Here is a 57,671-nt window from a genome sequence, read left to right on the forward strand (position 1 = left end):
TTGTTCCGTTACGAGCAGCATTTGCTCATCCAGCTATGCCTGTGGAAAATAAAATAAAAATTATTACTCAGATGTTACCCCGGTTTAGCAATGCCTTGGTAGTTAAAGATGCTACAGAATTAACAGAAGTTGCTTTAAAAGCTAGTCCCAATGATGCCAAGTTATTGATTTTATACGGCGACGTGCTTTATCAACAAGGTGATTTAACTAGGGCGAAAGGGCAATACCAAGCAGCAATAAAAATTTCGGAGCAACTTTATATAGCCTGGGAAAAGTTGTTAGCCATGCAAACCTTAACTGGGCAGTACAACGATGCTATTAAGACCGGAGAAGATGCGCTTGCCATTTATCCAAATCAAGCAATTTTATATTACTACCGGGCGTTCGCGCTTCATCGAAACGGGCAAAATGCAGAAGCCGGTATTGAAATCAAATCTGCGCTATTGCTGGATGGTGAAGATACTAAGCTAAAAGCTATGATTTTTGCTTTGCAGGCAGAAGTGTTAATAGATCAACAAAAACTGAAAGAGGCCGACCAGGCCTTTGATAAATCAATCGCCTTAGAACCAAATAACTATTTAACCTTAAGCAATTATGCTTACTATTTAGCGTTAAGAAATCATAATTTAAGTAAGGCCGAAATGTTGGCTTCAAAGGCGGCGGCCGCTCAACCTAAAAATGCATCAATTGCCGATACCTATGCATTTGTGCTTTTTAAGTTAGAAAAATATGAATTGGCCAAGGCATTGATTCAGCGGGCACTTCAAAACAATGAAGGGTCGAATCCTGTTTATTTGGAGCATTACGGGGATATTCTTTTTGTAAAAGGAGAGAAGGAAGCCGGCCTACTACAATGGCAAAAAGCTAAACAGGCAGGTAATGATTCGCAGAAATTAACTAAGAAAATCAATGAGAAAAAATATATTAAATAGCTTGGTACTAATCGGAATAGTTTTGTTGGCATTTGGCTGCAAACCCAAGAAAATAATAGTGGCACCACCAGTTGCGGCGCCAGATAAAGTGGAAGTTTTGTCAGATAGTAAGCAAGAGAATCTGAACATGCTACAAAGCAAGGATTTATTGTTTAATACTTTATCCTTAAAAGGCAAAGCAAACCTGACGATAAATGGCAACGAAAATAACGTAACCATGCTAATCAAGATACAAAAGGATGAAAAGATCTGGGTTAGTGTTACCGCACCTATTGTAGGAGAAGTGGCCAGGGCTTTGATTACGCCTGATAGCTTACTGTTAAGGAATAATCTAAAAAGGGAATATGCCAGGAAGCCATTTAGTTATATTTATGGATTTACGAATAAGCAAGTTAATTTTAAAATGTTGCAGGCTGTGTTTTCTGGGAATACTATTGCCGATTTTATGACCGTTACCTCAGACTTGAAACAAGAAAATGGGGTTTGGGTATTAAGCGGTTCAAAGAATAATTTAGCTTATCAAAGTTTGTTTAATACCTTGTTAAAGGTAAACGAAACCAGCTTAAATGACGTTAAAACTGCTCAGGCATTTAAGGTCGCCTATGGCGATTATACTCCCTTGAACGAAGCATTATTCCCATCGAGCTTGAAAATTAATTCTATGGCCGGCAAGAAAAAGATTGATATTGACGTTAATTTCACAAAAATTGATGTCAATATTCCACTTGAATTTCCCTTTACAGTTCCTAAAAGTTATGAGCTAATCAAGTAATTTTTATATTTTTGATCCAATGAAGTTAAAAGAACTATTTCTTTCCCTGATGTTTATGGTGCTATGTAGCACTGCTTTTGCCCAATCGATGGAGCAGTTGAAAAGAAACAAAGAAGCGCTTGATAGACAAATAGCCTTGGCTCAAAAGAACCTGAATAAAACTGTTAGTGGTAAGAAGCTAACGCTTGGACAAATAAGTGCGATTAAGGCCCAGGTTCGTTTAATGCAACAGAAAATCTCGACTATTAATTCTGAAATGAAAAATCTGGATAACCAGATTACGGAAAATACCGGTAAAGTCCATAACCTGCAAACCCGCTTATCGGAATTAAAAAAGGAGTATGCAGGGATGATTCGTTTTGCACAACGTAATAGGAATTCCTACGATAAAATGATGTTTATTTTTGCGTCAAAGGATTTTAATCAGGCTTATAAGCGTATCAAATATTTACAGCAATTTGGACAGTATCGTAAAAAGCAGGCAGCCTATATACAGGGCACGGAGAAAGATCTAAGTGATAGAATTGTGATTTTAGATAAGGATTTAAAGAACAAGAGTAGTTTGTTGAAAGAACGTGTTGGTGAAAAGAGTAAGCTTGATAAGAAAAAGAATGAGCAGGCTGTCGTTTTAAACCGGCTTAGCAAGCAAGAAAGACAAATTTCTCAAGACATACAAAGGAAAAGAAAAGAGCAAGATGCAATTAATAAGAAGATTAGAACCGAGATACAGCGAATAATCGCGTTAGAACGTAAAAAGGAAGAGGAAAGGGCAAAAGAAGAACAACGGCTTGCTGCCGCTAAGGCAAAGGCGGAAAACAGGCCCGTTCCGGTTGCTCCGGTTGCCAAACCTAAAACAAATTCTGAGCTTTTGAGAGCTACACCTGAAGCTGCTAAGCTCTCTAATGCTTTTGAAAGTAATAGGGGAAGCCTGCCTGCGCCTGTAGCCAATGGGTATATCACAGCTCATTTCGGTTCATATATGGTTGACCAAGCTTCTGCAAAAAACGATGGTGTTACCTATCAAACCAGTGAGAATGCTGCCGTTAGGGCCGTTTTTAATGGCGAAGTTCGAAGTGTTTCAACAGTACTTGGTAAATATTTTATTCTAATCAGGCATGGAGAATATTTTACACTTTATCAGAACTTGAAGACCGCAAGCGTTAGTGAAGGGCAGAACGTAACCACGAAACAAACCATTGGTACGGCAGCGCTGAATGAGGGAGTGGCAGAAGTAAGCTTTCAGGTGATAAAGGGTGCCATAGCTCAAAATCCAGAAAGTTGGCTAGCAAAATAAACTGGTAGGCGTATTGAAAAATGACTTTTATATGCTGACTAATTATATTGCATATAAAAGTAATTTATCTAAGTTTGTATAAAATTGATTAAAGAATGTACCAGGGCACAATATTAGAGATATTAAACATGGGGGGCGGAGAGATTGCACTCATTATGGTAGCAATACTTTTGTTATTTGGAGGTAAAAAATTACCTGAATTGGCAAGAGGCTTGGGAAAAGGGATACGTGAATTTAAAGATGCATCAGAAGATGTAAAAAGAGAAATCCATCGCAACATAAATTCCGTAACTACAGAAGAGGAAGAGAAGCAAGAGGAATTAAATCATAGTACTTATCATCATCCAACAGAAGACCAGGAGATGTTAGCGCAAGCTGATACAGAGTTTGCCCGCTCTGGAATAGATGAGCAGGAAGCGGAACCTCCGGTTGTAATTAATGAAGAACCACTAGAAGCAGAAGAACAAGCTCCTGTGAAAGGGAAAGAATCACATATTGAATAAAGACTTTAAATAAAATATCATGACACAACCAACAATTTTAGTCGGACTAGGAACACCAGAAATAATTTTAATCGTTTTAGCATTATTATTATTGTTTGGAGGTAAGAAAATTCCTGAATTAATGCGCGGTTTAGGTAAAGGAGTAAAGGAGTTTAAGGATGGTAAAGATGGGTTAGACTCTGATACAAAATCGACGACTACTACGACCAACGACAAACCACTTTAATTGAAGTTTTAATCTCTTTACTATTAAGTTTTGAAGAAATATACCTCTTTAACAGAGATACAGGGAAAACTTGCGTTAAAGGAGCTCAAAATTCAAGATCTACTTTCGTATTATTTGGAGCAGATAGAAAAGAATAAACACCTCAATGCTTTTAATGAGGTGTTTTTTGATTCTGCTGCCAAGCAAGCAATCTTAGTTCAAGAAAAGGTTAATTTAGGCACTGCAGGGAAACTTGCGGGAATGGTAATCGGTATAAAAGACAATATTTGTTATCTGGACCATCAAGTTACAGCTTCTTCTAAGATGTTGGAAGATTTCGTTGCTCCCTACTCCTCAACCGTTGTTAAACGTTTATTACGGGAAGATGCGATTATTATTGGCCGTTTAAATTGCGATGAATTTGCCATGGGTGGCTCTAATGAGACTTCCTATTTTGGCCCTGTAAAAAACGCTGTCGACCCGCATAGGGTTTCTGGAGGTTCATCTGGAGGCTCTGCAGTTGCGGTACAGGCCGATTTATGCTTAGCCGCTTTAGGCACAGATACAGGCGGGTCGGTTAGGCAACCCGCAGCTTTTTGCGGTTGTATTGGTTTTAAACCAACTTATGGACGCATTTCGAGGTATGGTGTAATTGCTTATGCCTCCTCTTTTGATCAAGTTGGTACTTTAACTTCTTCGGTGAGTGATGCATCCATTTTAATGGAGGTGTTAGCTGGTGCTGATGAAGAGGATAGTACCGTTGCAACATTGGAAGTGCCTAACTACAGTCAGTTCCTTACCCAAGGTGGAAAAAAGAAAATTGCGGTATTAGAAGAAACTATCAGCAATGAAGCTTTAGATCCAGAAATTAAACAAGCTATTTTAGTTGCGATTGAGAAGTTAAAAAGTCAGGGGCATACCATTGAGTATGTATCGTTCGACTTATTGGATTACCTGGTGCCTGCTTACTACGTATTAACAACTGCCGAGGCATCATCTAATCTGTCGCGTTATGACGGGGTACATTTTGGCTATCGAAACCAAGAGGCAAAAAATCTGACTAGCTTATACAAGCTCTCAAGAGCAGAAGGCTTTGGAGAAGAGGTTAAGCGTAGGATATTATTAGGCACCTTTGTGTTGAGTGCTGGTTACTATGATGCCTACTACCAGAAAGCACAGCAAGTAAGAAGGCTGATTAGAGAAAAAATTGAGGATTTATTTCAGCAGTACGATATGTTGATTAGTCCCGTAGCACCTACACCACCCTTTAAAATGGGTGAAAACATGCAGGATCCGCTGGTAATGTATATGGCTGATATTTATACGGTTTTAGCTTCCTTAGCGGGCATTCCGGCTGTGGCATTGCCATTAGGCAATAATAAGGAGAGATTGCCGTTAAGTATACAATTAATGACCAAACACTTTAATGAACTAGAGCTATTGGCTTTATCTGCCAGCTTTTTAAACGAAGTTTAATCGTCATTGCTTCGTACTCGCAATGACGTGAATTTTTGCCTATGAAGAAATTAATACTTTTTGTTTGCTGCTTTTCCTTATGGTTTGTGACTTCATCGCATGCGCAGGTTAAAATTAAGATTCCTAATTTAGATTCTATCAACGGTTATCAAGACACTGCCTCATTGCCTGCTATTGAGCCTGTCGGGTTTTATAATTACAATTTTACCTATAAATTAAGATTAGATTCTATCCAGAAAACGGTTCCGTTACCTTACAATGAATATGTTCAAAATTTTATAACCATCTATAGTAAACGGAAGGATATGATGGGCAAAATGCTAGGGCTGTCCAGCTATTATTTTCCAATTTTCGAAAAGGCATTAATTGCTTATAATATTCCCGTTGAGATAAAATATTTACCTATTATTGAATCTTCCATGAATCCCCACGCTGTTTCACGTGTAGGGGCAACTGGCTTATGGCAATTTATGTTCGGTACTGCTAAAGGTTACGGTTTAAATATTGATAACTTTGTTGATGAGCGTAAGGATCCTATACAAGCGAGCTACGCGGCGGCAGCCTATTTTAGAGATGCCTATGATGAGTTGGGCGATTGGTTGTTGGCTATTGCAGCTTACAATTGCGGAATGGGAAATGTAAACCGGGCAATTGCAAAAGCTGATTCCAGAGATTTTTGGGAAATCAGGCGTTACCTGCCTAAAGAAACCAGAGATTATGTTCCTGCATTTATTGCGTCATTATATGTAATGAAATATGCTAAGTCACATGATATTGTGGCTCAAGCTTCTAAGATGCATCAAAAAACAGATACTATACATGTAAATCATTTTGTATCGTTAACTGATTTATCAAAGGCTCTAGAACTAGAGGACGAAGTATTGTTAAGTCTCAATCCTTCCTATAAAAAGAAGATCGTAAACGGAACAGAGGATTTGCCTAAACGGATTGTTTTGCCAAGTGTAAACCCGAATAAGTATGAACAGCTTTATGATGTGCTTAATAGCGAATTTGAAACCTCTCGAAAAGTAATTCTTGCTTCAACTGATGACGTTAGGGAGTTAAGAAAGAAGACCTCAGTAAAAGTAAGCTATCATAAAGTTCGTTCTGGGCAAAACTTGGGAAGCATAGCCGACATATACCATGTTGAAGTGCAAGATTTAAAGGTTTGGAATAAACTAAAAAGCACTGTCATTGTTCCCGGACAAAAGCTTAAAATCTACAGTCCAGGTTCGGCACCAAAAAGCACCTATCTTACTTATAAGGTTAAGGCAGGAGACACCTTGTCTGGAATAGCTGAAAAATTTGAGGGTGCAACCGTAGCGAACATTAAAGAAGTAAATGGGTTAAGTAAGAATATCCTGCAACCCGGTATGGTTTTAAAAATCAATAAGGGCTAGGTTTTAGCACGCAATTCATATATACCCTAAAAAATATTCGTAACTTTGTCTGTTACCAAACAGGATTTTATGAGTAAAAAAAATAGAAAACAGGACGCTTTAGATTACCATTCACAAGGCCGGCCAGGTAAAATTGAGGTTGTACCTACTAAACCATATTCTTCGCAAAGAGACTTAACGTTAGCTTATTCACCAGGAGTTGCAGAGCCATGCTTAAAAATTGCCGAAAATAAAGATGATGTTTATAAGTACACTGCTAAAGGCAATTTAGTTGCCGTAATTAGCAATGGAACAGCAGTTTTGGGTTTAGGTGATATTGGTCCGGAAGCTGGAAAGCCCGTAATGGAAGGCAAGGGTTTGCTATTTAAAATATTTGCAGATATTGATGTTTTCGATCTTGAACTAGATACTAAAAATGTGGATGATTTTGTGAAAATCGTAAAAGCATTGGAGCCGACTTTCGGCGGGGTAAACCTAGAAGATATCAAAGCTCCTGAGTGCTTTGAAATTGAGCGCCGGTTAAAAGAGGAAATGAATATTCCGGTAATGCACGACGATCAGCATGGAACAGCAATTATTTCCGCTGCTGCATTACTGAATGCATGTGATTTACAAAAGAAGAAAATAGATAAAGTAAAAATTGTAGTGAACGGCGCTGGTGCCGCTGCAATTTCTTGTTCTCGTCTCTATGTTTCGCTGGGAGCGAAAAGGGAGAATATAGTGATGTGCGATCGAAGCGGAGTAATTCGCAGCGATAGAACGAATTTAGATGCGATAAAGCAAGAGTTTGTAACTTCCAGAAACTTGCATACATTAGAAGAAGCAATGAAAGATTCTGATGTCTTTATTGGTCTTTCATCGGCAGATTGCGTAACGGTTGATATGCTTAAATCGATGGCCAAGAACCCAATTGTGTTTGCGATGGCTAATCCCAATCCCGAAATTGCATACGATTTAGCCATTAAATCCCGTAAGGATTTAATTATGGCAACCGGACGTTCTGATTATCCAAACCAAGTGAATAATGTGCTTGGTTTTCCTTACATTTTTAGGGGTGCCCTGGACGTTAGAGCGACAAGCATTAATGAGGCGATGAAAATTGCAGCCGTGAGGGCAATTGCTGAACTAGCAAGAAAAACCGTTCCCGAAGCGGTAAATATGGCTTATAATGAGCGTAACATTAAGTTCGGTAAAGAATACATCATTCCTAAGCCGATGGATTTCCGCTTAATGACTAATGTATCTATGGCGGTAGCTAAAGCTGCGATAGAATCAGGAGTAGCCCGTAAAACCATTACCGACTGGGATGCTTATGCAGAGGAGCTTAAACGCAGGCTTGGAATGGACGACTCTATTATGAGAGCCATTACAAACAAGGCTAAATCAGCGCCGAAACGTGTGGTGTTTGCCGAGGCAGATAATTATAAGATATTAAAAGCTGCTCAAATTGTTAAGGATGATAACATTGCTATCCCTATTTTATTGGGGAACAAGGAAATCATTCAGCAGATTATCGCAGAAAACGCATTGGATTTAGAAGGGGTTCAGATTATAGAGCCCGCTTTAGAGCCCGAGCGCATGAAACTATATGCCGAATCATTGTATAAGAAAAGACAGCGAAGAGGGGTTACATTATTTGAGGCAAATAAATTGTTGAGAGATCGGAATTATTTCGGTGCTTCGATGGTAGAATTTGGTGAAGCTGACGCCATGATTTCTGGACTGACAAAAAATTATGTGTCGACCATTAAGCCGGCCTTGCAGATTATTGGTACGGAAAAAGGTGTAAATCGCGTGGCGGGGATGTATATGATGATGACTGAAAAAGGACCTGTGTTTTTTGGCGATACTACTGTTAATGTAGATCCAACAGCACAAGAACTGGTGGATTTAACGCTATTATTAGAGAAGTCTGTTAGGAAGTTCAATATTCAGCCTAGGATAGCTTTATTATCTTATTCTAACTTTGGCTCAAATGAGGGCATCATTCCTGAAAAAGTTAGAGAAGCTGTTACGATTTTGCATGAAAAACATCCAAATGTGATTGTTGATGGCGATATGCAGGGCAATTTTGCGATGAACAATGCTTTATTAAAAGAGAATTTCCCTTTTAGTAGCCTAGCTGATGCACCAGCAAATACCCTTGTGTTTCCTAATCTGGAATCTGGTAACATAGCCTATAAACTTTTACAAGAATTGGGTGGAGCAGAAGCAGTAGGTCCGATCTTATTGGGTCTTAAGAAACCTGTTCATATTGTTCAATTAGGAAGTTCGGTTCGAGAAATCGTAAATATGGTTACTATTGCAGTATTGGATGTGCAAGGGAAAGAAGAAGAGGCAAATCCAACTAAAAGAAAAAGCATTTTAACTAGAATAGCAAAGAAATAAACGGTATGTATGCATATATTGATGGAAAACTAACATTTAAATGTCCTACCTATATTGTTATAGAAGCTGGCGGCGTTGGGTATCAAATTAATATATCGCTCAATACTTACTCGGCTTTAGCAAATACAGAACGTTGCAAAGTATATACTTGGCTACATGTAAAAGAAGACGCTCATACTTTATACGGCTTCGCCGATGAGGGCGAGCGACGACTTTTCCTGCATCTGATATCGGTTTCTGGTATCGGGCCTACAACCTGCAGAATGATGTTGTCATCTATAACACCTGTTGAGATACAAAATGCAATTATTAATGCAGATGTCGCTTTAATACAACGAATTAAGGGGATTGGGGCAAAGTCTGCACAACGAATTATACTTGAATTACAGGATAAGCTAAAAAAAGAAGGACCGGATTCATTGATATCAATGCCGCTGCACAATACCGTGAGGAACGAAGCGTTATCTGCTTTAATTATGCTCGGATTTGGAAAGCAGGTTGCTGAAAAAGCAATCGATAATGCTATTAAAAATGGCGGTGAGGATCTAACGGTCGAGCAAATGATTAAGGTTGCTTTAAAAAATTTATAAACGAACCGCCTTTGAGAAATAAATTTACGCTAATTGTTATTTTACTTTTAACTTTTGCTGGGAAATTTACTTTTTCACAAGTGAATCCGGTAAAGGAAGGTAGCGATACGCTTAAAAATTCATTCAACTTAAAGGAAAAAAAACAGCTAGGACTTAGAAACTATGCTAATCCATTTTTGCAGCTTCCCAGCAATGTCAAGCGCGAGGTAACTTACGATGCAAAGAATAAGCGTTATATTATTACCGAAAAAATCGGCGACAGGCTGTTTTCTACTCCCCAATATTTAACTATTTCGGAATATCTTCGTTTGGTAAATAGCGAGATCAAGCGTGAAAACTGGCGTATATTATCTAATAGCGAGATTGCGGAAGTAAGAAGAACGGGTATTATTCCGCCGGTAAAAATAAATAGCCGTGTATTTGAAAAGATATTTGGTGGGACAACCATTGATATCCAGCCGCGTGGTGAAGCAGATCTTACCTTTTTAGGGAGAATAAACAAGAACGAAAATCCGCTGTTTAACGAGCGTCAGCGGGTACAAAGTAATTTTGATTTCAATCAGCGCATACAGATGGATGTGGTAGGCAACATCGGTACGAAGATGAAAATCAAGATGAACTATAACACGGAAGCTCAATTTGATTTTGAAAACCAGATAAAACTTGATTATACTGGTGGGGCTGATGATATCATCAAGAAGATTGAAGCGGGAAACGTAAGCTTACCACTCAATGGAACTCTGATCAATGGCACACAGTCTTTATTTGGTATTAAAACGCAGTTGCAATTTGGAAAATTAGATATTGCGACCGTTTTTAGTCAACAAAAATCCCAGTCTAGAGAACTGCAGATTAATAATGGAGCACAGCAGAATGAATTCTCCGTTAGCGGTTCTGACTACGAGGTTAGCAAGCACTACTTTTTAGCAAAATACTTTAGAGATAACTATAATAAAGCATTAAGTAATCCTCCCACAATTCTTTCTGGAGTGCTAATTACCAAGATAGAGGTGTGGATTACCAATAAAACAAGCAGTACGCAAGATTCGAGAGATGTACTCGGGTTGATAGATCTGGGCGAGAATACCCCATACAATGCAGCTCAAATTACTGGAGGAGGTTCAACATTACCATCGGCTTTTAGTAACCCCGGTTTTCCGCAACATTCCAATAACCTTTTGAGCAGGCTCCCGGCAAATGCTAGGTTAACCAACTCAAACGACGTTATTAATTTTTTTCAGGCGAATGGTGGAACAGATAATTTTGCCAAGCTTACCTATGCCAGGAAATTAAATGAAAGAGAATACAATTATCAACCGCAATTGGGTTATATATCCTTGAACAATCCACTCAATTCAGATGAAGTACTAGCCGTTTCATTCCGCTATACCTACAACGGTGTGGAATATCAAGTAGGGGAATTTTCTACAGACGTGCCTTTTGATCAGGCAACGCCTAAGGTATTGTTCGCAAAATTGCTAAAGAATGAAACTACTAAAACGAATTTGCCTACCTGGGATCTGATGATGAAAAACATTTATTCTATTAATGGATTTCAAATAAGTAATCAGAACTTCAAGTTGGATATTTATAGGATTGATGATAAAACAGGGGTAGAAATGCCCTTGATTAGGGAAGGGGTAAATACCATTGGCAAACAATTTATCGCTTTGACCAATCTTGATCAGCTTAACCAGCAAAAAGAACGTAAACCAGACGGGGTTTTCGATTTTGAAGCAGAGAATAAACCTTTCGTACAAAATAACAATTATAACAATCAAAATCAGTCAACCTTCCCGAACACCAATGGTGCAGGGTTAAGTAACTTAGTAAATAATACCAATAATGGCTATGTTACGATTGATGCCTTAAATGGTAAACTTATTTTTCCGTTGGTAGAGCCGTTTGGGAAGGATTTACAGGCTAAGTTTAACTTACCGTCTGAGCAGGTGCTGGCCGATAAATATGGTTATCCGCAGCTTTATGATTCGGTAAAACTGGTAGCACAACAATTATTTAGCAACAAGGATTTATACAGGATCAAAGGTACTTATCAATCTGAAATTTCCTCCTCATTTCCCTTAAATGCGATTAATGTGACTGAAGGTTCTGTGAAAGTTTTTGCAGGCACCATTCCGCTGCAGGAGGGCGCCGACTTCACGGTAGACTATCAAGGTGGAACGGTAAACATTATCAATACCGCTTTGTTAACTTCAGGGCAACCTATTCGGATTACTACAGAAAATACGGAGCTTTTTGGTTTACAGCAGCGCTCGTTATTTGGCACCCGATTAGATTATCGGGTAAATAACAAGCTTAATTTGGGAGGTACCTTTATGAACCTTACTGAAAAACCTTTAACTCAAAAAGTAAATTATTTAGAAGAACCCATTTCTAATTCGATATTGGGATTAGATATGAATTATAGCTCACCTTCCAGGTATTTGACCAAGTTAGTTGATAAAATTCCTTTCATTTCTACCAAAGCACCATCTACGATAACTTTTACGGGCGAATATGCTAAGTTAATACCGGGGCATCCAAAAGCGATTAATGCAGCCGGTGAGCGTGGAGGGTCAAGTTATTTAGATGATTTTGAAGCTTCACGGTCAGTAATTGATCTAAAAGGGGCTATTCCATGGCAATTGTCGGGCACTCCTCAATTATTTTCTGAATCGCAATTGATAGATAATTTGGCCTATGGTTACAATAGGGCGAAAATTGCTTTTTATAATATAGACCCGACCTTTTACAGTAGGTCAGGAGGCTCTACCTTACCTTCCAGCCTAAGAAATAATAAAGTGGAATTATCTAATCACTATGTAAGGGAGATTATTGAGCAAGAAGTATTTCCTTACAAGGAGACGAGTACAGGTCAGTCTGTTTTACTGCCTACTCTAGATATTGCTTATTATCCAAACATCAGAGGACCTTACAATTATTCGCCAAATGGTTTTAATGCAAATGGGGCATTACTTAACCCTAGAAATCGATGGGGCGGTTTGATGAGGAAGATAGATGTGAATGATTTTGAATCCCAGAATATCGAATACATTGAATTATGGGTAATGGATCCATTTATGTATAAGACCGCTTCGGCTGGTGGAGATTTATACTTCAACATTGGGAATATTACAGAGGATGTTTTAAAGGATGGCAGGAAGTCGCTGGAAAATGCGCTGCCAGCAAACGAGGATCCTACAAAATATGACGAGACAAACTGGGGTAGGGTGTCGAAATTGCAACCGGTTATCCAGGCTTTCGACAATGAACCGTCCGCACGTAAAGCGCAAGACGTTGGATTGGATGGTCTGTCGAATGGGAATGAGAAAATTAAGTTCAATGCTTTAATCAATCAGATTAAAGTTCAGCTCAATCCAGATGCTGCACTAGCTTTCGAAAACGATCCATCATCTGACGATTATACTTATTTTAGGGGTAATGCCTTAGATCAGATAAATGCTGGTATTTTGAAGCGTTATATGAATTATAATGGTCCAGAAGGAAATTCTAAAACTTCTCAGCAATCACAGGATGAATTAGGTTTAGAAAATTCTGCTTCCACTTCGTTGCCTGATGGGGAGGACATTAACCGGGATAATAACATGACTCAGTCTGACGAGTATTTTCAATATAAAATCTCTATGCGTCCCGGTGATTTAGTTGTTGGACAAAATTTTGTGACCGATAAGGTCGTTTCGCAGGTGAAGTTAGCTAACGGCCAGACAAAAAGTTCAACATGGTATCAAATTCGTATTCCATTAGCAGAATATCAGCAAAAAGTTGGCGGCATCCAAGATTTTAAATCCATCCGTTTCTTTAGGATGTTCTTAACCAATTTTGCAGATACAACTGTATTGAGGTTTGCTAAAATACAGTTAGTTAGAGGGGAATGGCGTAGGTATAATGCAAAGAATGAAAGCAATCAGGTCATTGTAGACCCTTCACTTTTGCCTGCCAGTCCTGATAACTCAACCATTGAAGTGGCTACCGTAAATATTGAAGAGAACGGCAAAAGAACTCCGATTCCATACGTGGTGCCTCCGGGAATTTTAAGGGAGCTCGATTTTACTAATTTTAGAGGAGATACACGTCAAAATGAACAATCCTTAGCTGTTATCGTTAAAAATTTAAGGGACGGTTATGGTCGTGCCGCTTTTAAAACAGCGATTAATGATTTTAGATCTTATAAGCGTCTCGAAATGTATGTGCATTTGGAAGCAATTGGGGGCGATGATTTAAGGGATGGAGAGCTAGCTGCATTTTTAAGAATTGGTACCGACAACCAGGATAACTATTACGAGTATAATATGCCTTTACGCGTTACGTTGCCGGGTACTACGGATCCTCTGGCTATTTGGCCCGACGAGAATAGGATGGATATTCAGCTTGAACTGTTCCAAAAGGCAAAGGTCGCCAGGAATAATGCGCGTACCAGCACTGGATTACCTTGGCCCATTAATGTTCCGTTTAACTATAGCGATGGAAGAAATACGATCATTGTAAAAGGGCAGCCAGACATGAGCAAGATTAGGGTGTATATGCTCGGGTTGAAAAATCCGTTGCGTAACCCAGCCTCGCCGGCGGGTGATGATGGTTTGGAAAAAAGAGCCCAAGCATGGTTTAACGAATTGAGGTTAACGGAGTTTGATGAACGTGGAGGTTGGGCCGCTACTGCAAGAATGAATGCAAAGCTGGCAGATTTTGCCGACGTCAATATATCTGGAAGTAAATCGACTATTGGGTTTGGCTCCTTAGAAAAGAAGGTGAGTGAACGTAACAGGGCAGATAATACATTTTTTGATGTGTCTTCAAGTTTTGAATTGGGCAAGTTTCTACCGCAGAAATCGGGGATTAGAATCCCAATGTATGTAAGTTATTCGACGCAAGTACTTACCCCTCAATTTGACCCTCGCACACCAGATGTTGAGCTGAAGCAAGCGTTGGATGGTTCAAATAAGGCACAAAGAGACTCGATACTTAATTTCGCACAAGATTATACCACACGGAGTAGTATAAATTTTACCAATGTACGTAAGGAAAGAGCGGTTACCGATACCAAATACAGGCTTTGGGATGTAGAGAATTTCAATGTTTCTTATGCACAGACTAAATTTGCTCATCGTGATTTTATCAATGAGCGTAGTCTGCAAGAAACCTATAGGGCATCATTGGGATATAATTATACAGGTACCCCAAGAAATTATCAACCATTTGATAAGCTAATCAGATCTAATGCTCTTAAGCTATTGAAAGATTTTAACTTCAGTTTGTTACCAAGTTCGATCAATTTTAGGCTGGATATGGATCGTTTTTATTCAGAAAATACTTTAAGGGATAATGATCCGAATAATTTCTTACCGATAAACACCACTTTTAACAAGAACTTCCTGATCTCGAGAATTTATGGGATTGCGTGGAATTTAACCAATTCCTTAAGCCTGGATTTTGATGCGACGAATTATTCGATTATTGATGAACCAGAGGGAAGGATTGAGGGATTAAAGCGTGATACCTTATGGCAAAATTTAAAACGTTTGGGCCGTAACACCGATTATAGTCACAATGTAAACCTAACTTATAAGCTGCCTATCGATAAAATACCTGGGCTCGACTGGGTTTCGGTATCTACCATTTACGGGTCTACTTTCAATTGGCAAACTGAGCCCCTGTCTACCTTGCGCGATCCCAATATTAACCTGGGGAATACTATTCAAAACTCACGCATTGTGCAAGTAAATCCTGTATTGAATTTAATAGGTTTATATAATAAGTTTGGGTTTATTAGGAAGAGCCTTAATTCAACTGATTCGGTTAGGCGTTTTTCTGATGTTCTGGTAGGGCTGTTAACTAGTGTGAAGAACGTTAGGATTTCCTTTTTGCAAAATAAGGGAACATTTTTGCCAGGTTATTTGCCTAAAACCAAGTTTTTTGGCATTGATGATGTGACCGGTGCGCCAGGTTTAGGTTTTGTATTTGGCGACCAGAGCGACATACGGGCAAGAGCATTGGCTAACGGATGGCTAACAACCGACGAACTTCAAACCCAATTGTATATTAATACACTTAGGGAAGATCTTCAGTTTACCAGTACCATAGAACCCATAACAGATCTTAGGATAACTTTAAGTGCGGCAAGAAGTAGGAATTTGAACTACTCTACCAATTTCAAGTATGACAATAGTATTGGCAATTTTAGAAACTTAAGCCCTACTACCACGGGAGATTACAGTGTTTCATTTATTACTTTACGAACCGCTTTTACCGATAGAAATGGCAGTACTGTTTCGAAGTTGTTTAATCAGTTTATGGGCAATAGGCTGGTGATTTCTAACAGATTGGGTTTATTGAATCCAAATTCAAATGGAACAGCTAATGGTTTCGCCCAAGGCTATAATAAAGACGCCCAAGACGTAGTGGTTTCTTCCTTTATTGCCGCTTATACTGGCCGTGATCCAAGCTCCTCCAGTTTGCGTAGCTTGCCAAAAATACCGCTACCAAACTGGCAGATAACCTATGAGGGTTTTACCAAGATTCCTTATATTTCGGAGCGTTTCTCATCGTTTAGCGTAAAACACAATTACAACTCTTTGTATAGTGTGAATGGGTTTAACAGCTTATTGAAGTATCAAAAAACCAATGGTTTTGTGAGTAGTACAGATGTGAATGACAACTTTTTGCCTGAGTATCAATTTGCGCAGGTTAGCATATCTGAACGTTTTTCTCCATTAATAGGTATTGATACTAGGTTAAGAAATAATGTGAATGCTAGCTTTGAAATTAATCGTACTCGCTTACTGGCCTTAAGTTTAGCCAATAGCCAATTGGCTCAGCTATCAGAAAACAATTTAGTGTTTAAAATAGGGTATCGGACTACTAAGTTTAGATTCCCCTTCGGTTGGTTTAGTGGGCTAAAGTTGGATAATAACATGGATTTTAATCTTGATGTATCGGTACGGGACAATAAGACAGTTATCTATCGGGCAGATGTGGAAGAAGCTGAAGTTTCATCTGGGGCGAAAAATATAACACTCAGACCAAGTATCGATTATGTGCTGAACCAGCGGTTTAATCTAAAGCTTTTTTATGATTCCAACATTACGAAACCATATACATCGCAATCATTTAATACTTCATTTGCCAATTTTGGGTTTAGTCTGAGGGTAACATTGAATTAATTTGAGTAATTAGTATATAGTCTTAGTACCCTGATTGGGTTCTTATAGCAATAGCAATTAAAGCACTATTTCTAACTACTAAGTACTATATACTAGTTATTAAGGAAGATTGCTTCATTTACTTAATTCAGAAAAATTATTGTAAATTTGCCCAACAAGTCAAATATTTAAACAGATATGAATTTTCCATCAGAATTAAAATACACGAAAGACCACGAGTGGGTTAAATTAGCAGGTAACGAAGCAACAATTGGTATTACTGATTTTGCTCAGCGCGAACTAGGCGATATCGTTTACATTGATATCAACAGTGTTGGAACTGAAGTTGCAAAGGAAGAAGTTTTTGGTACTGTTGAAGCCGTTAAAACCGTTTCAGATTTATTTATGCCTCTAACCGCTACTGTTTCAGCTATTAACGACGCTTTAAACAATAACCCTGAGTTGGTAAATACAGATCCTTATGGTGATGGTTGGATGGTGAAAGTGACTTTATCTGATTTGTCGGAAGTTGAAGGATTATTAAGTGCAGATGATTATAAAGCGTTAGTTGGCGCATAACGTGAGCAATTTAAAGGCACTAAAATACCAACGATGGGCTATCATTTGGTCGGTTGTTATTTTAGTGCTTTGTAATATAGAGTTACCAGAAACTCAAAATGATCCTCGCTTTTTTTTTAAAGGCTTTGATAAGTTAGCCCATTTGGGCTTTTTTTATGTGTTAACTATTTTATTATTCTACGGAAAGATTAATTATCAGCATAACTACAGTTTTAGATCCCTAACGATCTTTAAAATCATGATGATTTCTGTGATATTGGGAGGAGGCATAGAATTGTTGCAGTTAAAAGTGTTTACTTATCGATCTGCAGAATGGTGGGATTTTGGTTGTGACATGATTGGCACTTTGATGGGCATATTCAGTTATATCCTATTACATAGACTAAGTTACAATACGCAAAAGATTTAATTTCTCGACTATTTATCTACTAAATAACTAACATGTAACGATAAAGTTAGTTGTATTTAAAATGTTACCCATATTTTAACATCCCTTAACAAACTTTTTAGACTCACATTAGTCTGATAGGGTAACTTTACAAAATTTTTAATTTATAAAATGAAGACATTATTACAAAAAGCGATACTTATAGCACTTTTATTCGTGAGTTATACGGCAGCTGCACAGACCAAAGCAGGTGTTGCGAGTGGAAGGGCATTGAACGGTAAAGATAAATCCCCACTGGATTATGCATCTGTAGCTGTTAAGAAATTATTTGGTGATTCATCGATTGCGGGAGTTGGAACAACAAATCAAACTGGAACTTTCTCGATTACAGGTTTACCAGTTGGAAAATATAGATTATTCATTGCTTACTTAGGTTTAAAATCTATTAATAAAGATTTTGAACTAACAGCAGCATCGCCCGGTGTCAATTTTGGCGATTTGATTATGGAAGATACGGGGGTAGATTTGAAAGCTGTGGAGGTTGTAGGAGATATTCCTCCAGTAAAGGTGAAAAAAGATACCTTAGAATTTAATGCTGCGGCATTTAAAGTAAAGGAAAATGCAGTTGTTGAAGATGTGCTAAAGAAATTGCCTGGAGTTGATGTTGCTAAAGACGGTAGCATTACCGCACAAGGCGAAAAGATATCTAAAGTTAGGGTAGACGGAAAAGACTTTATGGGAAACGATCCTTTATTGGCTACCAGAAATTTACCAGCAGATATGATCGATAAAATTCAAATCATCGACGATATGTCGGAACAGTCTAAATTTAGCGGTATAGATGATGGTAATAGAGAGAAAATCATTAACATCACAACCCGTCAGGATAAGAAAAATGGATTTTTCGGTAACAGTACTTTAGGTTATGGAACCGATGATCGTTATGAGGTTAATGTAAACGTTAACAAATTTAAGAATGATGAGCAGATGTCTGTAATAGGACAGTTTAATAATGTAAACAAGCAGAATTTTGGCGGTGGAGGAGGCGGACGAGGTAGAATCAGTTTTGGTGGTGGTCCTCAAAGAGGTATAACCACTACAAATATGGGGGGCGTTAATTATGCCGATGTTTATAAAAATGGTACTCAGTTTAATGCAAGTTATAATTTCAACAAAACATCTTTATTTAATAAAGAAAATAGTTTTACCCAGAATTTATTAGGGAATAATACCACTACTAATAAAGAAGATTTTGAAAGTACTTCGGATCGTTTGAGTCATACAGTTAATTTTACCTTAGATACTAAGTTAGATTCTACGATTTCATTGAGATTGCAACCAAATGTGTCAATTAATGAATCCGAAACTAATAGCTTAACCAATTATGAGCGTGTGGTTTTAGGCGGTACAACACTTGGTAGACAAGGTTATATTACAAATTCTTCAAGTCCTTCAATAAGTAACAACTTATTAATCCGTAAGAAATTTCAACGTAGAGGCCGTACCTTATCGTTAAACGTGAATACAAACATCAACAATAGCGATGCTGAAAATTATTTGGATAGGGTTGAGAATTTGAGCATACCTGGTAATCCAGGTAGTGTTATCATCAACAATCAGTTAAATGATCAAGGTACTAAATCTATTTCCAATACAAGTAGATTGGTGTATACAGAGCCACTATCGAAAACATTTAGCCTTGAATTGAATTATCAAAATGGATATTCATTTGATAACCAAGACAGAAAGGTTTATGACTACAATCCTGCGACTGGAAAGTATGATATTATCAATTCTTTATTTACGAACGACTTTGATAATACCACGTTTACGAATAGCTTAGGATTTAGCTTCAATAAAAACGAGAAGAAATATAACTGGAATATGGGGCTTGCTGTTCAGAACACCGATCAACAACGCTATAATGATACAGACAAATCTTCTTTTAAACGTAACTTTATTAACTTAACGCCAAGTGCTCAGTTCAGGTATAACTTTAGTCAGAGCAAACGTTTAAGAATTAACTATGATGGACGTACAGCACAGCCATCCATCAGTCAGATTGCTCCGATATTCGATAATACAAACGCGCAGACATTTCCTATTGGAAATCCTGATCTTAAACCTTCCTTCACCAATAGCTTAAGAGTTTTTTACAATAATTTCAATTTTGCTAATTTCCGTTCGCTATTTATCGGAGGTTTTTTCACCCAGCAATTTAATGCCTTCACAACCCAATCTGCTTTAATTACGGATGAGTCGGATGACAACTACGGCAAGATTGGTCAGAAAAGCGTAAATGTTGATGGGAACTTTAATGCGAATATTTTTGGTAATATTAGTCAGCCGATTATTAAAGGCAACAAATTATCCTTCCAGATAGATTTAAGAGGTAGCTATGCTAAGGGAACCGGATTTGTAAGTAACGGAACCGGGTTTACAGAAAATATTACTAAAAGTTTATCCGTGACCAATGGATACAAGTTAACTTCTAACTTAGATAAGTTTGATTTAATTGCTGGGATCTCCGGTACAATGAATCGCGATACTTATTCTGCTAATAGTAGAAACAATCAAAAATATTACAACTTAGCGCCAAATATCGATATCAGTTACCTTTTCCCTGGAAACATCCGCTTACAAACGGATATTACCTATAACAAGGTAACCGGTAGAGGTGTTGGTTTCGATACTGAATATACCTTGATGAATGCTTACGTAAGTCGTCAGTTCTTTAAAAACAGAGGTACGTTCAAGTTGTCGGTCAATGATTTATTAGATCAAAATACAGGCGTTAGCCGCAGTGGCGGTGCGAATACCATCCAAGATTCCAATTTTAATGTGTTAAAGCGTTACTATATGTTCTCGTTTACCTATTCTTTAAACAGAGTTGCGGGCAAGAACGTAGGAGGTCAAATGCCAGGTCAGGGTGGTCATAGAACAATTAGAATGGGAGGGATGTAGTTTTTCTTTTTCCTGTATAAAAAAACACCATCAAATTGATGGTGTTTTTTTATACAACTAAAATAATAGTTTGAAATCTACTAAGAATTTAGTTTATTTGTTTAACTAAATCAATCATGATGAAAAAACTATTAATATCCACCGCCACCGCCCTGCTACTGATAGCTAGTTTTTCAGCACTCGCACAACAAAAAATAGGTTCATTAAAAGGGAAAGCTATTGATGAAAAAACTAACAAGCCTGTAGAGTTTGCTTCATTTGCCGTTAAGAATGTGAAGGACTCAACCGTTGCAGCTATGGGAGCAACCACACCAGAAGGAGTGTTCATAGCCAAAGGCTTAGCTTATGGCCGGTATAAATTTTATCTCGCTATTATCGGCTATAAACCTATTCTTAAATTATTCGAAGTTACAGCAGAGAAAACGAACATTGATTTTGGAGATCTCAAAATGGAGGAAGCCGCCATCACCTTAAACAGTGTTTTAATAAAAGGCGATTTGCTACCAATGATTATCAAAAAGGATACGATCGAATTTAATGCTGATGCCTTTAAAACACAAGCGGATGCTAGTTTGGAAGATGCTTTAAAAACGATGCCGGGCATGGAGGTAGATCAGGATGGTAAGATAACGTTTAACGGTAGAAAGATAGATAGGGTATTGGTAGATGGGAAGGACTTTTTTGGAAATGACCCTAAAATGGCCACGCAAAATTTACCGAAGGAAATTATCAGCAAAATTCAGGTGATTGAGAAAAAAACGGATGATGCCATATTTAAAGGCGTGGATGATGGAAAACGTGAGCATATTCTTAATGTAACGCTGAAGGACGATAAAAAGAAAGGATATTTTGGTAACATAGTGGCTGGAAAAGCAAATGGAAGTTTGTATGATGGTTCGTTTAGTCTGAACCGTTTTAATAATAAGCGCCAGATTTCGGTTATTAGCATGGGTAATAACATTAACAAAACCAGTTTTTCCTATAATGATTTAACAGATTTCCTAGGCGGTGATGTTTTTGGTTCGGGCATGGTAACTGGTGTGATGATTGATGGCTCTGGCAATATAACCATTGGTTTTGGTGGTGAGGATTTTTCTTCCGGCAGTGCTGGTGGTGGTGGGATCAACGACAATAAAGGCATTGGCATTAATTTTAATGATGAATGGGGTAAAAATCCTAAATATCCGTATAAAGTTTCGGCGAACTACATGGGGAACAGAAACTACGGGATACGCGAAAGTTTGAGTAGCCGACTGAATTTACTGGGTGCTGAAAGCTATTTTAATGACAGAGATAACGATGCAACTACGACAACTATGCGTCATCGTTTAAATATGCGTTTTGATATACCTATCGATTCGATGAATAAGATCCAGTTTTCGCCCAATTTTGGCTTTAGTGGTAGCGATACACAAAACGCTTCGGTTTTTAGTTCCTATACCCGAGGCGGACAGGAAAATATCAATAAAGGAACGTCTCTAACTTCGAATGATAGTAAGTCGCCCGGCTTTGGAGGAAAACTTTTATATAACAGAAGGTTTTTGAAAAAGGGGAGAAGTTTTTCCTTAACGGCAAACGGGAATTTAAGTAATTCGGTTCTTGATGGGTTAAATCTTTCTAATATTACCATTAATAACAATGGCGTGCCAGCTAACACCATCCTAAATCAGTTAATTGATCAGGCAGGTGATGTAAATAATTACAGCTTATCTGCCGAGTATGCAGAACCTTTGAGCAAAAAAATAAACCTAAGCATAAATTATACCTATAATAAAAGGGAGGATATTATAGAAAGAATCGTATACGATTATAATTTAGGTACTACACGTTATGATTTAATAAATAATACCTTATCAAGAGAACTTCAGAATTTTAATGAGAATAACAATGTAAGTCTGCGATTTAATTACAGGCCCAATAATAAATTTAACTTTACCTTAAACAGTAGCCAGAAATTTGTGGCGCTGGCGGGAAGGAACTTAATTGACGATAAGAGCCTTTCTCGCAATTTTGTATTGCTGGAACCCAACTTTTACCTTTCTTATAAGATTAATAAAGTTTCATCATTAACTGCAAATGCAAATCGTTACAATGGTATACCCAGCATTTCCCAACTACAGCCGCTAACAGATAACGCTAACCCACTGCAAATTACTACTGGTAATCCCAATTTAAGGCCTTCGGCCGAGAATTCATTGTCGGTAAGCTATAATTGGTTCAACCCGACCACTTCAAGTAGTATTAATTTTTACATAAATTTTAGTAATAGCGAAAACCGGATCATTAACAACTCTCTGCTCGATCCCAAAACCGGGATACAGACTACCTTTTATGACAATATAAGTGGGCCTTATAATTACAGCGGCAGACTTAGTGGAAGTTTTAAGATTAAATCGTTGGGACTAACCGTTAGTCCTAACGTTAACTATAACGCAGGTAAAAATGTAACCTTTCTTAACAAAGAGATTGTTTCTTCGAACACGCAAGCTATTGGGCTTGGGGCAAGTTTAAATTATGCGCTGGGTGCAGATTTACAATTTTCCAATAGGATAAATGCGAATTTGAGAGAGGTAGCTTATCATTATAATAACCTGGCTACCCAAAATTTTACAACTATCTTTAATAACTTAAGTTTGAATGCGGCTTTACCCTATAATTTAAGATTTGGGTTAACGAGCAATGTGGTTTACAATGCGAATGTTGGTTTAGGAGCAAATAACAATACGATCCATACGGCTAACGTAAGTATGGAGAAATTGTTCCTTAAAAAATCGTTAAGCTTAAAAGCGTCTGTGTCTGATGTTTTTAATAACAGTCGTAATAGTTCCAGATATGCAAGTGATACATATATTCTAGAGAGTGTAAATTTGGGAATGCGGAGGTATTTTTTAATGAGCTTAACGTATCGAATTAAGAAATTTGGCGCAAAAGAGTCTAATAATTCATTTAGAGCCATATCGGTTTTTTAGTTTTATTGGCTCATTGTTTTTAGCGCTACGCGTCATTGCGAGGTACGTCTTATTCCCATCTCCAAGCTCCTTGCCTATACTCCACCGTTATTTGGATTTAATATAAATAAAGGGTAAATTGCGCCATAAATTAAAGCACATGAAGCTATCGCAATTAAAGCAAGGAGAACGAGGAACGATCGTAGCGTTTACTGATTTAGAAATGTCGGTAAAGTTAATGGAGATGGGCTGTTTGCCAGGCGAAGTCGTAGAGGTTGAGCGTTTTGCTCCCCTAGGCGATCCAATGGCGATCCGTGTATCAGGTTATCAGCTTTGCCTACGTAAAAATGAAGCTGCGGTGATTATAATTGAATAGCCTTGACCGATATTAAAATTGCATTAGTTGGTAATCCCAATACCGGAAAATCTACGCTATTTAACCTGTTAACTGGGTTAAATCAAAAAATTGGAAATTTCCCAGGAATAACTGTTGACAAAAAAGTAGGTTTTTGCAGGCTCGAATCTGGTAGAAAAGCTGAAGTTATAGATCTGCCAGGTACCTATAGCTTATATCCAAAAAGTAAAGATGAAAGTATTGTTTTTCAGGTTTTAGCTGATCCAAATAACAGTAGCTATCCAGATGTGGTAGTGCTTGTAGCGGATGCCACCAATCTGCGACGCAACTTATTGCTTTGCACCCAAGTGGCAGATCTTGGAATTCCTATGTTGTTGGTGCTAAACATGAGCGACTTAGCCCAGAAAGTAGGTATTGAAATTGATGTAAACAAGCTTTCTGAACGATTGGGAATTCAGGTGGTGGAAATGTCGGCGAGGAGCAATATGGGCTTAGAAAAGCTTAAAACAGCGATCGATAATACATCTAAAATTTGTACCCAAAATAGTAGTGTTGACGCTACCTTATTTGCTCCTGAAGCAATCTCTGGAGTAAAGGAGATTATCAAAAACGAAAATAGTTATTATGCTTTGCAGGTTTTGCATCAGCATGAATACCTAACGTTTTTTACCCCCGCTCAACAGGAAGCGATCGAGCATGTTGAACAATCGAACGGTTTTGTGTCTTCAAAAATACAAGGTGAAGAAACCCTTGCACGATACAGATATCTAAGTACAGTTTTATCGAACGTTATTAAAGATACTGGCGCCAGTAGAAAATTTAAAGTTACCGACAGACTCGATTCTATCTTAACCCATAAAGTATGGGGACTGGGAATTTTCTTAGCTATTCTTTTTCTAATATTCAATGCTATTTTTGCCTGGTCATCTTATCCAATGGATATGATAGAAGGTGCTTTTACATGGGTTACTGAAGTAGGCCATAGCAAGCTACCTGCGGGTATGTTAACAGATCTTTTATTAGATGGGGTAGTAGCCGGTTTAGGAGGTATTGTAATCTTCGTTCCTCAGATCGCTATACTCTTTGCTTTTATTTCCATACTAGAAGACACTGGATATATGGCCAGGGTAACTTTTATGATGGACAAAATGATGCGTAAAGTAGGGCTGAGTGGTAAGTCGGTGGTACCCATGATTGGCGGCTTAGCATGCGCAGTTCCTTCCATTATGGCTGCCAGGAATATTGAAAGCTGGAAGGACAGGATTATTACCATTATGGTAACCCCATTAGTGAGCTGCTCCGCAAGATTGCCTGTTTATATCTTGATTATTTCGCTTATTATCCCGGAAGAAAATGTTTTTGGTGTGTTTAATAAGCAAGGGCTGGCGTTAATGGCGATGTACCTATTTGGAATGCTGGCTGCGGTATTGGTAGCCTGGGTAATGAAATTCATTATCAAGGCCAAAGAAAGATCTTATTTCATTATGGAGTTGCCTGTTTATAGGATGCCTAGATGGAAAAATGTACTGTATACGGTTTATGAAAAATCGAAAACGTTTATCTTCGAAGCAGGTAAAGTAATCATAGCCATTTCTATAGTTCTTTGGGTAATGGCGTCATTCGGACCGGGAGATCGTTTTGAAAGGATAGAACAGAAGTATAAACCGGCCCTCAATAACCCGAATCAGGATCAAGACCACCTCCAGATCTTAATTAGCAGCGAAAAGTTAGAGAATTCTTATGTTGGTATTTTAGGGCACTGGATAGAGCCTGCTATCAGGCCATTAGGTTACGATTGGAAAATTGGTATTGCCTTGATTACCTCATTTGCGGCAAGGGAAGCTTTTGTAGGAACCATGGCTACCATATATAGTGTTGATGGGGGTGATGAAGATACCAAAACTATCCGCGAAAGGATGCTGGTTTCTGTAAATAGTAAAACGGGATTGCCAGTGTATACATTCGCTACTGGGATTTCTTTGATGTTGTTCTATGCCTTTGCAATGCAGTGCATGAGTACGGTCGCTGTTGTTTATCGCGAAACAAAATCATGGAAATGGCCATTGATTCAATTGGGGTACATGACAGCCTTGGCCTATGTAGCTAGTTTAGTGGCGTATCAGCTGCTTTCTTAGTATCCGCTTACGAAGTTGACATAACAACTTACGGGAGACCTCGCTTCGACTTCCGAAGTTAAGGAGGCCAGAGGCAAGAAAAACTTCGTAAGTCCATACTAAAAAAAAGTTGTAATTTTACCTTAACGTCATTGCGAGGTACGAAGCAATCTAATCGTGAGATTGCTTCGCTGCGCTCGCAATGACGATGTAGCGCAAATGGATAAAATTACTACGTTAGCACAATACATGCCTGCATCAGCGGCACCAATTATCGCCAAGTGGATTGATTATTTTCAATGTGAGTTTAAGATTTCCAAAAATAGAAGTACCAAGCTGGGCGATTATCGGCATCCATTTAAAGATAAAGGACATAAAATCTCTATCAACAACGATTTAAATCCCTACGCTTTTTTGGTTACCACTGTTCATGAGTTTGCCCATCTCTTAACTTGGAATGATCATAAAAATAAAGCTAAGCCTCATGGTATAGAATGGAAGCAGAACTTTAAACGAATGATGAAGCCCTTTTTCGATTTAGCAGTTTTTCCGCCCGAAATTCAACAAACCATTCTTAATTATCTTGATAATCCTGCTGCATCGAGCTGTACAGACTTAAGCTTGGCCAGAGCCTTAAAAAGTTATGATTTAAGGAAACATACTACGCGCATTGAAGAACTGCCCTCAAATGCTGTTTTTACATTAAAAGATGGTAGAAAATTTAAAAAAGGTGAGCGGATGCGAAAACGGTACCGTTGCCTATGTTTGGATAATGGCAATATTTATCTGTTTAATCCTTTGGCCGAAGTTTTATTGGAGACGGGAAGCTAAGACAGCGCTTTCTTTCAATTTCCACTAACAGGAACATACACAGCCTCTCCATCTACAACCTCCCATTTAAAGTTAAGTTTCTTGTCCTTGAATAACATTGGATAATTTAAAAGACTGTCAATAAAACTATCTCTTTCCTTTACCAATACACTTGCAGCATAGCCGTTTTGGTCTTTATTCCTTAAGGTTATGTAGCGCGAATCGGGATATGTACTGATGCTTTCAAAAATCATATCAAACTTGCCTACTCCATCTAAGGCTTGTTGTAAAGCTTCCACATCATTCAGGTAAATTTTATCCGGACTCACGTTATCGGTTAAGGGGACATCAATAAAAGCCAAGCTTTTTAAGGCTGAGGCTGATACCGCTGTGCGGCTATCCTTTTTAAAAACGGTATGATTGCGCATGTAAACCCGTTCGTCTTTAAAAACTGTTCCCTCTTCATTAGCAAGTTCCTGACTACTTTTGAATAACATAAGGCTATCGTTTCGGAAGTAATATTTTTTTAAGCTATTGCTTTCGGCACCATTGTAGGCACGTTCTACAAAAAGTGTTGTACCATATTTTTCAACATAAAAAGACAAATCGCCAAGCATGTAAACCAAGCTCTGGCTCTTGGGCAGCTGGTTTAGCATTTTGTCTACTGAATCTGCATAACGAAGTATAGATGGTGCAGTAAGGCCAGTGGTTTTGTTTTCGTCGCTTAGGCTAGCTTGAGGATGATCAGATTTGAATGGGTTACAGCTAACGGCTGTCGTTAAAATAACCGTTATTAGTAAAAGTCTATACATTTTCATACGCTTATCTTAAAAATTGGAACTTATTAAAGATAAGGCTATTATCGTGCCAAGGTCTGCTTTCTAATTTGATGGCGTTTTAAGACTTTAATACTTCAACAACTTCTCTACCATTTCTCCTAACCTCTTCTTCGCCAAAAAATCATCTTCCAATACTTTGTTCATTGGGATAGCAGTATCCAAGCTTGCACAGCGCATTACAGGGGCGTCTAGGTCGCTAAAGCAATGTTCGCCTATCCAAGCGGCTACTTCGGCGCCAAAGCCGCTGCTAAGTGTGTCTTCATGCAAAATTAAAACTCTTCCACTTGCTTTTACTGCTGCGCTTACGGTTTCTTTGTCCCATGGCTGCAAACTTACCAAATCTACCAATGTAGCCGATACCTCTGGATGCTCTTTCAAGTAATCTAATGCCCAATGTACGCCTAGGCCATAAGTAATAATACTTATTTGAGTGCCTTTTTTTAACACGTTGGCTTTACCTATCTCTACCGTATAATAACCTGTGGGCACTAGGCCTGTTAAGCTGCGATATAGATACTTATGTTCAAAATACATCACCGGATTGGGATCCTCAATGGCGGCAATCAATAATCCTTTTGCATCATAAGGGAATGCAGGGTACACAACCTTTAAGCCTGGAGTTTTGGTAAACCAAGCTTCGTTACTTTGAGAATGAAATGGACCAGCTCCCGTACCGGCACCGGTTGGCATGCGGATTACTACATCAGCCTTTTCGCGCCAACGGTAATGGGTTTTCGCTAAGTTGTTTACGATTTGGTTAAATCCACAAGTTACGAAATCGGCAAATTGCATTTCCATAACCGCTTTATACCCGTTGATAGATAAACCTAATGCTGCACCCACAATGGCCGATTCGCAAATAGGCGTGTTGCGTACTCTTGCTTTTCCAAACTCGTTTACAAAACCATCGGTAATTTTAAATGCGCCACCATATTCGGCTATATCTTGCCCCATGATGATCATGTTTTCGAAGCGCTTCATTCCTTCGCGCAAACCATCAGTAATGGCATCTAAGTATCTCTTTTCAGTTTGCCCTTCAGTCGCCCGGCTAACACTTTGCTGATAGGGATAGTACATATCAACCAGTTCAAGCATAGCATTTGCTATTGGTTCCTCTTCATCAAAAGCTGCTTCAATATCCCATTCTATTGCTTTTTTGATTTCAGTTTTAATACTAGGAATTAAGTCGTCAGTTAATATGTTTTGCTCTATAAGATATTTTTCGAAGGTTTTAACCGGGTCTTTACCTGCCCATTCTTCAAAAAGTTCTTGAGGTACATATTTTACGCCAGAAGCCTCTTCATGCCCCCGCATTCTAAATGTTAAACATTCCACCAAAATAGGACGGGGATTGGTTCTTATATCTTTTGCGATTTGGTCTAGCTTATCGTAAACTTCCAAAACATTATTGCCATCAATCTGATGGCCTTCTATACCGTAACCTATCGCGCGGTCTACTAAATGTTTACAGTTAAATTGTTCATTTATAGGGGTAGATAAACCATATCCATTATTTTCGATCAAGAATATAACGGGTAATTTCCAAACTGAAGCTACGTTAATGGCTTCATGAAAGTCGCCTTCGCTGGTAGCGCCTTCGCCAGTAAAAACTAAGGTTGCATGTTGTTTATTGGCGATTACGTCCGCTAATGCGATGCCATCAGCTAAGGCCATTTGAGGCCCGAGATGAGAAATCATCCCGATAATTTTATAGTCTTGCGTACCAAAGTGGAAAGAGCGGTCGCGACCTTTGGTAAAACCTGATAACTTACCTTGCCACTGGGCCATTAATTTTTTTAAAGGAATGTCCCGTGCAGTGAATACACCAAGATTTCGGTGCATCGGTAGGATATATTCATCGCACTGCATCGCTAAAGTACTGCCCACTGCAATTGCTTCCTGTCCTATGCCTGAAAACCATTTCCCAATTCGCCCCTGACGTAAAAGAATCAACATTTTCTCTTCGACCATGCGGGGATAAAGCAGCCTTTTATACAGTGCTAATAGAAATTGGTCGTCTTTATCTTTTCTGTCGAATTGCATATTTTAAGTGTCAAGTAGCGAGTGTCAAGTATCGAGACTGGGGTTAAGACTCAGGAGTTTTTTGGCTTTCTTCCCATTGCTTAGCAAAAGATTTGGGGGCAACTTCTGGCATCGCACGATACTTCCCCCAAGTTTTCTTAAAGAACTTTTTAAGTAAGAAGTTTTTCCATTTACCTCCTAACATGTCCATTAAGGATCGTTTTTGCATTCCTTTTTTCCATATGTTCCAGCCAATTTCTTCCATTTTAGTATTCTCGCGGCTACTGGCAGCATCTCTTCTGTTTAAAAGCAGCATTTTATGGATGTCAATTTTAACTGGACAAACTTCTGAGCATTTTCCGCATAAGCTTGATGAATAGCTCAAATGTTTGAATTCTTTCATCCCTTTAAAATGAGGAGTAATAATGGAACCTATTGGTCCGCTATAAGTGGTATTATAAGTGTGACCACCTATGTTCTTATAAACCGGGCAGGCGTTTAAACAGGCTCCACATCGGATGCAGTAAAGTGCTTGTCGTTGTTCTTTCTGTGCTAATAAATTTGTACGACCATTGTCTAAAAGAATCACATACATTTCTTCCGGTCCGTCGGTTTCATTTGCCTGGCGCGGACCGCTTAATATGCTATTATAAACTGTTAAATTTTGTCCTGTACCATGACTAGCCAATAAAGGCCAAAACAGATCTAGGTCGGCCACAGAAGGGATAATCTTCTCGATGCCCACTATAGCAATGTGTACCTTTGGAAAGGTAGTACACAACCTAGCATTTCCTTCATTTTCTGTTAAAGCAATGCTGCCAGTATCAGCGATTAAAAAGTTGCCTCCAGAGATGCCTATGTCGGCTTGTAAATATTTCTCACGAAGTAATTCTCTAGCTTTTTGAACCAACTGCGGTGGTGTTGCATCAACAGGGGTGCCAAATTTCTCGTGAAATAACTGTGCAATTTCCTCCTTGCTTAAGTGCATTGCAGGCGTTACAATATGGTAAGGTTTTTGCCCTAGAAGCTGAACAATGTATTCTCCTAAGTCACTTTCTAATGACTCGATACCATTGTCTTCCAGAAACTCATTTAGATGAATTTCTTCGGTGGTCATCGATTTAGACTTAATGACGGTTTTCCCATTCCGCTTTTGAATGATATTTAAGATTTCTTTTTGGGCTTCTTCCACATCATTGGCCCAAATTACTTTGCCGCCTCTTTTTTGGAAATTCGCTTCAAATTCGGGAAGAAATTTATCGAGATTTTCCATTACACGCCATTTTATGACATGTGCTTTTTTCTTTGAAGCTTCTAAATTTTCGAATTTGGATAAACCTCTTTCAACTGCAGCATTATATTTCCCAATATTATGGTTAATGGTTCTGCGATGAGGCATATCAAACGCCTTTTCGTCAGCTTTTGCCAAGAATTCTTCTGCAATCGTAGTCATGTTCAAATATAGGGGATTGCTTCGTACCTCGCAACGAAGAGGCTCATAAAAAAATCCCGATGACTTAAGCATTATCGGGATTTTTTGTAAACTCTATCTTGATAGCTGTTACTATTTTGCTTTCGGGGTACCGTCGTCATTTTTATTTACTACCGGACGATTTGCACCGTTTGCTAATTCCCATGCAGTAAAGTAAACCAACTGAGCTCTTTTGGCTAACATTGGGAAGTCGATTTTGTCTACCTCATCTCCCGGTTGGTGATAATCTTTATGTACACCATTGAAATAGAAAATTACTGGAATACCAAATTTAGCAAAGTTGTAGTGATCTGAACGGTAGTAGAAACGGTTAGGGTCAGTACGGTTGTTATATTTTTCATCTAAAGTAATGTTTACATAATCAGCGTTTGCCTTTTTACCAATACGATCTAAATCGTCGCTTAGCATATTAGAACCAATGATATAAACGAAATCATTGTTACCCGGACGATCGTCGTCGCCACGGCCGATCATATCGATATTTAAGTTTGTAATGGTATTAGCGATTGGGAAAATCGGATGCTCTGCATACCATTCAGAGCCTAATAGTCCTTTTTCTTCACCCACAACAGTCATAAATAAAATACTTCTTTTAGGACCTTTCCCAGCTTTTTTAGCTTTCATGAAAGCTTCAGCTAACATCAAAACTCCTGTTGTTCCAGAACCATCATCGTCGGCACCATTGTTTACTTTATCTGTTGCCTCAGGATTATTAACTAAACCGATATGATCGTAATGGCTAGTTATAACTAACACTTCATTTTTTAACTTTGGATCAGAACCTTCTAAGAAACCTAAAACATTTTCTGCTCTCACATCAGTTTCTTTACTCGCAGCAGCAAAGGCAACTGGGATGTTAATTGAAACTGTGTTAGGCTTCATTGTTTCAGTAATTTTTTTCTTTACCTCTTCTATATTGGTATTTGCAGCAGCCAAAATCTGATTTGCTGTAGCGGTACCGATTACAACGGTTGGTAATACACTTGCATTTGCCATGCCTTTTAATCGCTCTTGAGTTTTTAAGAAAGGATTTCCATTCGCAAGGGCAGCTTTCATTTGAGGAGAAATATTATCTACCATCGGGTTAATTATCAATACACCAGCAGCTTTATTATCTAATAGATATTTAAGTTTTACCTGTGTGCTTCCGGCGCCTGAAGGTGCACGTCGGCCCGTAGTTGGAGCTGCAGGAGCAGGTGCTGTAGGATCGCCAGTTGCGAAAATCATCACAACTTTACCCTCAACGTTTTGACCTTCGTATTCATTGAAAGAATCCTTACTTAGTCCATAACCTGCAAACAATATGGAGTTAGCTTTTACGTCAAAACCTTTTGCACTTACTGTATTAGGAGTAATATAGTAATCTTTCAAGCTTTCTTTAGTTTGACCATTTACTGCAAGTACAGATTTGCTTAAACTTAGCGAAGCATAACCTATTTTTTGGAAGTAAGGGTCAGCTCCATCTTTTACTGGACCTTTTAAGCCAAAGCTTTGGAATTGCTTTTTGATATATTCGGCAGCCATCCATGCGCCTTTTTTACCGGTTTCTCTTCCTTCGTATTCATCAGAAGCTAATATCGAAAGATGATCATATCCTCTTTCTTTGGTAATGGTTTGGCTATATTTAATAGCGTTTTTGTCTTGCGCTACTGCACTTAAACTTAGCATTACTGCCAAGCCAGTGTATAGAAACGGTTTCTTTATCATTTTAATTTGTTTTATAAGGGTTGTAAGTTAGCAGGATATTTTATTCACTCTATTCGCATGTCTTCCTCCTTCAAAGGGGGTGTTTAAAAATGTATCGACCATTTCTTTGGCCAGCTTTTCAGAAACAAATCTAGCAGGAATACAAATAATATTTGCATTATTATGCTGTCTTGCCAACGAAGCCAGCTCGTTTAACCAGCAAATTGCCGCTCTTATTTGTTGATGCTTATTTGCCGTGATTGCTACTCCATTTGCACTGCCACATACAAGCACGCCAAAGTCAAATTCGCCATTTTCAACAGCCGAGGCTACTGGATGGGCGAAATCAGGGTAATCAACCGAATCTGGAGCATGAGTTCCAAAGTCTTTAACTTCATGAGTGCCTAAATGTTGTTTTAACAATTCTTTGTAGTCAAATCCAGCATGATCTGCACCGATCGCAATTTTTAATTTTTTATCTGTTGACATTTCTCAAATTTATGTAGAATAATAAAGATTATGCGTAAATTTTTTGTTGCGCTAGTTCTTGTAAAATTCTTTCTCTGCTAATAATTTTTTCTTCTGGATATTGGCTGAAATCATGATACTTAGCTCGTACAGCAAAAATAAAGGTAGTGCGACAATTAGCATGGTATATGGATCTGCAGTTGGTGTTACAATAGCTGCAATTACCAGGATTAATATAGCTGCATAACGTCTACTTTTCCTCATAAATTGCGGAGTCATTACGCCAAGCTTAGAAAGTACATAAATTACAACTGGCAGTTGGAAGATTATGCCTGTTCCAATGGTTAATGTTAAAACAGTAGAAAGGTATGAATCAATCTGAAAGGTATTCTCAATGTCGGGGCTCACAGTGAAATTAATCAAGAAGTTAACCGACATTGGACAAATGATATAATAACCAAACAAAACCCCTAAGATAAATAATAGCGAAGCGAATGCTACAAAACCACTGGCTGACTTCCTTTCGGCCTCTAACAATGCAGGTTTGATAAATAACCAAACTTCAAATAAAATATAGGGAACACCCAGCATTAAGCCTGCCACAATACTCGAATTCATAAGTAGCGTAAATTGCCCTGCCATTTGCGTATTGATAATCTTGGCTTCGATTTTTGTAATACAAAATTCTTGCGAAATTACATTTGGAAACGCCTCCACTAACTTACACATCATTCTATAAGTCCAGAAATTCGGGTCTTTCGGAGCCATGATAATGCTATGCCAGATAAAATCGGAAAAGTAGAATGCGCCGCAGGTAAAAAGGGTAACTACCGCTAGGGCTCTTAATAAATGTTTACGGAGAATGTCTATATGATCAAAAAAAGACATTTCTGCCTCTAGGCTCTTTCCTTTACTCTTGATAGAATCGAATAGATTCTTTTTTTTATTCTCGCTCATTGAAATTTGTTAGTCAACAAAAATACCATTTACTTTGACAACTTTGTCAAAGTGAATGGTATATACGATCAAAATCTATATAAAGATGATTTTATTCTGAAAATTCGAAAGTTTCCATAAACTTAGTTGTAAAATTCCCTGCTCTGAAGTTAGGGTCTTTCATCAATTTTAAGTGGAATGGGATAGTAGTTTTAACTCCTTCGATCACAAACTCACTCAAAGCACGTTCCATCGTGCAAATGGCTTCTTCACGCGTTTGCGCTACACAAATCAATTTGGCGATCATTGAGTCGTAATTTGAAGGAATTTGATAACCTGCATATACGTGGGTATCAACACGTACGCCATGGCCACCGGGAGAATGGAAATTCGTGATTTTACCTGGTGATGGCCTGAAGTTGTTAAATGGATCTTCTGCATTAATTCGGCACTCGATCGCATGCATATTTGGAACGTAATTGTTTCCTGATATTGGAATGCCTGCAGCTACTTTAATCTGCTCTTTAATTAAGTCGAAATTAATTACTTCCTCAGTCACAGGATGCTCTACCTGAATACGGGTATTCATCTCCATGAAATAGAAGTTACGATGTTTGTCTACCAAAAACTCAACGGTTCCAGCGCCTTCGTAATTTACGGCAATGGCACCTTTGATAGCTGCAACGCCCATTTTCTCTCTTAACTCAGGGGTCATGAAAGGAGATGGAGCTTCTTCAACCAATTTTTGATGGCGACGCTGAATAGAGCAATCTCTTTCTGATAGATGACATGCCTTACCATATTGATCCCCGATGATCTGGATTTCAATGTGGCGTGGATCTTCAATATATTTTTCTAAATATAATCCGTCGTTACCAAAGGCTGCACCCGACTCTTGACGAGCACTATCCCAGGCATTCTCAAATTCTTCATCCTTCCAAACAATGCGCATGCCTCGACCACCACCACCGGCAGTAGCTTTTAAGATCACTGGATAACCCATTTCTTTGGCAATTTCGATGCCATCTTTCACACTAGAAAGTAGACCTTCAGAGCCTGGAATTGTTGGTACTCCAGCAATTTTCATCGTTTCTTTTGCAGATGCTTTATCGCCCATACCATTGATTTGTTCTGGGGTAGCACCAATGAATTTAATTCCGTAATCACGACAAACCGATGAAAACTTAGCATTTTCTGAGAGGAAACCATAACCAGGATGGATAGCATCAGCATTGGTTAGTTCGGCCGCCGAGATAATATTTGGAATACTTAAATAAGAATCTTTACTAGGAGGGGGACCTATACACACGGCTTCATCGGCAAAGCGCACATGTAGGCTCTCTCTATCTGCTGTTGAGTAAACGGCAACCGTTTTTATCCCCATTTCTTTACAGGTACGAATAATACGCAACGCGATTTCGCCCCTGTTAGCAATTAATATTTTCTTGAACATATATTTTAAATTAGCTAATTGGCTAATTAGTGAATTAGCTAATTAAATCGGTTCTACTAAGAATAAAGGTTGGTCGTACTCTACTGGCGATGCATTATCAACCAATACTTTAACGATACGTCCAGCAACTTCACTTTCAATTTCGTTAAATAATTTCATGGCTTCAATGATACAGATTACTTTGCCTGGGGCTATTTCATCTCCCACGTTAGCAAATGAAGGCTTATCTGGGCTCGACGAGCGGTAGAAAGTACCAATCATGGGTGATTTGATGGTGATATATTTTGAACTATCGTCGGCTTCTGGAGTTGGTGCTTTAATTTCTACGGCAGGTGCTGCAGGTGCCTGTGGTGCAGGTTGGGCTGCTACTGGTGCAGGCGCTGCTGCGTTTACATAAACTGGTGTCTGGTTAGTTTTAATGGTAATTTTGAAGTTCTCTTGCTCTATAGCAACTTCATTTACCCCCGACCGAGAAACAAATTTAATGAGTTCCTGAATTTGTTTGATATCCATATTAAAAAAATTTGGTGTCTTATGAATTAACTAAGTTATTATTTTTTTTAGTTTTTTAGTTCAACTGATCAACTAACCATTGTAAGCCCACTTTAAATATACCGACCCCCAAGTAAAACCTCCGCCAAATGCAGCAAGTATTAAGTTGTCTCCTTTTTTAAGCTTGCTTTCCCATTCCCATAAACAAAGTGGAATGGTGCCATTAGTTGTGTTTCCGTAACGTTCTATATTGATCATTACCTTGTCAGTGCTTACGCCCATTCTTGAGGCAGTAGCATCAATAATCCGTTTATTAGCTTGGTGAGGCACTAACCAGGTTACGTCATCAGAAGTTAGGCTATTGCGCTCCATAATTTCGGCAGCAACATCAGCCATATTGGTAACAGCAAATTTAAATACTGCCTGGCCTTCTTGATGTACCACATGTTCGTTGTTCGTAACGGTTTCTATACTGGCGGGACGAGCAGATCCGCCCGCTTTCTGGCCTAGATAATTTCTTCCAGAGCCATCTGTTCGTAGGATAGAATCTTGTATGCCGAATCCTTCTTCATTTGGTTCTAGTAAGGCAGCCCCGCAACCGTCTCCAAAAATAATGCAAGTGGTACGATCTTGATAATTGATAATTGAAGACATTTTATCGCCGCCAACTACCAATACTTTTTTATGTTTTCCGGACTCAATAAATTGAGCCCCAGTTGTTAATCCAAATATAAATCCAGAACATGCTGCTTGTAAATCATAGCCCCATGCATTTTTTGCGCCAATTTTATCGGCCAATACATTTGCTGATGCAGGAAATGGGAAATCGGGAGTAGTTGTGCAGAAAATGATCAATTCGATTTCTTCGGCGCCTATGCCTCTTTTTTTAAGCAGTCCATTTACAGCTTCAACAGCCATATCAGAAGTACCTAAGCCTTCTCCCTTTAATATTCTTCGCTCTTTAATGCCAGTTCTAGAAGTAATCCATTCGTCTGATGTATCGACAATGGTTTCTAGTTCTTGATTAGTCATGATATAGTCTGGGACATAACCATTAACTGCAGTAATAGCAGCGTGAATTTTATTCATGTTATTTTGAGTTTAATTATTGGAATGCGGCTTGTATTTTATTAACCAATCTCGTGTTGATCATATCCCGGGACTGGAAAATCATATTTTTTATAGCTAGAGGACTTGAAATTCCATGACCAATTAAAACGGGGGCATTTACTCCTAAAACTGGACTTCCGCCATAGTTCTCATAGTTAAAACGGTCAAAAAACTCATCCTTCAAACCTTTTTTTATGGTGAGTACATAAAATGATTCGGCTAATTTAAGCATCACATTTCCTGTAAATCCATCACAAACAATTACATCGGCTTTATCATTAAATAAATCTCTTCCTTCTACATTCCCTACGAAATTAAAAAGCTTGGTTTGTTTCATCAAGCGATGACTTGCCAACGTTATCATATTTCCTTTTTCGTCTTCTTCGCCAATGTTCATTAGCGCGACTTTTGGGTTTTCGATTTGCATAATATGTTCCGCATACAAGCTGCCTAATACCCCAAACTCTAATAGGTTGTCGGGTTTGCAGTCGGCATTAGCACCTACATCCAAAAGTAAGCCTGTACCCCCTTTTAGTTTAGGTACAATGGTACACAAACATGGTCTTGAAATACCGGCAATTGGTTTTACGCTAAATACAGCACCAACAAGCATAGCGCCTGAATTACCTGCGCTCGCAAATGAATCTATTTTGCCTTCCTTTAACAATTGGAAGCCAATGGCAATGCTGGAATTTGGTTTTTGAAGAATAGCTTTAGTAGGGTGTTCACCCATGCCAATAACTTCATCGGTATGATGATATTCGAAGTGATCAGGGTTGAATCCCTGTTCTAAAAGAAGAGGTTTAATCTGCTGGGTATCTCCAATTAGCACAATATGCTCATTAGAGTTGAGGGATTGATGAGCAGCTATCGCTCCCAAAACGATTGCTTTGGGAGCATAGTCTCCGCCCATTATATCGAGACCTATTTTCATAGTTAAAATCTTTCGTGTATAAGACCAGTCTAAGTTAAACTTAAACCAATGGAAACACAAAAATTTTATTAGAAAATTAACCTATTGAAGTGTTTTCTATAACTAATTTACCGTTGTAGTATAAGTTACCATCAACATTATATGCATGATGAGGAACGTGTACAGCGCCTGTAGTTTGGCAAGTTGCCAAAGAAGGAGCTACAGCCTTGTAATGCGTTCTTCTTTTATCTCTTCTTTGTTTCGAAATCTTGCGTTTTGGATGTGCCATTGCTGTTTATTTAATTTTATTTTAATTTTTTTAACGCTGCCCAACGCGGGTCATCGTTTTGTTCTTCTTCTTTTTCTGTGCTTCCACTCGCTAACTTAGTTAAGGTTGCAATCATCTCTTGATCGCACTCTTTGTTAACCTGCTCACACTTGTTAATATAGGGTATTGCTACTGTGGTAAATTCGTAGATTAATTCCGAAACATCAATAGCACTTTCCTTTTTACTTAATACGATGATCTCTAAATCATCGCTTTCTAAATTGTCTTCAGCAAATTTTATAATCTGCCTTTCTGTAATTTCAATTAGTTGAGGAAACTCAGCTAAACATTTATCACAGTTCAATTGAACAGTTCCTTCAATTTGGAAATGTAAAATCAACATGGTCTCTTGTTTATCAAGCTCAACCGTTGCTTTTAACACTCCATCTTTTACTAAAGAGTACTCAAATGCATCAAAAAAGCTTTTATCAATATCGAATTCGAATTGATGTTTGCCCAATTTTAAGCCTGTGAAAGGGATTGAAAATTGTTTTAATGCCTTCAATTGTAACTAAATTTTAGCCTGCAAAGGTAGAAAATATTTTTATAAAAAGAAATAATTTTTGGTTTTGTTTTTACCTAGTTTGCATCATCCTTCACATCGCTTGCGGTTTCAATAATTTTTCCGCCCGAACGTAATTGACTGCTAAGCAAGCTCTCTTGTTCTCTACGATGCTTTACGATATGCACAGCTGCAAAAAGGGCTTCCATAAAGGAAGTGGGGTCTGCTATGCCTTTACCTGCAATATCAAAGCCTGTTCCATGATCCGGAGAGGTGCGTACAAATTTTAATCCTGCTGTATAATTCACACCTGTTTCAAAGGCAATAGTTTTAAACGGAATAAGACCCTGATCGTGGTACATGGCCAACACGGCATCAAATTGTTTATAGGTTCCATTTCCAAAAAAGCCGTCAGCCGAGTAAGGGCCAAAACAAATAATCCCTTTATCGAAAGCCTCTTGTATAGCCGGACTAATGATTTCCAGTTCTTCCTTACCTAAAAGGCCATTGTCGCTTGCATGTGGGTTCAAGCCTAGTACAGCAATTTTTGGTTTCTCAATCCAGAAGTCTTTTTTTAAACTATCATTGATTAACTGTAATTTCTTTACGATTTTTTCTTTCGTAATGGATTTGGGAACATCCAATACAGGGATATGTCCTGTAACTACGCCAACACGTAAATCTTCACTAACTAAGAACATCAATACGTCATTACTTCCGCAGCGCTCTTGTAAGTATTCGGTATGCCCAGGGAAATTAAAAGTAGTTGATTGGATGTTCTGCTTATTGATTGGGGCGGTAACCAATGCGTCTATTGATCCATTTAATAAATCGTCCGTTGCTTTTTCTAAGGAGATCAGCGCATATTTACCTCCAATTTCCGTGCTTTTGCCCAATTCGATTTTCACATCCTCTTCCCAGCAGTTGATCATGTTCGCTTTTCGCGGGTTGGCTTGTTCGGCCTGCGGAATCACATTGAACATAAAATCGCTCATGGCCAATGCTTTTCTATGAAATGAAGAAATCTTAGTATTACCGTAAACGATAGGTATACAATAGTCTAATACCCGGCTTTCAGACAATGTTTTTAATATTACCTCTAAACCAATACCATTTATATCGCCTATGCTTATGCCTATTTTAACTTTATCGCTCATGTTGAATTGAGAATTTGTCGCAAATTAGCGATTAAATGAGTGAAAAAAAAGTTTTACCACAGACAAAGCGAGTAAATTACGCTGAATACGCTGTCTTATCCTCTGCGTTCTCTGTAGTAAAAAATAGCTATCATTAAATAAAACCTTAACTTTGCGCTAATGAGTTTAGTTAAAGCGAAAAAACACCTAGGGCAGCACTTTTTAACCGACAAAAAAATTGCCGAGAAAATTGTAAATAGCCTCGTTCATACCGATCAATATCATCAGGTTTTGGAAGTTGGACCAGGAATGGGCATTCTCTCTGATATTTTACTGGAAAGAGCGAACTTAGAAACCTTTTTAATTGACATTGATGATGAATCGGTCGCTTTTTTGGCAGCTAAATACCCTCAATTAGGAGGTCGACTAATTAACGGAGATTTTTTAAAGCTGGACCTGACGGCAATTTTTCAAGGAAAATTTGCCGTAATTGGTAATTTTCCCTACAATATTTCCTCTCAGATTTTGTTTAAGATCCTCGAACATAAAGATCATATAGTGGAAATGGTGGGCATGTTCCAGAAGGAAGTTGCCGAACGCTGCGCTTCGAAAGCGGGAACTAAAGAATATGGCATTTTAAGTGTCTTAATTCAGGCTTATTATGATATTGAATACTTGTTTACTGTGAAGCCTGGAACCTTTAACCCGCCACCGAAAGTAAATTCCGGGGTTATTCGATTAAGCCGTAATAAAATGGAAACTTTACCTTGCGATGAGAAGTTGTTTTGGCGAACGGTAAAAGGAGGATTTAATCAACGCCGGAAAACACTTAGGAATGCGTTATCCGGTACAATTCCAAAAGACAAAATGGATAACCATCCGTTTTTCGACAAGCGGGCTGAGCAATTAACAGTTGATGATTTTCTAAAGCTAACGCAGCATCTCAGTATGTTGATGCAAGCTTAAATAAGACCTTATCATGCATAAAAAAATTTTAATAATTGATGATTTGCATCCGGCATTTGCCGAAAAAGCTACAGCGCTAGGTTTTGAGGTTGATAATAGACCGTTTATTACCCATGACGAAACCTTGGCTGTTATTCACGACTATGTAGGTATCGCTGTTCGCACTAAATTTCGTATCGACAAAGAGCTATTTGATGCTGCACCACAATTGAAATTTGTAGCAAGAGCTGGAGCAGGTTTAGACAATATTGACGTCTTCGAAGCAGCAGAAAGAAACATACAATTAATAAATGCACCGGAAGGGAATTGTGATGCAGTAGGCGAACATGCGGTAGGTTTATTGTTATCATTGATGAACAATTTTCGGAAGGCAAGCGACGAGGTGAGAAACGGCATTTGGGATAGAGAAGGCAATAGAGGCTATGAACTAAAAGGTAAGGTTGTCGGGCTCATCGGTTACGGTTTTATGGGGCAGAGTTTTGCGAAGAAACTCACTGGTTTTGGCGTTAAAATTATTGCCTATGATAAGTATAGAACTGGGTTTTCTGACGACAATGTACGTGAAGTTAGCATGGAAGAAATCGTAAAGCATAGTGATGTGCTCAGCTTACACATCCCTTTAACCAAGGAAACCAAGCAAATGGTAAACGATGAATACTTCTTCCATTTTAAAAAACCCATATTCTTTATCAATACGGCTCGGGGAGAAATTGTAAACACAAGTGCTGTGCTTTCAAACCTTAGGACAGGGAAAATTTTAGGTGCAGGTTTGGATGTCTTAGAAGCTGAGAAATTCCCACCTCTAGGTGAGCAACCTTGGTATGATGAATTGAAAGACCTGCAAAATGTTATCTTAACTCCACACATTGCGGGGTGGACATTCGATTCTTATCGGAAGATTTCTGAAGTTTTGGCAGAGAAACTAGCGGAAATGAAATTATAATTTCTTAAATTGCCGTAGGATTAGTTAAGAATATGGCAAAGGAACATCAATATAAAACCCATTTAGTTTGGGCAGGCAACAAAGGCTCCGGTACAATGGATTATCGATCATATGATCGTGATTTTGTTGTGTCGATCGAAAATAAGCAACCTATTTCTGGTTCATCTGACTCTGTTTTTTTAGGCGACAAGACTAAGTATAATCCTGAAGATTTATTGTTAGCATCTGTTTCTTCTTGTCATATGCTTTGGTATTTGCATCTATGTTCTAAGAATGATATCGTTGTAATGGAATATAAGGACAATGCAATTGGAACAATGATAGAAAACGCTGATGGGAGTGGGCAATTTTCCTCTATTTTATTGCAGCCAGAAGTTTTGATATCCAAAAAAGAACAAATGGAACTGGCTAATACATTACATGAAGAGGCTAATAAAATGTGTTTCATTGCCAATTCATTAAACTTCCCAGTGAAGCATTCTCCTGTTTGTAATGCAATTAATCAATAATTGTTTTTAGGTAATTTTTACTGCAAATATTTGCTTTTGTAAGAATTGCCTTATATCTTCGTTTTAATTGAAAGCAAGACTATGTAGGCTAATAGCCGATGTAGTCTTGTTTGTTTTTTATAGGATTTTATAAATAATCAAGCGATGACAGACGTAACTTATTATACCCAAGAAGGTTTAGATAAACTAAAGGAAGAAGTACATTATTTAAAAACTACGGGCCGTCAATTAATTTCGAAAGCAATTGCGGAAGCTAGAGATAAAGGTGACCTTTCTGAGAATGCAGAATATGATGCAGCTAAAGAAGCGCAGGGATTGCATGAAGCAAAGATATCAAAATTAGAAGCAACCTTATCTGGCGCACGTTTAATTGATGAATCTAAATTGGATTTAACAAAGGTTTTGGCCTTATCAATCGTTAAAATAAAAAATGTTAAAAACGGGGCTACGATGTCTTATCAGTTGGTTGCAGAAAGTGAAGCAGATTTAAAAACAGGGAAGATCTCTGTAAAATCTCCAATTGCACAAGGTTTATTAGGTAAGTCTGTCGGCGATAAAACAGAGATACAAGTGCCGGCAGGAAAAGTCGAATTTGAAATACTTGAGATATCAAGGTAGGTTGAATAAAAAAAGATGAGCATTTTTTCAAAAATTGTAAGCGGCGAGATTCCGGCACATAAAGTGGCGGAGACTGCAGATTTTCTAGCTTTTTTAGATGTAAGCCCTTTGGTAATGGGCCATGTGCTGATAATTCCAAAAAAAGAGGTCGACTATATCTTTGATATGGAAGATGAACTTTATAGCGGATTAACCTTATTTGCCAAGAGCGTAGCCCAAGGAGTTAAAAAAGCTTTCCCATGTAAAAAAGTAGGAGTGGCTGTGATAGGATTGGAAGTGCCTCATACGCATATTCATTTAATACCAATGAATAATGTGAGTGATATGAATTTTGCTAAAGAAAAACTAAAGCCATCACAAGAAGAATTGGCTGAAGCTGCAGAGAAAATCAAAGCAGGTTTGTAATTATTTTAATTTTTCATTGTTTTTGTGGCGATCAGCATCCCTTGTAGTTTTCTTAGCTAGATTTTTTATAAATGCATCATTCAGGTTGATGCCAGTTTGATTAGCGAGACAGATGAGTACGAAAAGTACATCAGCCATTTCATCCGCTAAATTTACGGCTTCATCACTTTTCTTAAAAGATTGCTCGCCGTATTTGCGCGACATAATTCTGGCTACTTCACCAACTTCTTCCATTAGGATAGCTGTGTTGGTTAGCTCATTAAAATAACGAATGCCAGTAGTTTTAATCCACTGATCTACTTGCTCTTGTGCTTGCTCTATAGTCATTGCTTAATGGTTATCTCTATCTTTTGTGTCCATGATAATGGTTACAGGGCCATCGTTTACTAAACTAATTTTCATATCGGCACCAAAAATACCACATTGAATTTCCTTATGGAGAAGGCCGGCTAACTGTTTAATCATCTCTTCGTACATCGGAATGGCCTTGTCTGGTCTGGCCGCCCTTGTAAAGCCTGGTCTATTCCCTTTTTTGGTGGCCGCAAATAAAGTAAACTGACTAATTAAAAGGATATTACCCCCCACATCAGCAAGTGATTTGTTCATGAGGTCATTTTCATCACCAAAAACTCTCATGTTAACGATTTTTTGCGCTAGCCATGTCAAGTCTTCCTGTGTATCAGCATCTTCAATCCCTAATAGAACCAAGAAACCATTGCTAATTTCTCCGGTAATTTGCTCGTTAACTTTACAGCTAGCTTGAGTAACTCTTTGAATAACTGCTCTCATTTTTTACGCTCTAGTGTCGTTCCCATGATACATGCTTAGATAGCTCTCATATCTGCTTACTTCAATTTCGCCATTTTCAACGGCTTTGATAACCGCACAGCCTGGTTCGTTTACATGTCGGCAGTTGTTAAATTTACACTGATTTAAACGTTTCCGCATTTCTACAAAATAATGGCTCAGCTCTTCGGGTTTAATATCAAAGATACCCAGTTCACGAATGCCTGGTGTATCAATTAAATAGCCCCCAAAAGGTAAGGTGTGCATTTCGGCGAAGGTGGTTGTATGTTGTCCTTTATCACTCCAATCTGATATTTCTCCTGTTTTAATTTCGAAGCCAGGTAATAAAGCATTGATTAAACTAGATTTACCAACGCCCGAATGGCCCGAAAATAAGGTAATATTGTCCTTTAATAAAGCTTTGATCTGGTCAATATTTGTGCCTTTTAACGCTGATACTTCATAACATGGATAACCAATCTTCTCATAGATGGCTTTATATTCAGCTAAGATTTCGAGGCCTTGGGCACTAAATAAATCCAGCTTATTAAATACTAAGCAGGTTGGAATGCTATAAGCCTCAGAAGTTACCAAAAAACGATCGATAAAACCCAAAGAAGTACGTGGTGAAGCTAAAGTAACGATTAAAAATGCTTGATCTAAATTTGCTGCAATAATCTGTGCTTGTTTAGAAAGGTTTATTGATTTACGAATGATGTAATTTTTGCGATCATTTAACTTGTCAATTACCCCAGTTTCTGCATTGGGCTCTAACGCAAACTCAACGCGATCTCCAACGGCAATTGGATTGGTAGTTTGAATACCTTGGATCCTAAATTTGCCTTTGATACGACAGTCATAATTTTTGCCGTCCTCAGCATAAACCTGATACCAGCTTCCGGTTGATTTGATAACTAATCCTTGCATATTATACTGTAAAGGTAGTAATATGATTACACAGATTAAGAAGTGATTACACGATTATTAATTATTTTGAAATAATCCTTGACATTGTAAAAAATATTCACCTACTTAGCAGTGTAGAAAATACACTAAGAAAAGAAATGATTTTTAACAATACAATTACAACCACAACTACATCAACAACAGGCCAGTGCCTGATGGGGAAACGCTAGTGGTATAATTGAAACACAACATATAAGCGCTCCCGACAAAATCGGGAGCGTTTTTTTTTTGGGTAATTTTTTTGAAACAACGTTAACGTACATAAAATGAACATTTTAAAATTTGGCGGAACATCCGTAGGTTCCGTAGAAAGTATTAGCGCCTTAATGGACATCTTGGAAAAGGAACAGCAGCAAGCAGAAAAACCAGTAATTGTGTTGTCGGCAATGAGTGGTGTAACCAATTTGCTAACTGCAATGGCCGAAAAATCGGCATTGGGGCAAGACTATACCAAAGAACTTAAAGCTATCGAACAGCGTCATTTTGAGGTGATAAGAGCGTTGTTGCCAGCAGCGGCGCAAAATCCAGTGCTTACCAAGCTTAAACTTTATTTCAATGAATTGGAGGAGCTTTTGCAAGCGATCTATAACTTACAAGAACTTAGTTTGCAAGCGAAAGACCTCGTATTAAGCTATGGTGAACGTTGTTCAACAGTGATGATTTGCCATATTGCTAAACAAAAATTTGCAGATGCTGTATTTGCAGATGCTGTCCAGTTTATTAAAACAGACAGCAATTTTGGTCAGGCAAAAGTAGATATGCAGTTGACCGAATTTTTAGTTAAAGACTTTTATCATACTCATGCAGGTAAAATGCTTTTCGTTACCGGCTTTATTGCCAGTAACGATGCAAATAGAGTAACCACCTTAGGAAGAGGTGGTAGCGATTATACAGCGGCTATTTTAGGCTCGGCATTAAATGCTGGCGAAATCCAGATCTGGACTGATGTAAATGGCATGATGACCGCTGATCCGAGGATGGTTAAAAAGGCATTTTCTTTACCAGAGTTAAGTTATATAGAAGCGATGGAGCTATCCTATTTTGGAGCAAAGGTAATCTACCCACCAACTATGACCCCTGCATTCTTAAAGAAAATCCCGATAGTTATTAAAAATACTTTTGATGTTAATTTTGCGGGGACTTACATTCGTCATGGAGCGAAACCCTCTGCTTTACCAATCAAGGGAATTTCTTCAATTGATGAAATCAGCATTATTAATTTAGCCGGAAGTGGGATGGTAGGTAAGGCTGGCTTTAGTGGTCGGTTATTCTCGTTATTATCTCGTGAGCAAATTAATGTTGTTTTAATCACTCAATCGTCTTCTGAGCATAGCATCACCTTTGCGGTTAAACCTGCCGATGCGATTAGAGGCGTTGCCTTAATTGAGAAAGAATTTGACCTTGAACTACAAGCTAAAAAATTAGATGCCCCCGAGGTAGAGAATGGTCTTGCTGTTTTAGCAATTGTTGGAGAAAATATGAAACGCACGCCTGGTATTTCTGGTAAATTATTCCATGCATTGGGCAGAAATGGTGTAAATGTACATGCCATTGCCCAAGGCTCATCAGAATACAATATCTCGGTAATAATTGCAAAGCCAGATTTGTCGAAAGCAATCAATGCGGTACACGATGCCTTTTACGCTGAGCTAAATAAAACACTTCATATTTTTTGCCTAGGCACAGGAAATATTGGTAAAACACTGTTCAAACAATTATTGGTTCAAATGCCATTCTTAGCTAAAAATAACGATTTGCAGGTAAAAGTAATGGGTATGAGCAATACACGAAAAATGCTTTTATCTCCAAATGGCATAGCGCTTGAAAATTGGGAAGAGAGTTTGGATTTACAAGGCGAAAAGGCAGATTTAGCTGAATTCGTGTCGAAAATGAAAGATATGAACCTGCCTAACTGCGTGTTTGTTGATAATACTGCTAGTCCAGAACCCGTACCATTTTATCAGGGTGTCTTCGAATCGAGTATTTCGGTGGTTACTTGTAATAAAATTGGCAATTCGGCGAGCTTTGAACAGTACACAACTTTTAAAAATACCGCGCGTAAGTTTGGTGTCGACTTTTACTATGAAACCAATGTTGGTGCTGGTTTACCGATTATTAGAACTTTAAAAGATTTGATGATGAGTGGTGATAAAGTGGCTAAAATTGAAGCTATTTTATCGGGTACCATCTCTTATATCTTTAATCATTTTAAGGGCGATGCAGCTTTCCATGAAGTTGTAAAAGAAGCACAAGATAAAGGTTATACCGAGCCTGATCCACGTGATGATTTAAACGGAAAGGACTTTATGCGTAAAATGTTGATCTTGGCACGTGATGCCGGTTATCCTTTCGAAGAATCGGATGTTAGTATACAGAATATGCTACCAGATGCTTGCTTACAGGCATCAACTGTGGAAGATTTTTACGAGCAGTTAACACTTAACGCTTCTTATTTTACCAAGCTAAAAGAAGAAGCCGAGGCAAGTAAAAAGGTTTTAAGATATATTGGGAAATTGGAAAACGGTAAAGCATCCATCACCTTACAAATGGTAGATGAAAACCACCCATTTTATATGCTTTCGGGAAGTGACAATATTATTTCCTTCACTACAGATAGATATAAGGATAGACCGTTAGTAATTAAAGGCCCCGGTGCAGGAGCAGAAGTTACTGCTGCTGGAGTTTTTGCAGATATTATCAATGTTGGAGGTGAAAAAGCATAGGTTATGAGTTTGGTTGATAGCGCAAAAGATGAAATTTTGGCTTTAGTTGATGGAGCATTATTAGATTTTAAAAATATAAAGTCCGACGATTGGAATGCTAAACCTAATCCAATTAAATGGTCTAAAAAAGAGCTTTTAGGTCATTTAATTGATAGTGCTTCCAATAATTTAAGGCGATTAATAGTTGCCCAGTATGAACAGGGAACTAAGATTGTTTATGATCAAGATAAATGGGTTTGCTATCAAGGTTATCAGGAGATGAGTATTGACCACGTAATTACCTTGTGGGATTTATTAAATCGGCAGCTAGCATTGGTGATTAGTAGAATTCCTCAAAACAAATTAGACAATACGTGTGATACAGGCTTAGGCAAAGCGGAAGTTCATAGCCTAGTTTATTTTATAGAGGAATATATCGTACATCTAAAATATCACTTAAAGCAGGTGAGACAAGATTTGTCATCCAGAGCGTAGCGAAGGAACTAGGGTGAAGGAGCAAGGATAAAGATTAGGTATCAAGTATCAAGACAGGGTGAATAGGAGGATTGTCTTGTTAAAAAGAAAAGAACATAAGATGAAAGAAATAAAAGTTTTTGCCCCCGCTACTGTAGCCAATGTAGTTTGTGGATTTGATGTTTTAGGCTTCGCAGTAAATGAACCTGGCGATGAAGTAGTGATGAGATTGGTTGATAAACCTGGAGTTCGCCTGTTAAAAATAATAGGAGATGAGGGTCGGCTGCCCTTAGATTCTGCTCGGAATACAGTGAGTGCAAGCGTACAACATTATCTTAAACATTTAAACCGGGAAGATGTGGGTGTGGAAATAGAACTGCATAAAAAGATGCCAATAGGTAGCGGATTAGGCTCTAGTTCTGCGAGTACCGTTGCAGGCTTATACGCCATTAATCAGCTGATGGGAAATTTACTCTCTGCCAAAGAATTAGTGCCTTTCGCAATGAAAGGCGAAGAGTTAGCTTGCGGATATGGTCATGCTGATAATGTTGCACCCGCTTTAATGGGGGGCTTTGTATTGGTGAGAAGCTATGACCCTTTAGATTTAATTGCTTTACCTACTCCATCGAATTTGTTTGCAGCAATTGTTTATCCGGAGGTAGAAGTGCCAACTAAAGACGCACGACAGATGATTAGGGCTAAAGTTTTGCTGAAGGATGCGGTTACTCAATGGGGTAATGTGGCAGGATTGGTAAGCGGTCTCTTTTTGAATGACATTGATTTAGTTGGCCGGAGCATGAAAGATGTGTTAATTGAGCCTGTACGATCGATTCTGATTCCTGGTTTTGAAGCTTTGAGAGCATTAGCCATGGAAAATGGGGCAGTGGGCTTTGGGATTTCAGGTTCTGGGCCATCTGTTTTTGCCTTGGTAAAGGATGAGGCAACCGCAAGAAAAATAACCGATGCGCAGCAAAAACACTTAGCCAATTTAAATATTAACAGCAATGCCTATGTTTCTTCTGTTAACGCCGAGGGACCAAGAGTAATTTAACTTTCTAACATGAAATTATACAGCACCAACAATACAGATTTAAAGGTTTCTTTTCAAGAAGCGGTTTTTAATAGCATGCCTCAAGATAAGGGCTTGTACATGCCAGTTGAAATCCCGAAGCTTGACCAAGAGTTTATCGATCATATCGAGCAATATTCATTACCCGAAATTGCCTATCAAATTGCTTCAACCCTGTTAAAGGATGAAATACCTGCAAATGATTTAAAAGCATTGATTGAAGATGCTGTTAATTTTGAGGCTCCAGTAGTTGAATTGGATCAGCAAACATTTGTGTTAGAATTGTTCCATGGACCTTCATTGGCCTTTAAAGACTTTGGTGCTCGATTTATGAGCAGGGTGATGGCTTATTTCCTAAAAGAGGGCGAACAATTGTTGGATGTTTTGGTTGCCACTTCGGGCGATACAGGAGGGGCAGTAGCCTTAGGTTTTTTAGGGGTGCCTAATACAAGGGTAACTATTCTTTTTCCTAAAGGTAAAGTAAGTGATATACAGCGCTTACAATTAACCACCAACGGAGGAAATATTAGGGCCATTGCAGTGGACGGTACTTTTGATGATTGTCAGGCCTTGGTGAAACAAGCCTTTTCTGATGAGGAATTGAAAAGCCGGCTTAGATTAACTTCGGCTAATTCGATCAATATTGCCAGGTTGATTCCGCAAACTTTTTATTATTTTAATGCCTATGCTCAATTGAAGAGGAAGGGATTTGATGAGGTTGTGTTCTCAGTACCTAGCGGTAATTTCGGAAACATAGGAGCTGGTTTATTAGCTTATAAAATGGGACTTCCTGTTAAGCAATTTATTGCCGCCACCAATGCTAACGACACTGTTCCGCGTTTTTTAGCAACAGGTACTTACGAGACCAGACCTTCGGTACAGACTTATGCAAATGCGATGGATGTGGGTGCACCGAGCAATTGGGTACGTATTATGGATATGTTTCATAACGATCTCGCATTGATTAAGCAACTGGTAAGGGCTTATCGTTTTACAGATGAAGAAACCCTACAAGGGATGGACGAAATCTATCAACAATTTAATTATTTGGCTTGTCCGCATACCGCGATTGCCTATTTGGCACTGAAGGCTTTTGCCAAAGCTAAGCCTGTAGCAAATGATATTGCCCAAGTTTTCCTATCAACCGCTCATACCTGTAAATTTCCCGAAGTGTTTGCCGGAGATTTAAAACAGAAGATTACTTTACCCGCGCAAGTGCAGTCTCTTCGAGAAAAGAAAGAGGAATATGTTGAGTTGGGAAAAGATTTTGAAGGATTTCAGGAATGGATGTTAAATAAGGTCGAGTTATAAAAATCCCGACCTTATCATAAGCTTTATTTAGCGTTTTTGCTTTTTAGGGCTATAATTTCGGCCTTTAAAGCCTCTATTTGTTGCTGCTGCTCTTTTATGCTGCCCACCAGCATAGGGATTAACGCTTCATAATCTACTTTTGGAACCATTACTGTTTTGTTGTTGTTTTTGCCTTCGTTGTAGTTAAGGGTTTGGGTAATAACCAATTTTGGGCTTACTTTAACAAGTTCTTCCACATTAAACCCATTGTTTGAAGGTTTAAGATTTAATTTTTCTAACCAACTTTGATCGTAACTAAAACTCACCGGGTTGAGTTTGATAATGGTTGCTAATGAATTTGTAATGGGCTGAATGTTAGCCTGTTTAATTGTTTGGGCATTACTCTGTACGGCAAAGCCTATGATAGCCATAGCTATAACTAAAAGTTTTCTGTTCATATAAAAAATTATTAAATGGTGTATAAATTAGCCTAAATTCTATTGTTTATGCTAAATCTGGAGGAGGGGTGTTTGGTGATGGCCAAAAGATAGGAAGTACACCTTTGTAGTCTACAAGATTTTCGGCAGACCTATGATTTAACTTTAAGGGTAATTTGCATATAGATGCACTAATAAAGAAGGTGATTTCATTTTCAGCTGATTTCTCATCACTTTCTGCATTTTTTTCAGTCGAATTTTCCATATAAATTTTCGACGGATCCTCCATGTGGTTAATCACCGTAAAGAAACTAAAGCTTATGCAAATACAAATGTTGAGCACTAAAAACCAGAAATTTCTTGTTCTCAATTTATTCATCTTGAACAAATTTAGCATTTTATTAGCAGATTTTTAGGCCTTACTATTAAAAAATAGCCCTCGCAATTTGTTTAGTTTGCTCTGGTCTGCCCATTGTATAGAAATGCAGTACCGGAGCACCAAATTCAATCAGTTCTTTACACTGTTTAATCATGGCTGCCGTTCCAATTTCCTTAGCTTCTGCATTGTTTTTAGCATGAGATAAAGCTTCCGCTAAATCATCTGGTAAATCAATATGGAATATTTTAGGCAATACATTTAACTGGGTAAGTGTGCTAATCGGTTTTAAACCAGGTATAATAGGAACATTAATGCCGTTTTCCCTGCATTTATTTACGAAATCAAAATACTTCTGATTGTCAAAAAACATTTGGGTAACGATAAATTCAGCACCCATGTCTACCTTTTTCTTTAAGAATTTAAAGTCGGCATTTAAGTTAGGAGCTTCGAAGTGTTTTTCAGGATATCCAGCAACGCCGATACAGAAGTCACTTTTAAAAGTATCGATATCCTCATGCAAAAACTTACCATTGTTATGATTTTTAATATGCTCAATTAGATCAGTTGCGTAGCAATGTCCCCCTTTTGTAGGCACAAATGAGCTATCTGCAGCACGGGCATCACCCCTTAAAGCCAACACATTGTCTATCCCTAAAAACTGCAAATCTATTAAAGCATTTTCTGTTTCCTCTTTGGTAAAACCACCACAAATTAAATGCGGAACAGCATCAATCTTATACTTGTGGATTATGGCTGCACAAATAGCAATCGTTCCTGGGCGTTTACGGTAAGAAACCTTCTGCAATAAACCATTTTCCTGCTCTTTATAAATATAGTCTTCCCTTAATGAGGTTACATCAATAAATGGGGGGTTAAACTCCAAAAGTGGATCAATTGCATCATAAATCCATTGGATACTTTGCCCTTTGATTGGTGGCAAAAGTTCGAATGAGAAAAGTGTTTTTCCTTTAGAGTTGGCGATATGGTCGGTAATTTTCATTTTAGTTGTTCGTTGTTGGTTTTTTAGTTGTTGGGTTGGGCTACTAAATATCGCATGTTTATTTGATGGTAGTAGGCTGGTTTTTTAGTTGTTGGGTTGGGCTACTAAATATCGCATGTTTATTTGATAGTAGTAGGCAGGTTTTTTGGTTTTTGCGTTATCGTATCCATATATCTTTTATAACCATTAATTAGCTTTCCGAGGCTTTCAACTTCTACTAGACTGTTATCCAGTTGGACTTCAGTAATAAGCGCAATATCACTTGCTATATAAAGTTGAGTCTCTAATTCAAATAAAGACCCTCTGGCGATGCTTAAAAAGTGGGTAGTTTCCTTGCTCGACTGTCTGCCAGATCCCTCAGCAATATTTGATGGGATAGAAATTGCACATCTTCGAATTTGTGATGTTAAGCCATATATTTCTTCTTTGGGAAATGTAGCGGTTAGTAAATAAATATGTGAAGCAAATGATCTTGCTTTTTTCCAAACCTCTAATTCTGTATATTTTTGATAAGCCATATTTTATTCATCTTGCCTAAAAACTAATAACCAAAAAACCAACAACCAAAAAACTAATAAGCCAAGTTAGGGCTCAACCATCTCTCTGCTTCCGCTAAATCCATTGTTTTCCTGGCAGCGTAATCCGCTACTTGTTCCTTAGAGATTTTCCCTAAGCCAAAATAACGTGAATCTGGATGTGCGAAGTAAAATCCACTCACTGCCGCGGTAGGGTACATGGCATAGCTTTCGGTTATCTTTAAACCGATCTTTTCCTCTGCCTCCAATAAAGCAAATAAGGTCCCTTTTTCGGTGTGTTCCGGACAAGCTGGATACCCCGGTGCCGGACGGATACCTTCATATTGTTCCTTGATTAATTGCTCATTGGTAAATACTTCTTCTTTTGCATAGCCCCAATAGTCTTTACGCACAAGTTCATGCAATTTCTCCGCAAAGGCTTCTGCCAATCTATCGGCCAGCGCTTTTACCATAATGCTATTATAATCGTCGTAATTCTTTTCGAACTCGGCTACCAACTCATCACAACCTATACCGGTGGTAACAGCAAAGCCTCCGAAATAATCCTGCACACCACTTTCTTTATCGGCAATAAAATCAGATAGAGCATAATATGGCTGTCCATCTACTTTTTCAGCCTGTTGGCGCAAGGTATGAATCCTTACTTTTTCGGCAGTGCCATTCTTCAGTTTCTCATCTGCTTTAAGCGTACTGCTTTCCACTTCGAGCTCAATATCATCACCTATTGCATTCGCAGGCCAAAAACCGAATACAGCTTTGGCGGTTAAAAGTTTCTCACTTACAATTCTGTTTAACAGTACTTGGGCATCATCAAACAATTTTTTCGCTTCAACACCAACAAATTTGTCATCAAATATCTTAGGATAGCTTCCCCTTAATTCCCAGGTATGGAAAAATGGTGTCCAATCTATATAGGGAACAAGCTCTGTCAAAGGATAATCGTCCAATATCTTTGTTCCTGTAAAGCTCGGTGCGGGTGCAACCTTTGTAAGGTCTAACTTAAATTTATTGGCTCTTGCTTCTTCTATTGTTTTAAAGCGTTTATCAGATCGTTTATTTAAATGGGCTTCACGGGCCTTATCGTATTCTGCTCTAATCCCCGAAACATAAGCATCTTTTGTTTCAGGATTCATTAAAGTACTGCATACGGTTACACTTCTCGATGCATCTAATACATGTATCGCTGGACCAGAATAGTTTGGGGCAACTTTTACAGCGGCATGAATTCGTGAAGTTGTAGCACCTCCAATAATTAATGGAATGGTAAAACCTTCTCGTTCCATTTCTTTGGCAAAGTGAACCATCTCGTCTAGCGATGGGGTAATTAAGCCACTTAAGCCAATAATATCGGCATTAATTTCCTTGGCTTTCTTAATAATCTCCTGTGCAGGAACCATTACACCCATGTCTACAATTTCGAAATTATTACAGGCTAAAACTACGCCTACAATGTTCTTCCCAATATCGTGTACATCACCTTTTACGGTAGCCATTAATACCTTGCCAGCAGATGAATTCTGGTCTTGATCTGGATTGTCTAATTTCTCTTGCTCAATAAATGGAAGGAGATAAGCTACGGCTTTTTTCATCACCCTGGCTGATTTTACAACCTGCGGTAAGAACATTTTTCCTGCGCCAAACAAATCACCTACAATGTTCATCCCATCCATTAATGGACCTTCAATTACTTGAATTGGACGAGCATAAGCCTGTCGTGCCTCTTCTACATCGTCATCTAAATATTCTACGATACCTTTTACTAAAGAGTGCGATAACCTTTCTTCAACAGTGCCTTTGCGCCATTCTTCGTCCCTTACTATTTCTTTGCCTTTACTTTTAATCGTGTCGGCATATTCTACTAAACGTTCGGTTGCATCTTCTCTACGGTTAAGTAATACGTCTTCCACCAATACCAGCAGTTCTGGTGGAATTTCCTGATACACCTCTAACATCCCTGCATTTACAATACCCATATCTAATCCAGCTTGTATCGCATGGTATAAAAAGGCGGAGTGCATCGCTTCACGTACCGTATTATTTCCCCTAAAGGAGAACGAAATATTAGAAACACCACCACTTACTTTAGCATGAGGTAGGTTTTGTTTAATCCAGCGCGTTGCGTTGATAAAGTCGACCGCATAATTGTTATGCTCTTCTAAGCCTGTAGCAACCGTTAAAATGTTAGGATCGAAGATAATATCTTGTGGAGGGAAGCCAATTTCATTCACTAAAATATCATAGCTTCTTTTACAGATTTCCGTTCTACGCTCGTAATTGTCGGCCTGACCTTGTTCGTCAAATGCCATTACTACCACGGCAGCGCCATATTGCATAATTTTACGCGCACATTCTTTAAACTTATCTTCTCCTTCTTTTAAGGAAATAGAATTTACTATTCCCTTACCTTGCAAACATTTCAGGCCATTTTCTATCACCGACCATTTAGACGAATCGACCATGATAGGCAATTTGGCAATGTCAGGTTCTGAAGCGATTAAGTTCAAGAACTTGGTCATCGCGGCTTCCGAGTCGATCATCCCCTCGTCCATATTCACGTCAATTACTTGTGCGCCACCTTCAACCTGTTGTAAGGCTACGGCGAGGGCAGCTTCATAATCGCCACCTAAAATTAACTTAGAGAATTTAGGGGAGCCTGTGATATTGGTTCTTTCACCAATGTTTACAAAAATGCTTTCAGGCGTAATCGTTACAGGTTCTAAACCACTTAAGCGCATGTAAGGCTCAATGGCTGGAATTTGTCTTGGCTGTGATTTTCTTGCTTTTTCTGCGATACAGCCAATGTGTTCCGGTGTAGTACCGCAACAACCCCCAACGATATTCACAAATCCAGAGGCAATAAAATCATCAACCAAATGTGCTGTTTCGTGAGGCATTTCATCATATGCACCAAACTCATTAGGCAAGCCAGCATTTGGATAGGCAGATACAAAGCAGCCTGCTTTTGCTGCTAATTCTTCAATGTGCGGGCGCATCTCTTTTGCACCCAAGGCACAGTTAAATCCAATACTTAATGGATTTGCATGCATTACTGAGTTTAAAAAGGCTTCGGCCGTTTGCCCAGATAATGTTCTTCCCGAGGCATCCGTGATGGTTCCAGAAATCATGATTTCTAATTTCCTGCCAATTACCTCTTCATATTTTTTTATGGCTACAATAGCCACCTTTGCATTTAGCGTATCAAAAATTGTTTCAATTAAGATCACATCTGATCCACCATCAACTAAACCCCTTACTTGCTCATAATAGGCAGCCTCAAGCTCGTCGAAATATACAGCCCGGTAACCGGGATCGTTCACATTGGGCGACATAGACAGCGTGCGATTGGTAGGGCCAATGGCTCCGGCAACAAAGCATTTACGGTCTGGATTGGCAGCCATAAATTCTGCAACCGCTTCTTTCGCTACTCTAGCACCTTCGAAACTCATTTCGTAAGAAAGATCTTCCATCTGGTAGTCGGCCATTGAAATGCGCTGTGTACTAAACGTATTGGTTTCGATAATATCGGCGCCAGCTTCCAGGTACGCTAAATGAATGGCTTTAATAATATCAGGTCGGGTGATGTTCAGTAAATCATTATTTCCTTTCACATCACAAGGATGATCCTTAAAGCGTTCGCCCCTAAAGTCCTCTTCAGTTAAGGTATAGCGCTGGATCATGGTGCCCATAGCCCCATCTATAATTAAAATACGTTTTTGTAATTCTTCTCTAATGCTCATTTTATAGACCAACCAATCAACTAATAAAGGCTTATTTAAAAAGGCGGTTATCGATTAACCTCTTAAAAACTTATCTTCTCTCGCCACTGCTGAGATTAGAATTTAGCACCTTGTTGGCACAGGTTGCTAAGACATCATTGGGTCTAATCCCTCCGTCTTTCTTAATAAGCGCTACAAAAGTACAACATAGCCCTATCAATATCAAATAATTGGAATGATTGCCAAATAAAATTACGAAACCCGTACAGGGCTAAAGCGATTTTGGTATAATGTTTTGTTTCAGAAATGAAAAAGGCCGGGCAAAAATGCGCGGCCTTTTAAATATTGTTAAGTTTCAGTTGTTATTTTCTGCTTCCGAAAATACGAAGTAAGAATAAGAAGATGTTAATGAAATCTAAATAAAGAGACAGTGCTGCCATGATTGCCAATTTCTTGCTATCATTTGAACCGATCTGCTGGCCATTTTCTTCTAGACCTAATCCAATTCTTTTGATTTTCTGAACGTCGTAAGCTGTTAATGCGGTAAAAATTGCCACGCCAAAAAAGCTCATAATATAATCAAATTGGGAGCTGCCGATAAACATATTAACAACACTTGCAAT

The 57,671-nt window shown here is 38.4% G+C and carries 48 protein-coding genes and 1 riboswitch (2 of these 49 running past the window's edge); of the genes, 26 read left to right on the forward strand and 22 right to left on the reverse strand.

The window, feature by feature from the left end; all coding sequences use genetic code 11:
• The 17 genes from BM207_RS14170 to BM207_RS14250 all read left to right on the forward strand — a co-directional run.
• Positions 1-932: the 3' portion of a tetratricopeptide repeat protein gene (locus BM207_RS14170; RefSeq protein WP_090995544.1), read on the forward strand. Its footprint begins 763 nt before the window's first position; 932 of the gene's 1,695 nt are visible here — the last part of the coding sequence; its start codon lies beyond the left edge, outside the window; its stop codon occupies positions 930-932.
• Entirely contained in the window at positions 910-1,704 is a 795-nt protein-coding gene (locus BM207_RS14175) for a lipoprotein insertase outer membrane protein LolB1 (protein ID WP_090995547.1), read from the forward strand. Before BM207_RS14170 ends, BM207_RS14175 begins: the two co-directional genes overlap by 23 nt.
• A gap of 19 nt (positions 1,705-1,723) precedes the next feature.
• A complete protein-coding gene (locus BM207_RS14180; RefSeq protein WP_090995550.1) occupies positions 1,724-2,998 on the forward strand; it encodes a murein hydrolase activator EnvC family protein in 1,275 nt (424 codons plus the stop codon).
• A 95-nt stretch (positions 2,999-3,093) separates the two neighbouring features.
• Positions 3,094-3,501 carry a Sec-independent protein translocase subunit TatA/TatB gene (locus BM207_RS14185; protein ID WP_090995553.1) on the forward strand — a complete coding sequence of 136 codons (408 nt, stop codon included), beginning with the start codon at positions 3,094-3,096 and terminating at the stop codon, positions 3,499-3,501.
• 19 nt (positions 3,502-3,520) lie between these two features.
• Positions 3,521-3,727, forward strand: coding sequence for a Sec-independent protein translocase subunit TatA/TatB (locus BM207_RS14190; RefSeq protein ID WP_090995556.1), 207 nt, complete (start codon positions 3,521-3,523; stop codon positions 3,725-3,727).
• Between the two features lie 30 nt (positions 3,728-3,757).
• On the forward strand, positions 3,758-5,182 hold the full coding sequence (gene gatA / locus BM207_RS14195; RefSeq protein ID WP_090995560.1) for an Asp-tRNA(Asn)/Glu-tRNA(Gln) amidotransferase subunit GatA: 1,425 nt from the start codon (positions 3,758-3,760) through the stop codon (positions 5,180-5,182).
• Positions 5,183-5,223: 41 nt separating this feature from the next.
• Positions 5,224-6,582: a lytic transglycosylase domain-containing protein gene (locus tag BM207_RS14200; protein ID WP_090995563.1), complete on the forward strand. Its 1,359-nt coding sequence runs from the start codon at positions 5,224-5,226 to the stop codon at positions 6,580-6,582.
• Positions 6,583-6,651: 69 nt separating this feature from the next.
• Positions 6,652-8,970: an NADP-dependent malic enzyme gene (locus BM207_RS14205; RefSeq protein WP_090995566.1), complete on the forward strand. Its 2,319-nt coding sequence runs from the start codon at positions 6,652-6,654 to the stop codon at positions 8,968-8,970.
• 5 nt (positions 8,971-8,975) lie between these two features.
• Positions 8,976-9,560 (forward strand): Holliday junction branch migration protein RuvA, encoded by a 585-nt coding sequence (gene ruvA / locus BM207_RS14210; RefSeq protein ID WP_090995568.1) that lies wholly within the window; start codon positions 8,976-8,978, stop codon positions 9,558-9,560.
• 11 nt (positions 9,561-9,571) lie between these two features.
• Entirely contained in the window at positions 9,572-16,738 is a 7,167-nt protein-coding gene (gene sov, locus BM207_RS14215) for a T9SS outer membrane translocon Sov/SprA (protein WP_090995571.1), read from the forward strand.
• Between the two features lie 177 nt (positions 16,739-16,915).
• Positions 16,916-17,296 carry a glycine cleavage system protein GcvH gene (gcvH, locus tag BM207_RS14220; protein ID WP_090995575.1) on the forward strand — a complete coding sequence of 127 codons (381 nt, stop codon included), beginning with the start codon at positions 16,916-16,918 and terminating at the stop codon, positions 17,294-17,296.
• A 1-nt stretch (position 17,297) separates the two neighbouring features.
• Positions 17,298-17,705 (forward strand): VanZ family protein, encoded by a 408-nt coding sequence (locus tag BM207_RS14225; protein ID WP_090995577.1) that lies wholly within the window; start codon positions 17,298-17,300, stop codon positions 17,703-17,705.
• 150 nt (positions 17,706-17,855) lie between these two features.
• Entirely contained in the window at positions 17,856-20,648 is a 2,793-nt protein-coding gene (locus tag BM207_RS14230) for an outer membrane beta-barrel family protein (RefSeq protein WP_090995580.1), read from the forward strand.
• 116 nt (positions 20,649-20,764) lie between these two features.
• Positions 20,765-23,617: an outer membrane beta-barrel protein gene (locus tag BM207_RS14235; RefSeq protein ID WP_090995582.1), complete on the forward strand. Its 2,853-nt coding sequence runs from the start codon at positions 20,765-20,767 to the stop codon at positions 23,615-23,617.
• 139 nt (positions 23,618-23,756) lie between these two features.
• Complete coding sequence (locus tag BM207_RS14240) at positions 23,757-23,972, forward strand: FeoA family protein (RefSeq protein WP_090995585.1); 216 nt, start codon at positions 23,757-23,759, stop codon at positions 23,970-23,972.
• A gap of 11 nt (positions 23,973-23,983) precedes the next feature.
• Positions 23,984-26,086, forward strand: a complete 2,103-nt coding sequence (gene feoB, locus BM207_RS14245) for a ferrous iron transport protein B (RefSeq protein WP_090995734.1) — start codon at positions 23,984-23,986, stop codon at positions 26,084-26,086.
• A 198-nt stretch (positions 26,087-26,284) separates the two neighbouring features.
• Positions 26,285-26,896: a SprT-like domain-containing protein gene (locus BM207_RS14250; protein ID WP_090995588.1), complete on the forward strand. Its 612-nt coding sequence runs from the start codon at positions 26,285-26,287 to the stop codon at positions 26,894-26,896.
• A 14-nt stretch (positions 26,897-26,910) separates the two neighbouring features.
• Here the strand turns inward: BM207_RS14250 and BM207_RS14255 are convergent, their stop codons facing one another.
• The 13 genes from BM207_RS14255 to pdxA all read right to left on the reverse strand — a co-directional run bounded on the left by BM207_RS14255 (position 26,911) and on the right by pdxA (position 40,273).
• Positions 26,911-27,687 (reverse strand): hypothetical protein, encoded by a 777-nt coding sequence (locus BM207_RS14255; RefSeq protein WP_143095961.1) that lies wholly within the window; start codon positions 27,685-27,687, stop codon positions 26,911-26,913.
• Between the two features lie 93 nt (positions 27,688-27,780).
• On the reverse strand, positions 27,781-29,757 hold the full coding sequence (locus BM207_RS14260) for an alpha-ketoacid dehydrogenase subunit alpha/beta (protein WP_090995594.1): 1,977 nt from the start codon (positions 29,755-29,757) through the stop codon (positions 27,781-27,783).
• A 43-nt stretch (positions 29,758-29,800) separates the two neighbouring features.
• Complete coding sequence (locus tag BM207_RS14265; RefSeq protein ID WP_090995598.1) at positions 29,801-31,189, reverse strand: LutB/LldF family L-lactate oxidation iron-sulfur protein; 1,389 nt, start codon at positions 31,187-31,189, stop codon at positions 29,801-29,803.
• Between the two features lie 111 nt (positions 31,190-31,300).
• Positions 31,301-32,935, reverse strand: coding sequence for a M28 family peptidase (locus BM207_RS14270; RefSeq protein WP_245768123.1), 1,635 nt, complete (start codon positions 32,933-32,935; stop codon positions 31,301-31,303).
• A 27-nt stretch (positions 32,936-32,962) separates the two neighbouring features.
• On the reverse strand, positions 32,963-33,403 hold the full coding sequence (gene rpiB, locus BM207_RS14275) for a ribose 5-phosphate isomerase B (protein WP_090995601.1): 441 nt from the start codon (positions 33,401-33,403) through the stop codon (positions 32,963-32,965).
• A 51-nt stretch (positions 33,404-33,454) separates the two neighbouring features.
• Complete coding sequence (gene tatC / locus BM207_RS14280) at positions 33,455-34,339, reverse strand: twin-arginine translocase subunit TatC (protein ID WP_090995605.1); 885 nt, start codon at positions 34,337-34,339, stop codon at positions 33,455-33,457.
• Between the two features lie 91 nt (positions 34,340-34,430).
• Positions 34,431-35,771, reverse strand: coding sequence for an acetyl-CoA carboxylase biotin carboxylase subunit (accC, locus tag BM207_RS14285; protein WP_090995608.1), 1,341 nt, complete (start codon positions 35,769-35,771; stop codon positions 34,431-34,433).
• 42 nt (positions 35,772-35,813) lie between these two features.
• Complete coding sequence (accB, locus tag BM207_RS14290) at positions 35,814-36,284, reverse strand: acetyl-CoA carboxylase biotin carboxyl carrier protein (protein ID WP_090995613.1); 471 nt, start codon at positions 36,282-36,284, stop codon at positions 35,814-35,816.
• Between the two features lie 72 nt (positions 36,285-36,356).
• Complete coding sequence (locus BM207_RS14295) at positions 36,357-37,352, reverse strand: beta-ketoacyl-ACP synthase III (RefSeq protein WP_090995616.1); 996 nt, start codon at positions 37,350-37,352, stop codon at positions 36,357-36,359.
• A 16-nt stretch (positions 37,353-37,368) separates the two neighbouring features.
• A complete protein-coding gene (plsX, locus tag BM207_RS14300) occupies positions 37,369-38,307 on the reverse strand; it encodes a phosphate acyltransferase PlsX (protein WP_090995619.1) in 939 nt (312 codons plus the stop codon).
• Between the two features lie 76 nt (positions 38,308-38,383).
• Complete coding sequence (gene rpmF / locus BM207_RS14305; protein WP_090995623.1) at positions 38,384-38,575, reverse strand: 50S ribosomal protein L32; 192 nt, start codon at positions 38,573-38,575, stop codon at positions 38,384-38,386.
• A gap of 16 nt (positions 38,576-38,591) precedes the next feature.
• Positions 38,592-39,119 carry a YceD family protein gene (locus tag BM207_RS14310; protein ID WP_090995626.1) on the reverse strand — a complete coding sequence of 176 codons (528 nt, stop codon included), beginning with the start codon at positions 39,117-39,119 and terminating at the stop codon, positions 38,592-38,594.
• A gap of 74 nt (positions 39,120-39,193) precedes the next feature.
• Complete coding sequence (gene pdxA / locus BM207_RS14315) at positions 39,194-40,273, reverse strand: 4-hydroxythreonine-4-phosphate dehydrogenase PdxA (RefSeq protein ID WP_090995630.1); 1,080 nt, start codon at positions 40,271-40,273, stop codon at positions 39,194-39,196.
• 159 nt (positions 40,274-40,432) lie between these two features.
• On the opposite strand from pdxA, the gene rsmA reads away from it, so the two are divergent.
• The 5 genes from rsmA to BM207_RS14340 all read left to right on the forward strand — a co-directional run bounded on the left by rsmA (position 40,433) and on the right by BM207_RS14340 (position 43,693).
• Positions 40,433-41,218, forward strand: coding sequence for a 16S rRNA (adenine(1518)-N(6)/adenine(1519)-N(6))-dimethyltransferase RsmA (gene rsmA, locus BM207_RS14320; RefSeq protein ID WP_090995633.1), 786 nt, complete (start codon positions 40,433-40,435; stop codon positions 41,216-41,218).
• 13 nt (positions 41,219-41,231) lie between these two features.
• Positions 41,232-42,161 (forward strand): 2-hydroxyacid dehydrogenase, encoded by a 930-nt coding sequence (locus tag BM207_RS14325; RefSeq protein WP_090995636.1) that lies wholly within the window; start codon positions 41,232-41,234, stop codon positions 42,159-42,161.
• Between the two features lie 32 nt (positions 42,162-42,193).
• On the forward strand, positions 42,194-42,670 hold the full coding sequence (locus tag BM207_RS14330; protein ID WP_090995639.1) for an OsmC family protein: 477 nt from the start codon (positions 42,194-42,196) through the stop codon (positions 42,668-42,670).
• A gap of 144 nt (positions 42,671-42,814) precedes the next feature.
• The gene (greA, locus tag BM207_RS14335; RefSeq protein WP_090995642.1) at positions 42,815-43,288 is read left to right on the forward strand and encodes a transcription elongation factor GreA; all 474 of its coding nucleotides are present in this window, start codon (positions 42,815-42,817) and stop codon (positions 43,286-43,288) included.
• A 15-nt stretch (positions 43,289-43,303) separates the two neighbouring features.
• Positions 43,304-43,693 (forward strand): HIT family protein, encoded by a 390-nt coding sequence (locus BM207_RS14340; protein WP_090995644.1) that lies wholly within the window; start codon positions 43,304-43,306, stop codon positions 43,691-43,693.
• On the opposite strand, the gene BM207_RS14345 is transcribed toward BM207_RS14340, so the two are convergent.
• Genes BM207_RS14345 through rsgA form a run of 3 tightly spaced genes read right to left on the reverse strand, consistent with a single transcriptional unit; the run spans position 43,694 to position 45,406 of the window.
• Positions 43,694-44,020: a nucleotide pyrophosphohydrolase gene (locus BM207_RS14345; RefSeq protein WP_090995647.1), complete on the reverse strand. Its 327-nt coding sequence runs from the start codon at positions 44,018-44,020 to the stop codon at positions 43,694-43,696.
• 3 nt (positions 44,021-44,023) lie between these two features.
• The gene (gene dtd, locus BM207_RS14350; RefSeq protein ID WP_090995650.1) at positions 44,024-44,482 is read right to left on the reverse strand and encodes a D-aminoacyl-tRNA deacylase; all 459 of its coding nucleotides are present in this window, start codon (positions 44,480-44,482) and stop codon (positions 44,024-44,026) included.
• Between the two features lie 3 nt (positions 44,483-44,485).
• On the reverse strand, positions 44,486-45,406 hold the full coding sequence (rsgA, locus tag BM207_RS14355) for a ribosome small subunit-dependent GTPase A (RefSeq protein ID WP_090995653.1): 921 nt from the start codon (positions 45,404-45,406) through the stop codon (positions 44,486-44,488).
• Between the two features lie 305 nt (positions 45,407-45,711).
• Here rsgA and thrA point away from each other — a divergent pair, with 305 nt between their 5' ends.
• From thrA to thrC, 4 genes are all read left to right on the forward strand, one after another.
• A complete protein-coding gene (thrA, locus tag BM207_RS14360) occupies positions 45,712-48,168 on the forward strand; it encodes a bifunctional aspartate kinase/homoserine dehydrogenase I (RefSeq protein ID WP_090995656.1) in 2,457 nt (818 codons plus the stop codon).
• A gap of 3 nt (positions 48,169-48,171) precedes the next feature.
• Positions 48,172-48,642 (forward strand): DinB family protein, encoded by a 471-nt coding sequence (locus BM207_RS14365; RefSeq protein WP_090995659.1) that lies wholly within the window; start codon positions 48,172-48,174, stop codon positions 48,640-48,642.
• 100 nt (positions 48,643-48,742) lie between these two features.
• Positions 48,743-49,672: a homoserine kinase gene (locus BM207_RS14370; RefSeq protein ID WP_090995661.1), complete on the forward strand. Its 930-nt coding sequence runs from the start codon at positions 48,743-48,745 to the stop codon at positions 49,670-49,672.
• A 9-nt stretch (positions 49,673-49,681) separates the two neighbouring features.
• Positions 49,682-51,001, forward strand: coding sequence for a threonine synthase (thrC, locus tag BM207_RS14375; RefSeq protein WP_090995664.1), 1,320 nt, complete (start codon positions 49,682-49,684; stop codon positions 50,999-51,001).
• A gap of 23 nt (positions 51,002-51,024) precedes the next feature.
• Here thrC and BM207_RS14380 read toward each other — a convergent pair whose 3' ends face one another.
• From BM207_RS14380 to BM207_RS14405, 6 genes are all read right to left on the reverse strand, one after another.
• Positions 51,025-51,438: a tail fiber domain-containing protein gene (locus tag BM207_RS14380; RefSeq protein WP_090995667.1), complete on the reverse strand. Its 414-nt coding sequence runs from the start codon at positions 51,436-51,438 to the stop codon at positions 51,025-51,027.
• A gap of 46 nt (positions 51,439-51,484) precedes the next feature.
• On the reverse strand, positions 51,485-51,796 hold the full coding sequence (locus tag BM207_RS14385; protein WP_143095962.1) for a hypothetical protein: 312 nt from the start codon (positions 51,794-51,796) through the stop codon (positions 51,485-51,487).
• Positions 51,797-51,842: 46 nt separating this feature from the next.
• The gene (gene metF, locus BM207_RS14390) at positions 51,843-52,796 is read right to left on the reverse strand and encodes a methylenetetrahydrofolate reductase [NAD(P)H] (protein ID WP_090995672.1); all 954 of its coding nucleotides are present in this window, start codon (positions 52,794-52,796) and stop codon (positions 51,843-51,845) included.
• A gap of 119 nt (positions 52,797-52,915) precedes the next feature.
• The gene (locus tag BM207_RS14395; RefSeq protein ID WP_090995674.1) at positions 52,916-53,314 is read right to left on the reverse strand and encodes a four helix bundle protein; all 399 of its coding nucleotides are present in this window, start codon (positions 53,312-53,314) and stop codon (positions 52,916-52,918) included.
• Positions 53,315-53,367: 53 nt separating this feature from the next.
• On the reverse strand, positions 53,368-57,069 hold the full coding sequence (gene metH / locus BM207_RS14400) for a methionine synthase (protein ID WP_090995677.1): 3,702 nt from the start codon (positions 57,067-57,069) through the stop codon (positions 53,368-53,370).
• A gap of 67 nt (positions 57,070-57,136) precedes the next feature.
• Positions 57,137-57,240: riboswitch (SAM riboswitch) on the reverse strand.
• Positions 57,241-57,410: 170 nt separating this feature from the next.
• Positions 57,411-57,671: the end of a Bax inhibitor-1/YccA family protein gene (locus BM207_RS14405; RefSeq protein WP_090995680.1), read on the reverse strand. The gene runs 486 nt beyond the window's last position; 261 of the gene's 747 nt are visible here — the last part of the coding sequence; its start codon lies beyond the right edge, outside the window; it ends in the stop codon at positions 57,411-57,413.

The organism is Pedobacter insulae, assembly GCF_900113525.1.
Lineage (GTDB): Bacteria > Bacteroidota > Bacteroidia > Sphingobacteriales > Sphingobacteriaceae > Pedobacter > Pedobacter insulae.

Bases quoted from the DNA above. Each gene is read 5' to 3' on its own strand.
- BM207_RS14175 (WP_090995547.1), top strand. From the start codon at position 910: ATGAGAAAAAATATATTAAATAGCTTGGTACTAATCGGAATAGTTTTG.
- BM207_RS14180 (WP_090995550.1), top strand. From the start codon at position 1,724: ATGAAGTTAAAAGAACTATTTCTTTCCCTGATGTTTATGGTGCTATGT.
- BM207_RS14185 (WP_090995553.1), top strand. From the start codon at position 3,094: ATGTACCAGGGCACAATATTAGAGATATTAAACATGGGGGGCGGAGAG.
- BM207_RS14190 (WP_090995556.1), top strand. From the start codon at position 3,521: ATGACACAACCAACAATTTTAGTCGGACTAGGAACACCAGAAATAATT.
- BM207_RS14200 (WP_090995563.1), top strand. From the start codon at position 5,224: ATGAAGAAATTAATACTTTTTGTTTGCTGCTTTTCCTTATGGTTTGTG.
- BM207_RS14205 (WP_090995566.1), top strand. From the start codon at position 6,652: ATGAGTAAAAAAAATAGAAAACAGGACGCTTTAGATTACCATTCACAA.
- ruvA (WP_090995568.1), top strand. From the start codon at position 8,976: ATGTATGCATATATTGATGGAAAACTAACATTTAAATGTCCTACCTAT.
- gcvH (WP_090995575.1), top strand. From the start codon at position 16,916: ATGAATTTTCCATCAGAATTAAAATACACGAAAGACCACGAGTGGGTT.
- BM207_RS14230 (WP_090995580.1), top strand. From the start codon at position 17,856: ATGAAGACATTATTACAAAAAGCGATACTTATAGCACTTTTATTCGTG.
- BM207_RS14235 (WP_090995582.1), top strand. From the start codon at position 20,765: ATGATGAAAAAACTATTAATATCCACCGCCACCGCCCTGCTACTGATA.
- BM207_RS14240 (WP_090995585.1), top strand. From the start codon at position 23,757: ATGAAGCTATCGCAATTAAAGCAAGGAGAACGAGGAACGATCGTAGCG.
- BM207_RS14250 (WP_090995588.1), top strand. From the start codon at position 26,285: ATGGATAAAATTACTACGTTAGCACAATACATGCCTGCATCAGCGGCA.
- BM207_RS14255 (WP_143095961.1), bottom strand. From the start codon at position 27,687: ATGTATAGACTTTTACTAATAACGGTTATTTTAACGACAGCCGTTAGC.
- BM207_RS14260 (WP_090995594.1), bottom strand. From the start codon at position 29,757: ATGCAATTCGACAGAAAAGATAAAGACGACCAATTTCTATTAGCACTG.
- BM207_RS14265 (WP_090995598.1), bottom strand. From the start codon at position 31,189: ATGACTACGATTGCAGAAGAATTCTTGGCAAAAGCTGACGAAAAGGCG.
- BM207_RS14270 (WP_245768123.1), bottom strand. From the start codon at position 32,935: ATGATAAAGAAACCGTTTCTATACACTGGCTTGGCAGTAATGCTAAGT.
- rpiB (WP_090995601.1), bottom strand. From the start codon at position 33,403: ATGTCAACAGATAAAAAATTAAAAATTGCGATCGGTGCAGATCATGCT.
- tatC (WP_090995605.1), bottom strand. From the start codon at position 34,339: ATGAGCGAGAATAAAAAAAAGAATCTATTCGATTCTATCAAGAGTAAA.
- accC (WP_090995608.1), bottom strand. From the start codon at position 35,771: ATGTTCAAGAAAATATTAATTGCTAACAGGGGCGAAATCGCGTTGCGT.
- accB (WP_090995613.1), bottom strand. From the start codon at position 36,284: ATGGATATCAAACAAATTCAGGAACTCATTAAATTTGTTTCTCGGTCG.
- BM207_RS14295 (WP_090995616.1), bottom strand. From the start codon at position 37,352: ATGAATAAAATTCACGCTGCTATTACTGCAGTTAATGGTTATGTCCCA.
- plsX (WP_090995619.1), bottom strand. From the start codon at position 38,307: ATGAAAATAGGTCTCGATATAATGGGCGGAGACTATGCTCCCAAAGCA.
- rpmF (WP_090995623.1), bottom strand. From the start codon at position 38,575: ATGGCACATCCAAAACGCAAGATTTCGAAACAAAGAAGAGATAAAAGA.
- pdxA (WP_090995630.1), bottom strand. From the start codon at position 40,273: ATGAGCGATAAAGTTAAAATAGGCATAAGCATAGGCGATATAAATGGT.
- rsmA (WP_090995633.1), top strand. From the start codon at position 40,433: ATGAGTTTAGTTAAAGCGAAAAAACACCTAGGGCAGCACTTTTTAACC.
- BM207_RS14325 (WP_090995636.1), top strand. From the start codon at position 41,232: ATGCATAAAAAAATTTTAATAATTGATGATTTGCATCCGGCATTTGCC.
- BM207_RS14330 (WP_090995639.1), top strand. From the start codon at position 42,194: ATGGCAAAGGAACATCAATATAAAACCCATTTAGTTTGGGCAGGCAAC.
- greA (WP_090995642.1), top strand. From the start codon at position 42,815: ATGACAGACGTAACTTATTATACCCAAGAAGGTTTAGATAAACTAAAG.
- BM207_RS14340 (WP_090995644.1), top strand. From the start codon at position 43,304: ATGAGCATTTTTTCAAAAATTGTAAGCGGCGAGATTCCGGCACATAAA.
- BM207_RS14345 (WP_090995647.1), bottom strand. From the start codon at position 44,020: ATGACTATAGAGCAAGCACAAGAGCAAGTAGATCAGTGGATTAAAACT.
- dtd (WP_090995650.1), bottom strand. From the start codon at position 44,482: ATGAGAGCAGTTATTCAAAGAGTTACTCAAGCTAGCTGTAAAGTTAAC.
- rsgA (WP_090995653.1), bottom strand. From the start codon at position 45,406: ATGCAAGGATTAGTTATCAAATCAACCGGAAGCTGGTATCAGGTTTAT.
- thrA (WP_090995656.1), top strand. From the start codon at position 45,712: ATGAACATTTTAAAATTTGGCGGAACATCCGTAGGTTCCGTAGAAAGT.
- BM207_RS14365 (WP_090995659.1), top strand. From the start codon at position 48,172: ATGAGTTTGGTTGATAGCGCAAAAGATGAAATTTTGGCTTTAGTTGAT.
- BM207_RS14370 (WP_090995661.1), top strand. From the start codon at position 48,743: ATGAAAGAAATAAAAGTTTTTGCCCCCGCTACTGTAGCCAATGTAGTT.
- thrC (WP_090995664.1), top strand. From the start codon at position 49,682: ATGAAATTATACAGCACCAACAATACAGATTTAAAGGTTTCTTTTCAA.
- BM207_RS14380 (WP_090995667.1), bottom strand. From the start codon at position 51,438: ATGAACAGAAAACTTTTAGTTATAGCTATGGCTATCATAGGCTTTGCC.
- BM207_RS14385 (WP_143095962.1), bottom strand. From the start codon at position 51,796: ATGAATAAATTGAGAACAAGAAATTTCTGGTTTTTAGTGCTCAACATT.
- metF (WP_090995672.1), bottom strand. From the start codon at position 52,796: ATGAAAATTACCGACCATATCGCCAACTCTAAAGGAAAAACACTTTTC.
- BM207_RS14395 (WP_090995674.1), bottom strand. From the start codon at position 53,314: ATGGCTTATCAAAAATATACAGAATTAGAGGTTTGGAAAAAAGCAAGA.
- metH (WP_090995677.1), bottom strand. From the start codon at position 57,069: ATGAGCATTAGAGAAGAATTACAAAAACGTATTTTAATTATAGATGGG.